Annotated in this window: 45 protein-coding genes and 1 pseudogene (1 of these 46 cut by a window edge); 24 read left to right on the forward strand and 22 right to left on the reverse strand. The window is 68.0% G+C overall.

Annotated features, from left to right (window positions below):
- Positions 1–30: 30 nt before the first annotated feature.
- The 11 genes from ACW7G5_RS01285 to ACW7G5_RS01335 all read left to right on the forward strand — a co-directional run bounded on the left by ACW7G5_RS01285 (position 31) and on the right by ACW7G5_RS01335 (position 15,460).
- On the forward strand, positions 31–390 hold the full coding sequence (locus tag ACW7G5_RS01285; RefSeq protein ID WP_457001137.1) for a DUF4398 domain-containing protein: 360 nt from the start codon (positions 31–33) through the stop codon (positions 388–390).
- On the forward strand, positions 387–992 hold the full coding sequence (locus tag ACW7G5_RS01290) for a hypothetical protein (RefSeq protein WP_457001139.1): 606 nt from the start codon (positions 387–389) through the stop codon (positions 990–992). Before ACW7G5_RS01285 ends, ACW7G5_RS01290 begins: the two co-directional genes overlap by 4 nt.
- 365 nt (positions 993–1,357) lie before the next feature.
- Entirely contained in the window at positions 1,358–1,576 is a 219-nt protein-coding gene (locus ACW7G5_RS01295; RefSeq protein ID WP_457001141.1) for a YdcH family protein, read from the forward strand.
- A gap of 169 nt (positions 1,577–1,745) precedes the next feature.
- Positions 1,746–3,122 (forward strand): pyridoxal-phosphate dependent enzyme, encoded by a 1,377-nt coding sequence (locus ACW7G5_RS01300; RefSeq protein WP_457001143.1) that lies wholly within the window; start codon positions 1,746–1,748, stop codon positions 3,120–3,122.
- A 92-nt stretch (positions 3,123–3,214) separates the two neighbouring features.
- Entirely contained in the window at positions 3,215–4,399 is a 1,185-nt protein-coding gene (locus tag ACW7G5_RS01305) for a cystathionine gamma-synthase (RefSeq protein WP_457001145.1), read from the forward strand.
- Between the two features lie 49 nt (positions 4,400–4,448).
- A complete protein-coding gene (locus ACW7G5_RS01310; RefSeq protein ID WP_457001147.1) occupies positions 4,449–6,857 on the forward strand; it encodes a glycosyltransferase family 2 protein in 2,409 nt (802 codons plus the stop codon).
- A complete protein-coding gene (locus ACW7G5_RS01315) occupies positions 6,854–7,423 on the forward strand; it encodes a hypothetical protein (protein ID WP_457001149.1) in 570 nt (189 codons plus the stop codon). Before ACW7G5_RS01310 ends, ACW7G5_RS01315 begins: the two co-directional genes overlap by 4 nt.
- A gap of 44 nt (positions 7,424–7,467) precedes the next feature.
- On the forward strand, positions 7,468–8,301 hold the full coding sequence (locus tag ACW7G5_RS01320) for an ABC transporter permease (protein WP_457001151.1): 834 nt from the start codon (positions 7,468–7,470) through the stop codon (positions 8,299–8,301).
- Entirely contained in the window at positions 8,291–9,652 is a 1,362-nt protein-coding gene (locus ACW7G5_RS01325) for an ABC transporter ATP-binding protein (RefSeq protein WP_457001152.1), read from the forward strand. The genes ACW7G5_RS01320 and ACW7G5_RS01325 overlap by 11 nt, the downstream gene beginning before the upstream one ends.
- Position 9,653: 1 nt before the next feature.
- Complete coding sequence (locus ACW7G5_RS01330; protein WP_457001154.1) at positions 9,654–13,547, forward strand: glycosyltransferase; 3,894 nt, start codon at positions 9,654–9,656, stop codon at positions 13,545–13,547.
- Between the two features lie 35 nt (positions 13,548–13,582).
- Entirely contained in the window at positions 13,583–15,460 is a 1,878-nt protein-coding gene (locus tag ACW7G5_RS01335) for a hypothetical protein (RefSeq protein WP_457001156.1), read from the forward strand.
- On the opposite strand, the gene ACW7G5_RS01340 is transcribed toward ACW7G5_RS01335, so the two are convergent.
- On the reverse strand, positions 15,408–17,684 hold the full coding sequence (locus ACW7G5_RS01340; RefSeq protein ID WP_457001158.1) for an ArnT family glycosyltransferase: 2,277 nt from the start codon (positions 17,682–17,684) through the stop codon (positions 15,408–15,410). The genes ACW7G5_RS01335 and ACW7G5_RS01340 overlap by 53 nt on opposite strands.
- 244 nt (positions 17,685–17,928) lie before the next feature.
- Between ACW7G5_RS01340 and ACW7G5_RS01345 the strand changes: the two genes are divergently transcribed.
- Positions 17,929–20,118, forward strand: a complete 2,190-nt coding sequence (locus tag ACW7G5_RS01345) for a hypothetical protein (protein WP_457001160.1) — start codon at positions 17,929–17,931, stop codon at positions 20,116–20,118.
- A 46-nt stretch (positions 20,119–20,164) separates the two neighbouring features.
- On the opposite strand, the gene ACW7G5_RS01350 is transcribed toward ACW7G5_RS01345, so the two are convergent.
- Both ACW7G5_RS01350 and ACW7G5_RS01355 read right to left on the reverse strand, forming a co-directional pair.
- Positions 20,165–20,623 (reverse strand): hypothetical protein, encoded by a 459-nt coding sequence (locus tag ACW7G5_RS01350; RefSeq protein WP_457001161.1) that lies wholly within the window; start codon positions 20,621–20,623, stop codon positions 20,165–20,167.
- Between the two features lie 17 nt (positions 20,624–20,640).
- Positions 20,641–21,597, reverse strand: a complete 957-nt coding sequence (locus ACW7G5_RS01355; RefSeq protein WP_457001163.1) for a glycosyltransferase family 2 protein — start codon at positions 21,595–21,597, stop codon at positions 20,641–20,643.
- 704 nt (positions 21,598–22,301) lie between these two features.
- Between ACW7G5_RS01355 and ACW7G5_RS01360 the strand changes: the two genes are divergently transcribed.
- From ACW7G5_RS01360 to ACW7G5_RS01370, 3 genes are all read left to right on the forward strand, one after another.
- Entirely contained in the window at positions 22,302–26,513 is a 4,212-nt protein-coding gene (locus ACW7G5_RS01360; protein ID WP_457001164.1) for a hypothetical protein, read from the forward strand.
- A gap of 123 nt (positions 26,514–26,636) precedes the next feature.
- Positions 26,637–27,917 (forward strand): polysaccharide pyruvyl transferase family protein, encoded by a 1,281-nt coding sequence (locus ACW7G5_RS01365; protein ID WP_457001166.1) that lies wholly within the window; start codon positions 26,637–26,639, stop codon positions 27,915–27,917.
- Positions 27,910–28,827, forward strand: coding sequence for a lysylphosphatidylglycerol synthase domain-containing protein (locus ACW7G5_RS01370; protein WP_457001167.1), 918 nt, complete (start codon positions 27,910–27,912; stop codon positions 28,825–28,827). The genes ACW7G5_RS01365 and ACW7G5_RS01370 overlap by 8 nt, the downstream gene beginning before the upstream one ends.
- Before the next feature lie 21 nt (positions 28,828–28,848).
- Here the strand turns inward: ACW7G5_RS01370 and ACW7G5_RS01375 are convergent, their stop codons facing one another.
- On the reverse strand, positions 28,849–29,943 hold the full coding sequence (locus tag ACW7G5_RS01375; RefSeq protein ID WP_457001169.1) for a nitroreductase family protein: 1,095 nt from the start codon (positions 29,941–29,943) through the stop codon (positions 28,849–28,851).
- Positions 29,944–30,114: 171 nt separating this feature from the next.
- On the opposite strand from ACW7G5_RS01375, the gene ACW7G5_RS01380 reads away from it, so the two are divergent.
- Genes ACW7G5_RS01380 through ACW7G5_RS01390 form a run of 3 tightly spaced genes read left to right on the forward strand, consistent with a single transcriptional unit; the run spans position 30,115 to position 33,964 of the window.
- The gene (locus ACW7G5_RS01380) at positions 30,115–30,849 is read left to right on the forward strand and encodes a CoA transferase subunit A (protein WP_457001171.1); all 735 of its coding nucleotides are present in this window, start codon (positions 30,115–30,117) and stop codon (positions 30,847–30,849) included.
- A complete protein-coding gene (locus ACW7G5_RS01385; protein WP_457001172.1) occupies positions 30,849–31,475 on the forward strand; it encodes a CoA transferase subunit B in 627 nt (208 codons plus the stop codon). Before ACW7G5_RS01380 ends, ACW7G5_RS01385 begins: the two co-directional genes overlap by 1 nt.
- Before the next feature lie 59 nt (positions 31,476–31,534).
- The gene (locus ACW7G5_RS01390; RefSeq protein WP_457001174.1) at positions 31,535–33,964 is read left to right on the forward strand and encodes a reprolysin-like metallopeptidase; all 2,430 of its coding nucleotides are present in this window, start codon (positions 31,535–31,537) and stop codon (positions 33,962–33,964) included.
- 73 nt (positions 33,965–34,037) lie between these two features.
- Here ACW7G5_RS01390 and ACW7G5_RS01395 read toward each other — a convergent pair whose 3' ends face one another.
- From ACW7G5_RS01395 to ACW7G5_RS01420, 6 genes are all read right to left on the reverse strand, one after another.
- A complete protein-coding gene (locus ACW7G5_RS01395; RefSeq protein ID WP_457001176.1) occupies positions 34,038–34,979 on the reverse strand; it encodes an electron transfer flavoprotein subunit alpha/FixB family protein in 942 nt (313 codons plus the stop codon).
- Positions 34,979–35,731 (reverse strand): electron transfer flavoprotein subunit beta/FixA family protein, encoded by a 753-nt coding sequence (locus tag ACW7G5_RS01400; RefSeq protein WP_457001178.1) that lies wholly within the window; start codon positions 35,729–35,731, stop codon positions 34,979–34,981. The genes ACW7G5_RS01395 and ACW7G5_RS01400 overlap by 1 nt, the downstream gene beginning before the upstream one ends.
- 121 nt (positions 35,732–35,852) lie before the next feature.
- Complete coding sequence (locus tag ACW7G5_RS01405) at positions 35,853–36,230, reverse strand: GtrA family protein (protein WP_457001180.1); 378 nt, start codon at positions 36,228–36,230, stop codon at positions 35,853–35,855.
- An 8-nt stretch (positions 36,231–36,238) separates the two neighbouring features.
- A complete protein-coding gene (locus ACW7G5_RS01410) occupies positions 36,239–37,210 on the reverse strand; it encodes a glycosyltransferase family 2 protein (protein WP_457001182.1) in 972 nt (323 codons plus the stop codon).
- Positions 37,211–37,253: 43 nt separating this feature from the next.
- Positions 37,254–37,946, reverse strand: a complete 693-nt coding sequence (locus ACW7G5_RS01415; protein ID WP_457001184.1) for an NAD-dependent epimerase/dehydratase family protein — start codon at positions 37,944–37,946, stop codon at positions 37,254–37,256.
- A 9-nt stretch (positions 37,947–37,955) separates the two neighbouring features.
- Entirely contained in the window at positions 37,956–38,657 is a 702-nt protein-coding gene (locus ACW7G5_RS01420) for a class I SAM-dependent methyltransferase (protein ID WP_457001186.1), read from the reverse strand.
- A 101-nt stretch (positions 38,658–38,758) separates the two neighbouring features.
- On the opposite strand from ACW7G5_RS01420, the gene ACW7G5_RS01425 reads away from it, so the two are divergent.
- Positions 38,759–40,294, forward strand: a complete 1,536-nt coding sequence (locus ACW7G5_RS01425; protein WP_457001188.1) for a hypothetical protein — start codon at positions 38,759–38,761, stop codon at positions 40,292–40,294.
- Between the two features lie 36 nt (positions 40,295–40,330).
- Here ACW7G5_RS01425 and ACW7G5_RS01430 read toward each other — a convergent pair whose 3' ends face one another.
- The 5 genes from ACW7G5_RS01430 to ACW7G5_RS01450 all read right to left on the reverse strand — a co-directional run bounded on the left by ACW7G5_RS01430 (position 40,331) and on the right by ACW7G5_RS01450 (position 45,548).
- Positions 40,331–41,992, reverse strand: coding sequence for a 4Fe-4S dicluster domain-containing protein (locus ACW7G5_RS01430; protein WP_457001189.1), 1,662 nt, complete (start codon positions 41,990–41,992; stop codon positions 40,331–40,333).
- An 87-nt stretch (positions 41,993–42,079) separates the two neighbouring features.
- Complete coding sequence (locus ACW7G5_RS01435) at positions 42,080–42,721, reverse strand: ABC-type transport auxiliary lipoprotein family protein (RefSeq protein ID WP_457001191.1); 642 nt, start codon at positions 42,719–42,721, stop codon at positions 42,080–42,082.
- Positions 42,718–43,644 carry an MlaD family protein gene (locus ACW7G5_RS01440; RefSeq protein ID WP_457001193.1) on the reverse strand — a complete coding sequence of 309 codons (927 nt, stop codon included), beginning with the start codon at positions 43,642–43,644 and terminating at the stop codon, positions 42,718–42,720. Before ACW7G5_RS01440 ends, ACW7G5_RS01435 begins: the two co-directional genes overlap by 4 nt.
- 3 nt (positions 43,645–43,647) lie before the next feature.
- Positions 43,648–44,442, reverse strand: a complete 795-nt coding sequence (locus ACW7G5_RS01445; RefSeq protein ID WP_457001195.1) for an ABC transporter ATP-binding protein — start codon at positions 44,440–44,442, stop codon at positions 43,648–43,650.
- Complete coding sequence (locus ACW7G5_RS01450; RefSeq protein WP_457001197.1) at positions 44,439–45,548, reverse strand: MlaE family ABC transporter permease; 1,110 nt, start codon at positions 45,546–45,548, stop codon at positions 44,439–44,441. Before ACW7G5_RS01450 ends, ACW7G5_RS01445 begins: the two co-directional genes overlap by 4 nt.
- Positions 45,549–45,625: 77 nt before the next feature.
- Here ACW7G5_RS01450 and ACW7G5_RS01455 point away from each other — a divergent pair, with 77 nt between their 5' ends.
- Entirely contained in the window at positions 45,626–46,876 is a 1,251-nt protein-coding gene (locus ACW7G5_RS01455; RefSeq protein ID WP_457001199.1) for a threonine/serine ThrE exporter family protein, read from the forward strand.
- A 72-nt stretch (positions 46,877–46,948) separates the two neighbouring features.
- Here ACW7G5_RS01455 and ACW7G5_RS01460 read toward each other — a convergent pair.
- The 4 genes and pseudogenes from ACW7G5_RS01460 to ACW7G5_RS01475 all read right to left on the reverse strand — a co-directional run.
- Positions 46,949–47,317, reverse strand: a pseudogene (locus ACW7G5_RS01460) (H-NS histone family protein); the annotation flags it as partial.
- Between the two features lie 154 nt (positions 47,318–47,471).
- Positions 47,472–49,196, reverse strand: coding sequence for a proline--tRNA ligase (locus ACW7G5_RS01465; protein WP_457002802.1), 1,725 nt, complete (start codon positions 49,194–49,196; stop codon positions 47,472–47,474).
- An 89-nt stretch (positions 49,197–49,285) separates the two neighbouring features.
- Positions 49,286–49,564, reverse strand: coding sequence for a DUF4124 domain-containing protein (locus ACW7G5_RS01470; protein ID WP_457001201.1), 279 nt, complete (start codon positions 49,562–49,564; stop codon positions 49,286–49,288).
- A gap of 21 nt (positions 49,565–49,585) precedes the next feature.
- Positions 49,586–49,972 (reverse strand): DUF4124 domain-containing protein, encoded by a 387-nt coding sequence (locus ACW7G5_RS01475; RefSeq protein ID WP_457001203.1) that lies wholly within the window; start codon positions 49,970–49,972, stop codon positions 49,586–49,588.
- A gap of 134 nt (positions 49,973–50,106) precedes the next feature.
- Here ACW7G5_RS01475 and pssA point away from each other — a divergent pair, with 134 nt between their 5' ends.
- The 3 genes from pssA to rimI are packed head-to-tail and all read left to right on the forward strand — an operon-like array spanning position 50,107 to position 51,640.
- Complete coding sequence (gene pssA, locus ACW7G5_RS01480; protein ID WP_457001205.1) at positions 50,107–50,880, forward strand: CDP-diacylglycerol--serine O-phosphatidyltransferase; 774 nt, start codon at positions 50,107–50,109, stop codon at positions 50,878–50,880.
- A gap of 5 nt (positions 50,881–50,885) precedes the next feature.
- Positions 50,886–51,152, forward strand: coding sequence for a hypothetical protein (locus tag ACW7G5_RS01485; protein WP_457001206.1), 267 nt, complete (start codon positions 50,886–50,888; stop codon positions 51,150–51,152).
- A complete protein-coding gene (gene rimI / locus ACW7G5_RS01490) occupies positions 51,149–51,640 on the forward strand; it encodes a ribosomal protein S18-alanine N-acetyltransferase (RefSeq protein WP_457001207.1) in 492 nt (163 codons plus the stop codon). The genes ACW7G5_RS01485 and rimI overlap by 4 nt, the downstream gene beginning before the upstream one ends.
- A gap of 129 nt (positions 51,641–51,769) precedes the next feature.
- Here the strand turns inward: rimI and ACW7G5_RS01495 are convergent, their stop codons facing one another.
- The 3 genes from ACW7G5_RS01495 to ACW7G5_RS01505 all read right to left on the reverse strand — a co-directional run bounded on the left by ACW7G5_RS01495 (position 51,770) and on the right by ACW7G5_RS01505 (position 56,654).
- Positions 51,770–54,613, reverse strand: coding sequence for a valine--tRNA ligase (locus tag ACW7G5_RS01495; protein WP_457001209.1), 2,844 nt, complete (start codon positions 54,611–54,613; stop codon positions 51,770–51,772).
- 43 nt (positions 54,614–54,656) lie between these two features.
- Positions 54,657–55,097 carry a DNA polymerase III subunit chi gene (locus ACW7G5_RS01500; RefSeq protein ID WP_457001211.1) on the reverse strand — a complete coding sequence of 147 codons (441 nt, stop codon included), beginning with the start codon at positions 55,095–55,097 and terminating at the stop codon, positions 54,657–54,659.
- A 72-nt stretch (positions 55,098–55,169) separates the two neighbouring features.
- A complete protein-coding gene (locus ACW7G5_RS01505; RefSeq protein WP_457001213.1) occupies positions 55,170–56,654 on the reverse strand; it encodes a leucyl aminopeptidase in 1,485 nt (494 codons plus the stop codon).
- Between the two features lie 142 nt (positions 56,655–56,796).
- Between ACW7G5_RS01505 and lptF the strand changes: the two genes are divergently transcribed.
- Positions 56,797–57,671, forward strand: partial view of an LPS export ABC transporter permease LptF gene (gene lptF, locus ACW7G5_RS01510; protein WP_457001214.1) — the 5' portion only. 223 nt of this gene lie beyond the right edge of the window; the window shows 875 of its 1,098 coding nt (coding positions 1–875); its start codon is at positions 56,797–56,799; its stop codon lies off the right edge, out of view.

The following is a 57,671-nucleotide window of genomic DNA, read 5'->3' on the forward strand; positions in this document are numbered from 1 at the left end:
CTTATGCGCACAAGCTTCGCACACTTCCAAATGCGCCTGCATGGCGCGTGTCTCGTTCTCGCAGTCGCGCTTGCCGGCTGCGCCACCCTGCCGGCGCCCACTGCCGAGCTTTCGGCCGCCCAGCAGGCAGTGGCGCGAGCCGATGCGGCCGACGCCCAGCAGTACGCCCCGCAGGACCTGGACCGGGCCCGCACCGCCCTGAGCCGGGCCCAGGCGGCCATGACCGCCGGCAAGGAGCGCGACGCCCGCGCCCTGGCCGGGCTGTCGGAGGCCTCGGCCGACCTCGCCAGCGCGCGCAGCGCACAGGCACAGGTCGATGCCACCCTGGCACAGCGCCGCGCCGAGGTCGCTTCGCTGCGCCGGAGCCTGGGCATGGAGGACCAGCGATGAACCGCTCCGTCCTTGCCGCGGCGCTTGCGGCCCTGCTGCTTCTTCCCGGCGCGGCCCTGGCCCAGCAGTCCCGCCCGGCTGCCACCGACGACGCGGGCGCTGCGCTCGCGGCCCGCCTGCTGGCACTCGACGCCGATCCCGATCGCCGTTCGCTGGCCGCCTACGAGCGCTTGCGCGCGCGCCAGGCCGTCGATGCGCTGGCCGCCACGCGCGGGGCGCAGGCACGGAAGGACGCGCAGCACGTAGCCGAGTGGCGCATCGAGATCGCGGAGATCGCCGCCGCGACCGAACTGTCCCGGCGCGAGGTGGAGCGCCTGGACCGCGAGCGCAGCGAGCTCCTGGTCGAGGCCAGCCGCCAGGACGCCGCGCGCGCGCGCGCCGAGGCCGAGCGCCTGCGCATCCAGGCGCAGATCCAGGCCGAAGAGGCCGAGCGGCTGCGGCTGGAGGCGGAGATCGAATCCGGCGCCCGCCAGCGTGCCGAAGGCGTCCTGGACGACGTCGCCAGCACGCAGGCCGCGCGCCTGCGGGCGGCCCGCGAGCGCGAGGCCGAGCTCAAGCGCCAGGAAGCCGAGCTGTTGAAGTCCCTCGAAGACCCGCGCTGAAGGCAGCCGCGGGCCGCTCCCGGGCAGCGCCGGAGGCCATTCCGGCGACCTTCCTGAACCTTCCCCGGACCCCGTCCGGAGGGCGCGGCCGGCACCCTTGCCGGCCCTGCCGGGGAAGAGTAGGGTCGAGTCGAGAGGCTGGTTCCGCCACGCGGCACCGCCTCGCTGAAGGGACGGCATCGTGACGGACAGCAGCGGCTCCAATGGGAACGTCGCCGCGGGCAAGCTCCCGCGGAAGTTCCCGAGGGGCCGTGTCCGTGTCCTGCCACCGCCGTTCCACTCGACACGCCCCGTGCCTCCAGGCCCGGGGCGTTTTTGCATGCCCGCGCGGCACGCATGCGCGGGCCAGGCTGAAGGAGGTCTCCATGTTCGAAGGGCAACCCCAGACGGAACTCGACGCGCTGTTCAGCAAGAATCCCGAGTTCAGGCGCCTGTACCACCACCACAAGGAACTCGACAAGAAGGTGCTGGACGCCGAACTCGGCGTGCTGCCGATCGACGACACCACGCTGTCGCAGATGAAGCGCGAGAAGCTTGCGGCCAAGGATCGCCTCTCCACGATGTACCAGGCGCTCGACCACTGATCGCTGAATCCCCCACGTAAAGATCGAAAGCTGTCGCGGGCGGCGGCGCCCATCCTCGTCGGTCGCCGCCGCCCGCATTTGCGGCCCGCCACAGGCCCCATGCGGCCCACGCGCTTCCGCGCGCGATGCGATAATCGGCGCCCCGTCTCGCACTGACAGGTCGCCCGACATGCCGATCCACGAATCCGTCCTCGGACTCATCGCCGATACGCCCATCGTCAAGGCGCAGCGCCTGGACGCCGGCAGCTGCGAGCTCTATTTCAAGCTCGAAAGCCAGAATCCCGGCGGTTCGATCAAGGACCGCATCGGCATGAGCATGATCGAGGCCGCCGAGAAGCGCGGCGACATCAAGCCCGGCGACACCCTGGTCGAGGGCACCGCCGGCAATACCGGCATCGGCCTGGCGCTGGTGGCGCAGCAGAAGGGCTACAAGCTGGTGCTGGTGGTGCCTGACAAGATGAGCCGGGAGAAGATCTTCAACCTCAAGGCCATGGGCGCCGAGGTCGTGCTGACCCGCTCGGACGTCGCCAAGGGCCACCCGGACTACTACCAGGACCTGGCCCAGCGCATCGCCAGCGAAACCCCGGGCGCCTATTTCATCAACCAGTTCGGCAATCCGGACAATCCGGCCGCGCACGAGTTCGGCACCGGGCCGGAGCTCCTGCGGCAGATGGCCGAGGTCGGTGGTGTCGATGCCGTGGTCTTCGGCTGCGGAAGCTCAGGGACGATGAGCGGCCTGTCGCGCTGCTTCGCGGAGCATGCGCCGGGAGTCGAGATGATCCTTGCCGATCCGGTGGGCTCGATCCTGACCGAATACATCAACGAGGGCACCCTGTCCGAAAAGTCGGGCAGCTGGATGGTCGAGGGCATCGGCGAGGACTTCCTGCCGACCATCTCCGACTTCAGCCGGGTGAAGAAGGCCTACGCGATCAGCGACAAGGAAAGCTTCCTGGCCGGACGCGAGCTGCTGGCGACCGAGGGCATCCTCGGCGGCTCGTCCACCGGCACCCTGCTGGCCGCGGCGCTGAAGTACTGCCGCGAGCAGACGGAGCCGAAAAAGGTGCTGGTGTTCGTCTGCGACACCGGCAACAAGTACCTGTCGAAGATGTACAACGACTACTGGATGCTCGACAACGGCTTCATCGAGCGCGAGCAGCACGGTGACCTGCGCGACCTGATCCTGCGGCCCTACAGCCAGAAGGACACGGTCGTGGTGGGCCCGAACGACCTCCTGGTCACCGCCTACCAGCGCATGAAGCTGTACGAGATCTCGCAGCTGCCGGTGATGGACGGCGAACGCCTGGCGGGCATCCTCGACGAGTCCGACGTGCTGTTGCACGTCTATGGCGACGAGGCACGCTTCCGCGACCCGGTGTCGACCGCCATGGTCAGCAAGCTCGAGGTCCTGGACGTGAAGTCGCCGGTCGAGGCCCTGCTGCCGGTGTTCGATGCCGGCAAGGTGGCGATCGTGACCGATGGCGACCGGTTCCTCGGCCTCATCACCCGGATCGACCTGCTGAACTGGCTGCGGAGGCGCGCCGGCTGAGGGCGCGGGGAGTCAGCCCCGACTCAGCTCCAGACCGGGTTCCACGCGCCCGGATGATACAATTGGCGGTCTTTTCCAGCGGAAAAACCGGCATGCAGGACGACCACGACCAGACGGGCGCAGACCTCGCCAAATGGGGCCACGGCACCCGGGCGATCCATGCCGGGCAGTCGCCGGATCCGTCCACCGGCGCGGTGATGGTCCCGATCTACGCCACCTCAACGTATGCCCAATCCAGCCCCGGCGTCCACCAGGGCTTCGAATATTCCCGCACCCATAATCCGACCCGCTTCGCCTACGAGCGCTGCGTGGCCGGGCTTGAGGGCGGTAGCCGCGGGTTCGCGTTCGCATCCGGACTGGCGGCGTCCTCCACCGTGCTGGAGCTGCTGGACAGCGGCGACCACGTGATCGCCATGGACGACCTTTACGGCGGCAGCTACCGCCTGTTCGAAGGCGTGCGCCGGCGCAGCGCGGGGCTGGACTTCAGCTTCGTCGACCTCACCGATCCGGCCGCGTTCGAGGCCGCGATCACGCCGAAGACGCGCATGGTCTGGGTCGAGACCCCGACCAACCCGATGCTCAAGATCGTCGACCTGCAGGCGATCTCCGCGATCGCCCGCAAACGCGGCCTGCTGATGGTGGTCGACAACACCTTCGCCTCGCCGATCCTGCAGCGCCCGCTCGAGCACGGCGCCGACCTGGTGCTGCACTCGGCCACCAAGTACCTCAACGGCCACTCCGACATGGTCGGGGGCATGGTCGTCGTTGGCGACAACGCCGAACTGGCCGAGAAGCTGGCCTACCTGCAGAACTCGGTGGGCGCGGTGCAGGGGCCGTTCGACAGCTTCCTGGCGCTGCGCGGCCTGAAGACGCTGCACCTGCGCATGCGCGCGCACTGCGACAACGCGCTGGCGCTGGCGGAATACCTGCAGGGCCATGACTCGGTGGCGGATGTCATCTATCCGGGCCTCGCCTCGCATCCACAGTACGCCCTGGCGCAAAGGCAGATGGACGGTGGCGGCGGTATCGTCTCGGTCCGGGTCAAGGGTGGCTACGAAGGCGCGCAGCGGTTCTGCGAGCGGCTCAAGCTGTTCACCTTGGCCGAATCGCTGGGCGGCGTTGAAAGCCTGGCCAACCACCCTGCGGTGATGACGCATGCGTCGGTGCCGGTGGACCGCCGTACCGCGCTGGGAATAGGCGATGACCTGGTGCGCCTGAGCGTGGGCGTGGAAAGCATCGAAGACCTCGTGGATGACGTTACCCGGGCACTGGCCTGAGCGCGCGGCAAGACAATAACAACAGCTGGCGGGCGGCAAGGAAGCATTGATGTCGATTTCTTCATGGTGGCGCTGGGTGCGGGGCGTGATGCTGCAGTTGGACGCCTCCGGGCACCTGGAGCGGGTGGATGTCGGCGAAGGCACCGAGCGCTGGGCCGCGATCGGGGTCGATCCCCAGTTCCTGGTGAGCCATGACGGCGGCGGTCGGTTCCCGGCGGGCTGGTACCGCCTGCGGATGGACATGCACCGGTTCGAGGGATTCATCGACAATCCCTGTTTCTACCCGGATTACGGGCAGGGCATGGGCGATGCCCATCGCGTGCGCATCCCGTATTCGTCGAAGGCGTCAACTTCGCAGATAGACGCCGTGGTGCGTTTCACGCACGACGTCCATCGCCTGCGCATGGACCCGTCCACCGCGCCCTGCGAGTTCGAGCTGACCAATGCCACTCTGGTGCGCATGGGTACGCTGCGCGCCACCCTGGCCATGCTGCGCCGGCTGCTGGGGCGGCTTGCCGGTGATCGCGACATGCTGCGCATTGCCGCCGAGGAAAGCTGGAAAGCCTGGCGCGAGGGCGGCAGGATCGGGTTCGGTGAATGGTTGTACGCCTTCCACGACGAGATGTCCGAGGGCGTCTCGCTGGATTACCAGGCCTGGGTGCGGCGGTTCGATTCGTCCGTGGCCTACGACCTGCGGCAGATGGAGGGGAGGATCGCGCGCTTCAAGCGGCGGCCGGTCGTGTCGATCGTGATGCCGGTCTACAACACGCCCGAGCAGTGGTTGCGCCTGTGCGTGGACAGCGTGCTGGCGCAGACCTACCCGCACTGGGAGCTGTGCATCGCCGACGATGCCTCGCCCGACCCGCGCGTTGGCGAGGTGCTGGCCGAATATGCCGCCCGTGACCCGCGCATCAAGGTGATGCGGCGCGGGGCCAACGGTCACATCTCGGCGGCGTCGAACTCCGCCCTGGAGATGGTCACGGGGGACTACGTCGCGTTGCTCGATCACGACGACGAGATTGCCCCGCACGCGCTGTACATGGTCGCGAAGGCCCTCGACGAACATCCCGGCCTGCGCCTGATGTATTCGGACGAGGACAAGATCGACGAGCACGGCAATCGCTTCGCGCCGTACTTCAAGCCCGACTGGAACCCCGAGCTGCTGCTCAGCCAGAACTACGTCTGCCACCTGACGGTGTGCGACGCGGCGCTGCTGCGCGAGGTCGGCGGGTTCCGTGTCGGCTTCGAGGGCAGCCAGGACCACGACCTGGCGCTGCGCGTGACCGCGCGGCTCGCGCGCGAGGAGATCGGGCATATCCCGCACATCCTCTACCACTGGCGGGCGATCGCCAGCTCGACTGCGCTCTCGGGTGCGGCCAAGACCTACACCGACGATGCCGGCGTGCGCGCGATCACTTCGTACCTGCACGCGCGCGGCGAAACCTCGGCCACGGTGGAGCCGGTGACCGGCGGCTACCGCGTGCGGCGCCCGGTTGGCGACGACGGCCCGCTGGTCAGCCTGGTGATCCCGACCCGCGACCGCGTGGAGCTGCTGCGCATGAGCGTGGGCAGCATCCTGGAGCACACGCGGTACCGCAACTACGAAATCGTCATCGTCGACAACCAGTCGACCGATGCCGAGGCGTTGGCCTACATGGAGGACGTGCAGCGCGACCCGCGCATCCGCGTGTTGCGCTACGACGCGCCGTTCAATTATTCGCGCATCAACAATGTCGCCGTGCGCGAATGCCGCGGGACAGTCATTGGCCTGGTCAACAACGACATCGAGGTCATCGATGGCGGCTGGCTCGAGGAGATGCTGGGCCTGGCCCTGCGCCCTGAGTACGGCGTGGTCGGTGCGATGCTGTATTACCCCGACAACCGCATCCAGCACGCCGGGGTGATCATCGGTACCGGCGGCGTGGCCGGGCATGCCTACGTGGGCCAGGCGCGCGGGGCGCCGGGGCAGCACAACCGGGCGATGCTGGCGCAGAACCTGAGTGCGGTCACCGCCGCCTGCCTGCTGGTCCGGCGCGAGGTCTTTGACGAGGTCGGCGGCCTGGATGAAGATTTCGAGGTGGCGTTCAACGACGTCGACTTCTGCCTCCGCGTCGCGGCTCGTGGCTACCGCAACGTGTGGACGCCGTGGGCCGAGCTCTACCATCACGAGTCGGCCAGCCGCGGCTACGAGGACAACCCGGAAAAAATGGCCCGCTTCATGGGCGAAGTGGGCCGGATCCAGGCGCGCTGGGGTTCATCCCTTGCCTGGGATCCGGCATATAATCCGAACCTGTCGCTGCTCGACGGAAACTTCGACCTGGCCATTCCGCCAAGGCTGTACCTGAAGGATTCCATGCGTGACGCCGCAGCAGCTCTTTGCGCCTGTCCATTCGCAGCATTCGCGAAGAAACGACGCGACCTCCCATTGAACCCGATCTCTCACCGAGAACATTCATGAACTCCAACGCCCGGAACATTGCGGTCAGCCTGTTTGCCGTCGTCGCTGTCGTGGCCCTTGCGGCCTGCGGCCAGAAGCCCTCCGAGAGCGCCGCCGGCGATACGGCTGCCGGCCCGGAGCAGGCGTCTCCTGCCGCAGCGGCCAAGGCATCGAAGCGTGACTACCCGTCGGGCATTTTCGAACATGCGGCCGCGGTCGAGCTGCGCCAGGGCGGCAACTGCACGCTTGATCGCGTCAACAAGAAGCCCGTGGGGGCGATGCCCTATGTCTCGGGCGAAGAGGTGCTGTTCGCCGGCTGGTTCGTGGCGCCCAGGGGAACCGGTGTTTCGCAGCCGCTGCTGGTCCTCGATGGTGGCGGCCGCCAGTTTGCCCATGAGTTCAAGACCGGCGGCAAGCGTGAGGACGTGGCTCGCCAGTTGAAGCGTCCCGACGCAGCCAATGCGGGCTACAACTCGAAGGTGGTGCTTGCCGGCGTGCCCGAGGGCGACTACGCCGTATGGCTGGTCCAGGAAGGTGACGGTGGCTTCCGCTGCGACACCAAGAAGTCGATCACGATCACGCGCTGACTCGTGGCACGCAGCGCCATTGCCGTACTCGTAGGCCTGCTGCGATGACCCGCTTGCAGACAGGGCGGTTCGGCCAGTTCCTGGCCGGGCCGTTCCGCGTGTTCGGGCCGGACCGCAGCCTGACGGCACAGCTGGCCTGGCGCGACATCATCGGCCGCTATCGCGGTGCCAACTTCGGCCTGTTCTGGTCGCTCATCGGTCCGCTGATGATGCTGGCCATCTACGCGCTGGCCTTTGGCCACATCCTTGGCAGCCGCTGGGTGCGCCCGGAGGGCGAGGGCGCCAACTTCGCCATCGTGCTGTTCCTGGGCATCATCGTCCACGGCTTCTTCGCCGAGTGCATCTCGCGGGCGCCGGGGCTGATGCAGGCCAACGCCAACTACGTCAAGAAGGTGATCTTCCCGCTGCCCGTGCTGCCTTGGGCGATCGTGTGGTCGGCACTGTTCCACATGGCCATGAACATGCTGGTGTTCGTGGTGCTCGCCGCCCTGGTCTACGGTGAGTTCTCCTGGTACATCTTCCTGTTCCCGGTGGTGATCGCGCCGCTGGTGATGCTGACCATCGCCGTGTCCTGGGTGACGGCGTCGCTGGGCGTCTACCTGCGGGACATCAACCAGGCGATACCGGTCGTGGTCACCGGCATGTTCTTCCTGTCCTCGGCGATCATCCCGCTGGATTCGGTGCCGGAGAAGTACCGCCTCGTGTTCCATCTCAACCCGCTGACGTTTTTCATCGACCAGGCGCGCAACGTTGCGCTGTGGCAGGTGCTACCGGACTGGCAGGGCCTGGCCGCGTACGCCGTCGGCGGGCTGGTGGCGATGTACCTTGCATATGCGTGGTTCCGGCTGACCAGCCGGGGGTTTGCCGATGTCCTCTGAAGTCGCGATCAGCGTCCGCGGCGTCGGCAAGGCCTTCCCGTCATTCGAGCATCCGTACCAGCAGATGCTGCATATGGTCTGGCCCCGGGCGCGACCGGCGAGCGAGTTCCACGCGCTGTCGGGCGTCAGCCTGGAGATCCGCCGTGGCGAGGCGGTCGGCATCATCGGCCGCAATGGCTCGGGCAAGTCGACCCTGCTGCAGCTCATCTCCGGCATCCTGACGCCGAGCGCCGGGTCGGTCGAAGTGCGCGGGCGGGTGGCAGCGCTGCTGGAGCTGGGCGCGGGCTTCAATCCCGAGTTCACCGGGCGCGAGAACATTCAGCTCAACGCCAGCCTGCTCGGCCTGAGCTCGGCCGAGATCCAGGCGCGGATGGGCGACATCATCGCCTTCGCCGAGATCGGCGATTACATCGACCAGCAGGTCAAGACCTACTCCAGCGGCATGTTCGTCCGCTTGGCGTTCGCGGTCGCGGTGCATACCGACCCGGACATCCTGATCGTGGACGAGTCGCTCGCGGTCGGCGACATCTACTTCCAGCGCAAGTGCTACAAGCGCATCGAGGTCCTCCGGCAGCGCGGCTGCACGTTGCTGTTCGTGACCCATGCGGTGGACCTGCTGCTGCAGCTGTGCGACCGCGGCGTCGTGCTCGACCATGGCCGGCTGGTTTACGACGGCGAGGCGCGGAGCGCGGTCGGCGAATACCTGCGGCGCGTGTTCGGCGACAATGCCGCGCCCGCGCAGGACGAGGCGGACGCGACGGATGAACAGATCGCTCCCGCCGATGCCGAGGACGCGGGCGAGGCCGCGCTTGCCAGGTTCAACGCTGCCGGGTCGGTCGACCGCTTCCATCTGCGGGCCGGATACAACCGCGATGAAAGCCGGCTCGGTGTCGGTGGCGCATCGACCTGCGACTTCATGGTCGTCGGCCCGCAGGGCGAAGGTCCGGTGGTGCTGGCCCGCGAGCGCTTCCGCATCCATGTGCGCTACGCGATCGAGGAGCCCAGCGACCGGCTGGTGTTCGGCCTGCGCATCAGTACGGTGGATGGCACGGTGGCGTACTCGGCCAATACATTCTCGACAACGGGCAAACTCATGTCCCGGCGCGAGCCCGGGGTCGTGGCGGCGACGTTCGACCTGCGCTGCGGGCTGACACCGGGCCAATACTTCGTGACCCTGGGCGTGTCGAAGTTCGACGACCACGGCCACGAGATCTTTGCGCTGGACCGCCGGGTGGATTCAGTGATCCTGACGGTGATCGGCGACAAGAGCGCCTGCCAGGGAGTGGCCGACCTCGAAGCCGACATCCGTGTTTCGGATGCAGCCACCGGCGAGGCCATGGAGGGGGTTTGAGATGAAGGCGCTGCCGTTCCCCATCCTGGTTTCCAGCCCCAACAACGGCGGCCTGCTCCTGGTGTCCGACGCGCGCGTAGAGCGCCTTGGCCATGTCGACAGCACCGGCCTGGCGCGTGCGGCCGGTGCCATCCTGGCAGCGCGCCAGATCGGCGAGGGCAACATGGTCCGTCGTTTCGGCGACGACGGCTCACTGCAGGCCTTCGCGCCCGGCGGCACGGCGCTGGACGCGCATGACGTGGCCTGGCAGGACGGCGAAACCATGCTCGTGGCCACCGGCGAGAACGCCGTCATCCGCTACGACGCGGATGGGCGCGAGCGCGAGCGATGGACGCCGGTGCCCGGCGAACGCGATGCATGCCATCTCAATTCCATCACGTTCCATGGCGGGCGCTGGCTGGCATCGATATTCGGCCGATTCACCGGCCATCGCGAGTACAAGGGCCGCACCGCGGGTGCCGGCGAGGTCATGGACATCGCCACCGGTGAAACCCTGGTGGCCGGCCTGTCGCAGCCGCATTCGCTGGTGAGCAGCGGCGAACACCTGTGGCTGTGCGATTCCGAGGCCGGAATCGTGCGCTGCTACGACAGGGATTTCGCCGAAGTCGCAGCGATCGACCTCGGTCGTTACGTGCGCGGCCTGCTGGTGCTCGAAGACCTGCTGGTGGTCGGTGCCAGCCGCTCCCGGAATGCCGGGATTGGTGCGACCGACGATCCTGCGTGCCTGTTGTTCCTTGACCACGCAGGGCAGGAGGTGGCCGCGTCGCTGCCGCTGCCGGCCAACGAGGTCTACGACATCCTCCCGCTGGAGCTTGGTGAACTGCCCGCGCTGCGCGCTGCTGCGCTGGCCGAGGCCAATGCCGAGCTGGTCGTGCATGCGTCGGCGCATGCGTCGCTGGTCGGACTGCACGACAAGCTGCAGTCGGAGTACGACCAGCGCACGGCCTGGGCGGAGTCGCTGGACGCGAAACTGGCGGAAGCGGGCGAACTGCACGACAAGCTGCAGTCGGAGTACGACGAGCGCACGGCCTGGGCGGAATCGCTGGACGCGAAACTGGCGGAAGCGGGCGAACTGCACGACAAGCTGCAGTCGGGGTATGACGAGCGCACGGCCTGGGCGGAGTCGCTGGACGCGCAGCTGGCCGAATTGGGGAAGCAGCACGTGAAGCTGCAGGTCGAACACGACGAGCGCCTGGCCTGGGTGGCGTCGCTGGACGACGAGCTGCAGCAGGCGCGCGATGTCCTCGCCACCGAAGCCATGCGCGCAGCCGGCATGGAGAAGGAGATCACCGCTCTGCTGGAGCAGTTGGCCTCCACCAATGTCCATGTCCGCAACGTCACCGCCACGCTTGCCGAAGTGCGTGGGGTCGAGGCCGCGCTGCGTGCGGAGATGGCTGCGAAAGAGCATGCGTCCGCCGGCGTCCGCCGGGACCTCGAGCTCCGGCTGGGAGAAGCGAAGGACTGGATCGCCATGCTCGAAGCCGAAGTGGGCAGGGCCTGGGCGCTTGCGGACGACCTGCATGGCAAGGCAATCCGGCATGCCGCGGAGCTCGACGTCTATGCGGCCGGAAGCGAGGCCGTGCTGGAGCGCCTGCATGTAGCCGGACGCGCGCAGGCGGAGGCCTCCGACCGGCTTCGGACCACGCTGCAGTCGGTGCTCGCATCCAGTAGCTGGAGGGTGACGCGTCCATTACGGCATGCAGTCGCACTGCTGACCCGGCGTGATGCCGAGCTGCAGCTTCCGGAGCCGGCCAGCGGGTCCGCGACATCCGTGATGGCCGCGCCGGACGTCGCTGCGCTGGTGCCGGCCCGACCGGACGCAAGCCTACCGGGGCCCATCGCTGAAGGCATCGCAGCGCCGCGGCTGTCCCGCGCCGCGCTGCCGATCCCCGAGCTCGCCTTCCCCGAGGTCGACACCCCGCGGGTGACGATCGTCGTGCCGAGCTACGGACAGTACGGACACACGCTCGATTGCCTGCGTTCGATCATGTATCTCGCCGGCCGGGAATCATTCGAAGTGCTGCTGCTCGAAGACGCATCGGGCGACGTGGAGATGGACCGCTTCGCCAACGTGCCCGGCCTGCGCTACCACCGCAACCCGCAAAACCTGGGCTTCCTGCGCTCCTGCAACCAGGCGCTGGGACTCGCGCGCGGCCAGTACATCTGCTTCCTCAACAACGACACCACGGTCACCGCAGGCTGGCTCGATGCCCTTGTCGACGTATTCCTGATGTACCCGCACGCCGGCGTCGTGGGCTCGCGCCTCGTCTATCCCGACGGGCGCCTGCAGGAGGCCGGCGGGATTGTCTGGAGTGATGGCAGCGCCTGGAACTTCGGCCGCTACGATGATCCTTCGCGGCCGATGTACAACTACGTGCACGAGGCCGATTACATTTCCGGCGCCGCGATCCTGGTCGATGCGGATGTCTTCCGCACACTGGGCGGTTTCGACGAGCACTACCTGCCGGCCTACTGCGAAGACACCGACCTCGCCTTCCGCGCGCGCGCGATCGGGCGCCCGGTATACCTGCAACCGGAATCCGTGGTGATCCACCACGAGGGCGTGAGCCACGGTACCGATACCGGCAGCGGCATCAAGGCGCACCAGGTCACCAACCTGCAGAAGCTCGCCGAGCGCTGGAAGGACGAACTCGCGCACGGGCACTTCGCCAACGGTGAGCACGTCTTCCTTGCGCGTGAGCGTTCGCAGCTGCGCAAGACCGTTCTGGTGGTCGACCATTACGCTCCGCAGCCCGACCGCGACGCCGGTTCGCGTGCGATGTGGCAGCTGATGAGCGTGCTGCAGCGGCAAGGCATGCAGGTGAAGTTCTGGCCGGAGAACCTGGCCTGCGACCCGGTCTACGGGCGCGCGCTGCAGCGGCATGGCATCGAGCTGTTCCATGGGCCCGAGTACGCCGCGGGTTTCGAACCCTGGTTCGCGGAGAACGGCCGCTACTTCGACTATGTGGTCCTCAGCCGGCCGCACATCGGCATCCAGGTGATCGATGCCGTGCGCCGCCACTCGTCCGCGGGCATCGTGTACTACGGCCACGACGTCCACCACCTGCGCCTGCAGGAGCAGATGAAGGTGCTGCCCACGCCGCACCTCGGCGACGATATCGAGCGCCAGCGCGGCTGGGAGGAGACCATGTGGCGTGGCTCGGACCTGATCCTCTACCCCGCCGAGGGCGAGACCGCGTACGTGCGCGAGTGGCTGGGCCACAACGGCGTGCAGGCCACCGCCGAAACCGTGCCGCTGTACGCCTATGAAGGCCAGCCCGCGGATCCGGCCGCAGGCCTTGCCGAGCGCGAAGGGCTGCTGTTCGTGGCCGGCTTCGCACATCCGCCGAACGTGGATGCTGCGCAGTGGTTCGTGCGCGAGGTGCTGCCCCGCCTGCAGCGGGAGCGGCCGGGCCTTCGCCTGTCGCTGGTCGGCTCCAACCCGACCGACGATGTGCGGGCGCTTGCCGGCGAGCACGTCGAGGTGACCGGTTATGTGACCGAAGAGGCGTTGGCCGGCTATTACGCGCGTGCGCGGATGGTGGTCGCACCGCTGCGCTTCGGGGGCGGCATGAAGGGCAAGGTGCTGGAGGCAATGCACTACGGCATTCCCTGCGTGACCACCTCGTACGGCCTGCAGGGCCTGGATGAGGCCGCTGATTTCCTTGCAGTGGCCGACGACGCGGACACTGCTGCGACGCGCATCCTCGAGCTGCTTGAAGATGACGACGAATGGCGGCGCGTATCGCGCGAATCGCAGGCCTTCATCGCCCGGCGCTTCTCGCCGCAGGCGGTGTGGGGCGCGCTGTCGGACTTCGTCGATCCCACGCCTTATGAACACGTGGATGCCAGGCGTGCCATGCTCTCGCGGCCCCCGCGGGCGGCCGGGGACTGACCGCAACCAAGGGGAGAGCGAAGGTGAGGGAGGGGATGGCGACACCTGGCCGGCGATATCCGACATTACCGACCGCCTTCGTTGCCTTCGCGGCCATCCTGCTGCTGCTTGCCGCCTACAAGCTGCTGCCCGGGCAATTGCCCAACGCACAATCGATGATCGGCGATGCCGCCTACGCGACATGCCTGCATGACACGCGCCTTGCCGGTGGCGAGGGCTGCCTGAACTTCGGTTACCCCCACGGATCCCCGAAGCCGTTCGGCCTTCCGGTCAACCTGGTCGCGGACGCCGTGTTCGGCGGCGATGGCGAGATCGACCCGGGTGAGGTGAGGAGCGTGTACGCCGGCTTCCTGGTGCTGGCATTCGTCCTGGCCGGCATCCTGTTCCGCATGACGGCCGGCAGCTGGTGGCTGGGCCTGCTGGGCGCCATGCTCTACCTGCTCGCACCGGTGGTGCAGCAGCAATCAGGCTACGCCGCGCTGCAGCTCGGCCTGGCGCTGATTCCGGGATACCTGCTGCTTGATGTGCTGCTGCTTGCCGCGCTCCGGCAGCGGCGGCACGGACTGGCGGCGCTGCTGCTGGCGGGAGTGGCGGCAGTGCGGGTGTTCGCGCTGTTCCTGGATGGATATTCGTTCCTGTTCGGCTGTGCGCTCTCGGCCGTCTACTTCGCGGTATCGGCAATGGCGGGCCGCGGGGAGCGATGGCAGGCCGTCGTTGCGCTTCTGATCCACGTCGCCTGCACCGCGTTCGCAGCGTGGGTGTATCGCCAATACATGCCCTCGAATGCGCTGGGGGTGATGCCGCTGGATTTCTTCCGCGGCGCCGGCGTCGACGTACTGACGATGTTCGTTCCGTTGCAGTGGCAAGGACTCTACGGCCTGGCGGGGATCGGCCTGGATATCCAGCCCGAGATGTCGTACGGCGGGCGCGCCAGCCTGCTGGGTACGTTCATCGGCTATTCCTATCTGATCGCCGTGGCCATCCTGGCGTGGGGCGTGGTGAAGCGGCGCATCGCACCGGGCGTGCTGGCCGGTGCAGTCATGCTGGCAGGGTTGGTGGCGGTAGTGGTTTCGCTCGGCCCGTCGCTCAAGTTCAATGACTTCCGGGACAGCCAGACACGCGGCAGCGCACTGGCCTTCAATGCCTACCTGATGCCCGAATCCGCCGCGACCATGCCGCTGCATACAGGTTGGATCTACCAGAACGCTCCGGGAATCAGCAACGCCCGCGTGCTGGCTCGCTGGCAGGTACTGGCAAGGCTGGCGCTGGTGGTGGTGATGCTGCTGGTACTGCGCGAACTGCTGCGGAAGGGGCATCGTGTTCCAGCCGTGCTGCTCGCGGTGCTGGCGATGCTTGAGGTGGCACCAAACCCCGTGCTGGTGGCCGAAGAGTCCCGCGGCGCGCGCGCGCGCGCGGAGCTGGTGTATGGCGACTATGCGGAGGAATTCGCGGCACACGTCAAGCCTGGCGAAAGGGTCCTGCTGCTGCAGCTGCACGATGGTGCAAGCTCAAACGAATACGCGGCCAACACCCTGTGCGCCCGCGCCCGTGCCCGCTGCTACAACGCGGGTGGCGACAAGGCGTCGATCGTGGTGGAGGCGGCGTGGCCGGAGGAAGTTCGCGCCGTGAAGCAGGGCAAGGACGCCGCGCGGAACGTCGTAGAAGCCTTCCGAAACGACGTGGTGGACATCGTGGTCGTGCCGCACTTCGATCTCAGGCACGTCGTGTATCCGTGGTGGACGGAGTCCTTCGACATGGGTCCCGTCGAGGCGCGGATCAGGGCGTTGGATGCCGCCGGACTCGAAGTGGTGCGTGGGGATGGCTTCCACTTCCTCCGCGGCACGGGGCCGGCCGGACCGGTCAGCGCTCGGCCGCGTCGCAGGGACGCAGCGGATAGTCCCACTGATCGATGATCTCGCCGTCCGGCGAGGCGAGGACGAGGGCCATGCCGGGGCGCATCCAGGGGCCGGTGCGCCGGGTACCGCGGGGTAGCTGGCTTCCTGCCCAGGTCTTGGTGGAACCGGTCCGCGACCGGAGCAGCAGTTCCACGCGTCGATAGGCGGTGGAAGTCGCGTCCCAATTCAGCCGGATCTCCAGGCCGTAGTCCGGCGCGCAGGCAAGGGCGGGGGTGTGTCCCTGCAGCATGCCGCGCGGCGACGTGGACTGGACGATGTGCGTTCGGGGCTTCGGCAGAGGACAGGGAGCCTGGGCGCAGGAGGGCGCGAAGCCAACCGCGCGCAGAAGGATCGATCGCGCTGCGCCACCGCGCCCGATGTACCGGTCGAGGACGTCGCTGCTGCTGATGCGCAGCGTCCCCAGGGCATCGAGTTCCGGCATGCAACTTGCGGGGATGGCGACCCGGACCTGCTGCCAGCCGGCATCTCGCACGACGCGGCTGCCCAGCGCACAACCATCCAGTTCCAGTGACACCGTCACCGGCTCCCTGCGCCTGAAGCCGTCGGCGCCCTCGGCGCGCAAATCCAGGACGATGTCCTCGCTGTCGTCATAGCGGAGGCGGACAAAGGCCTCCGCAGTCATCCACATGCCCCGGTCATGGCGCCCGCCGAAGCCGCCCTTGAGTGGATAGGCGGTCCCCGACAGGGATACGAAGGACTGTGCGATGTCGGCGTCGCCGCGCTGCGCTGGAAGAAGATGCGAGGGATCGAGCCGGTATACCTGCGCCCGCTTCGCCCCTTCCATCAATGCCTGCGAAGGATAGGTAGCCAGGGCGGTCGCGTGACTTCGGGCACTGATCCCTGGAGTGTCGACGACGACGTATACGGGGCCGCCGGTATCCAGCGTGGCCCGGGTCTGGTCGTTGAAGTCACCGAAGGAACGGCCAGAGAGCAGGGAGATCTGCGGGGCGGAATTCCAGCCGAAGCCGTAAATCCGCGCGTCCGCGGGAAGGTTCCGGACGAGCTCGACGGCGCCTCGATAGTCGTCCGAAGGCCCGGCGCCGGTCACCGCTGGAATGAACTTGCCGTACGCGAAGACGGCAAAGTACGCAGCGGCCAGAGCGGCCGCGCCCAGCCCCACGCCCCGTGCCCAACGCGCGCCCGTCCCGAGGATGAGCCAGGCGGAGACGTAGACCCATGCCAGGTTGAGCATCAGGCTTCCATCCAGAATGCGACGGTGCCAGACCTTGTTGTCGGGCGTCAGCAGGAGCCACCAGAAGAAGTAGAGCGCGGTCGCGAGCAGCAGCGAAAGCAGGGGCAGGTGCCGGCGCTGGACGCCGTGGGCGAGCGCTGCAAGGAACGCGAGCAGGAAGGGTATGCCAAGCCACGCGAGTGCCATCCACGGCCGCAACGCGTAGAAGCGTCCAAGCGCTTCCAGGTGCGATGCGCCTTTTTCGAGGTAGTCGGCAAGTGAGTCCGGGGCGGTCCGCATGCCGGTCTGCGCATCGATCGAGGCCAGCTGCTGCAGCCACCACGCGTGCCAGCCTGCTGCACTCCCGAGGGTGGCCATCCGCCAGGCTTCGATAGCCAAGAGCGGCAGTGCGAAGCCTGCGACAAGGCCGACGAACAGCGCGACCCGGCGCCTTCGCTGTTCGCGGCCATCCGCCAGCACCGCCACGACGACGCAGAATCCGATGGCACCGATGCAGATCGCGATGACGGTTTTCGTGGCCAGCGCCAGGCCAAGGCAGGCACCGGCCAGGACAAGCGCCAGGGGGTGCCAACGTTGACCCTGCCGCCACGGCAGCAGGCACAGGGCGGCGAACGTCCAAGCCAGCGCGGGGATCTCGCCCAGGCCTCTGAGTCCGCCGAATACGACGCCCGGCGTCACGATCAGGAACAGTGCCGCGACTGCGCCTGCGATCGGACCGAAGCGCCTCGCGACCAGAAGAAACCCGAGTCCAGCGAGAGCGTAGAGATACAGCAGGTTCACCAGCTGGGACTGCCACACCCCCATGCCGAATACGCGGTATGCCAGTGCGGCGGGTACGGTCACCGGGACGTTGGTCTGGACCTCGCGGGGAAAAAGCCCGCGGTCGGCATAGGTGCGGCGGTAACCTTCGCCCTGTGCGAGCGACCAGGAGACCTGGAGGTTCATTGCGCCGTCGAACGAGGGCATCTGGTCCACGGCCTTCACCGTGACCCACCCGAGCATGACCAGCACGGCCAGCGCCAGCGCCATGACGAAGGCGGGTGTCCGGCGGCTTACCGGGGAGCCGCCTCCAGCGAGGCTGCGAGGCACGTCCGGATTGGTTGCGACAGGGGCGCCAGGCAGGTTCATGCATCGGATACGATGATCGAAGGTCCATGGTACTTCCATCGCGGGCCGGCCGGCTCAGGCGTACCGTTCGTTGAGATGGCGAGGCGCAGGCACTATCGTTCCGGCTCCGGACGGGATTGAGCCAGGGATGCACAAGACACACTCCATGACCAGGCACGTGCTGGCTGCACTGGCGGCTTTCGTGCCGTTGCTTCTCGTGTATGAGCTGCTGGTGCCCGGCAGCCTCGCCAATGCCCAGTACGCCCTGGGCGACGCGGCATTCGCGCAGTGCATCGCGAGCACCGGCGACGTGTTCCATTGCAGGAGCTTCGGCTACCCCGGCGGCTCGACCAAGCCCTTTGGCTTGCCGGTCAGCCTCCTCGCGCTCGTGTTCGGGGGTGTGGATGGCCAGGTGGGCCTGATGGACGTCCGATGGGCCCACATCACCATCCTGGCGGTGGCTTTCTGGGGGGCATGCGCCTTCTTCGGGCGCATCGCGTCCAGTGCGTGGCTGGGAATTGCCGGCGCGCTCCTCTACCTCGTCTCGCCCGCGGTCCTGTTGCAGTCATCGTATGGCGCGTTGCAGCTGGGAATGGCGCTGCTTCCCGCCTACCTCCTCGTCGATGCCTCGCTGCTTGCGGCGATCCAGCGCGGGCGGGCGCCGCGCGTGGCACTCGCGGTGCTGCTGGTCGCAGGCGTGCGGACCTGGGCCCTCTACCTGGACGGATATTCGTTCCTGCTCAGCGGCTTGCTGGCCGGGTGCTGGCTCCTCGCCTGCGGCCTGGCGCGCCGTGAGTGGCTGCGGACCGGGATGGCACTGGTCGCGTATGCGTTTGCCTGCGGGCTCGCCACGCTCGTCTACCGGATCTATATCTCCGGCGACGCGCTGCAGGGAATGCCGATGGCCTTCTTTCGCGCGGCCGGCGTGGACGTGATGACGCTGCTGCTGCCGCCGGCGACGCATCCGCTGTACGGCCACTTCGGCATCGGGCATGGGGTCACGGCGGCGATGACCTGGAGCGACGGCTCGGCCCTGATGGGGACCTTCATCGGCTACGCGGCGTTGCCTGCAGCCCTGGTCGTCGGACTGGCTGCGTGGCGCGGGCGCAGCCTGCCGCCGGGCGTGGTGGGCGTGCTGGTGGCGGGTGCGGTCGCCTTGGTGCTGTCGCTTGGGCCCTCATTGAAGGTCGGGGACTATCGCCCCGCCGGCTCGTCCGTCGCGGCCTACTCGATGCCGGCCGAGGCGGCCACGGCCACCCTGCCGACAGCGCGTCTATATACATCGCTACCCGGCATCAGCAATGCGCGCGTTCTGGCGCGCTGGCTGGTCGTGACGCGGCTGGCGCTCGTGGTGCTTCTTGTGTTCGCGGTGGCCTGGCTGTCGAAGCGGAAGCATGGACGCTTGCTCGCCGCGGCCCTGTTGGCCTTCGCGGCCATCGAGGTCGTGCCCGACCTGACGAAGCCCCTGGACAATGGCCGGCGTGTCTATGCGCATGCGCACTGGATCTACAACAACCTTTCTTCCGACCTCGCGCGTGGGACGCGGCAGGGCGAGCAGGTGTACATCGCGGCCGTGCATGATGGCCCGGGCGGCAACGAATACGTGGTGAACACGCTGTGCGCGAGGGCCGACGTCCGCTGCTACAACGCAGGTGGCGACAAAGCATCGATCATGGTGCGCCAGTTCTGGCCGGTGGAAATCCTGCGCGCCAAGCAGCAGCAGGCGGTCGCGGCCAATCTTTCCTCTGCCTTGGACAAGGGACTGGTGGACGTGGTGGTCGTGCCCTATTTCGATCTGAGGTCGACCGTCTACGGCCTCAGGCAAGGCGACGTCAGGGTGGACCAGGTGCGGGAGCGGGCGGAAGGCCTCGCCGAAGCGCTCGGTGCCGGCATTTCCCACGGCGCGCATTTTTCGTTCATCCGCAGGGAAGGGGCTGGTCGCGGCATGGCACTGGCTGACGCGGGCGATCCGCCGCCGCCGCAGGCGTACCGGACGGGCATGGTTCCCGTGGACGAACTTCTGGCGACCATGCCGGCGGACCCGACACGCCTGCTCAGCATCGTGCCCGAGCGACTGGATGGCTGCCTGCCGCCGGGATCACGTTCGGCAGTGACGGTCTGGTGGAATGCCTCCAGCCATGGCGTGGACAGCGTCGAGCTCCACGTCGCCGACAGGGCGGGCATCAAGACCAAGCTGTGGACATCCGGCCGCGCGACGGGACGACGCCAGACAGGCGAATGGATCCGGGACGGAAGTGTGATCGAACTGCGAAGCAGTGACGGTGGCGATGTGCTCGCGCGCACCGTCGTCGAGCCCGCTCCCTGCAACGCTGCTCCTGCAGGACCGGTTCGCTAGCCAGGAGGTGTCCGCAGGCCTTGGTGAGCGGGCTCCTGTGCCGCGATCAGGGGCAGTTTGCCGCGACGACCGTGGCCGAGTTGAGCACTCGATTGCCGTTGGGGTCGAGGGCGACAAAGCTCGTGCCCTCCGCGACCCAAGGGCCGGTCTGCTTTGAACCTGCCTGGGTCTTCGTCGATACCCACAGCTTCCGATTGCCGGAAGCGCTTTCGATCCACAGCTGCAGGCTCGTCGCCCCGGCGGCGACCACGTCCCAGCGGACCTCGACGACCTGGCGGGCGCCATTACAGAACGACATCGGGTCGGGCATGACTTCCAGGGTGGTATCTGCCACCGGGCTGGACGAGCGGTCCCAGTCGTCCGCCGCTGGCTGGGCAGTGTCTTCAGCGGTGGTCGCGGAATCCTGGCCGGCTGGAGTACTCGTGGCGGGCGAGTCCGAACCGCCGCCGCAGCTGGCGAGCACGACGCAGGAGGCAAGCACGACCGGGATGAAAAGTGAGCGCATGTCGTTGGCCTCCCTCGTCAGCGTCCGCTGCGGATCCCGTCCAGCCGCGCCTTCAGCACATCCACCCGGATCCGCTCCTGCAGCTTGCGGTTGGTCGCGATCAGGTCCGCCAGTAGACCGCACATGCCGGCCAGCGCCGCGAGGGTCAGCAGCAGCGACGCCAGGATCAGTGACTGCACATGGCCGCCACCCTCGCCACCGAAGTAGTGGTACAGGAAACGCGCGCCGATCAGTACGCCCGGCACCGCCAGCAGCGTCGCCACCCAGAAGAAGAAGAACAACGGACGATAGGTGACGAACACGCGGAAGATCGTCACCAACGAGCGCCGCACGTAGCTGGAGATGCTTTTCACCAGGCGCGAGGGGCGCAGGTCTTCGTTGGTTCGGACCGGCACCGAGGCGATCCGCATGTTGCTCTGCCCGGCCTGGATGATGGTCTCGAGCGTGTAGGTGTAGGGGTTGAACACGTTGAGCCGCATCGCGGTCTCGCGCGAGATCGCGCGGAAGCCGCTGGGAGCATCGGCGACGTCGGTCTTGCTGGCCACGCGCACGGCCCAGCTGCCCAGGTGCTGCAGCTTCTTCTTGATCCAGGAAAAGTGATCGGTCTCGCTGATCGGGCGCGCGCCGATCACCATGTCGGCCTCGCCGGCCAGGATCGGCGCGGTCAGCTGGGGGATGTCGCGGGCTTCGTACTGGTTGTCGGCGTCGGTGTTGACGATGACGTCGGCACCCAGGGAGAGACAGGTGTCCATGCCGGTCATGAATGCCGCGGCCAGTCCGCGGTTCACGTGGTGACGGACCACGTGGTGGACGCCGAGCTGGCGCGCAAGCTCGGACGTGCCGTCGGTCGAGCCGTCGTCGATGATCAGATACTCGACCTGGGCGAAGCCGGGGACCTCGCGCGGCAGCGCCTCGATCGCGATGGCCAGGGTGCCGGTTTCATTCAGGCACGGGATCTGGATGATGAGTTTCATGGCGGTGGTATCGATGATGGGTCACTTGGCGATCGGACCATGTTACCGCGACGAAGGCTGCCGCGGTGAGCCGTCGGTACTACAGCAGCACAGGAACTCTTCAAGCCGCTCGACATTTTCCCCCGGGAGCAGGCGAAAGAGTTACCGGCCGGGCCTGTCAGTGGCGAGGAAATATTGCCCCGCAACCATGTAGGCGGCGTCCCGGGCGTTGAGTCGCTTGCCGTGCCTGGCAATTCGGATGATTACCGGGCGAATGGTGGAGGAGCGTCTATCCATGCAGTGGCTGGATGCGGATGAATGCGGAACGGAGGGTCGCTGCCCAGGCGACTTCCGCCTTCAATGAGGTTGCCGTGGAGGTCGGGTTTACCGAGGTATTCCGTAATTGATAAACCCTGTTGGTAACGAGGTTTCTCAACGGACCGATTTCCAGGAAGTCATTGCGGCATCCGGTGGCCTGACCATCGATGCCTCCCGCCACTACTTCGCCAGGGGCCGATAACCATTTCTAAATCCGCTCGATCAACGCGCTACCCTGAAACTGGAGCGGTGGAGGAGCGGGGCGGGCATGTAGGGCGCCTGGCGCCTGCGGCGCGGGACATTTCCCGGACTGAAGCGACTGGGCGGCTGATGATCCTTCCCGCGCTATCATTCGTGGTCAATTGACGCGCTGGTGATTGTTCCAAGGCAGGGCACTTGGATCGCCTGTGACCTCCCTCACCTCATTTGGTGGCCGGCAGCCACCGCCCAACACGGGAATCCATATGTCCGCTCGAGTCCGGGCTCTTTTCACTTGGCTCCTTTTCGGACTGCTGGCGGCGGCGGCCATTGGCGCCAATCCGTTCCGCGGTGAAACAAGCACGCCCGTCGATCTGCTCGCCAGCTACCCCGCGTGGGGCTCGGCGGTGGCCAAGTCCGCTGTGCGACACCCGCAGCGATCGGATGCGCTGGACGCGCGACTGCCCCAATGGACGTTTGCCCGCGAAGAACTCCGACAAGGGCGCCTGCCGCTATGGAATGACACTTCGGCAGGCGGCGATGCGGCGCTGCTCAAGCTTACTTCGGGTCTTCTGAGCCCGGCGTTCGCGGCGTTCGCGTTGGCGCCGACGGCCGCGCTGGGCCTTTACCTGTCGGTGCTGCTCAACCTGACGCTGGCCGGCGTCGGCATGTACTTCTTCCTGCGGCGACACGTAGACCGGCTGCCAGCGGCATTCGGCGCAGTGATGTTCCAGTTCTGCGGGTTCATCGTGGCTTGGCTTTTCTGGTCGCATACGCTGGTCATCATATGGGCGCCTTGGTTGTTGCTTGGGGTGCATGTCGCGATCCGTTCGCCCCGGCCGTCGGCGGTGGTCGGGGTGGCGCTGGCGATGGCCATGGTCCTGCTGGGCGGGTTTCCCTTCGTTTCGCTACTGGTGTGCGGCGCTGCCGGCCTGTATGCGCTGGTCCTTGCGACATCGTTGGCGGCGGGCGAGCGTACCGCTGCAGATTTCGCGCTGCGGCTCGCTCGTGGCCTGGCACCGGCGGCGGCCGGGGTCTGCGGCGGCCTGTTGCTCGCGGCCATTCCGCTGTGGGTGTTCGTGGATTGGCTGGGACAATTCGACATTTCCGCCAGGGCAAGCGGTAGCCCGCTCCGACTGGGGCGTGAATTCGCACTCCTGTTCCAGGGTGCGGCGTTCAGTGATCGGGGCGTAGAGGCCGCCATGTATGTCGGCACTCTGGGTGCCGTTCTTGCGCTGGCCGGGTTCGCGGTGGTTTGGCTTAAGCGTGCGGAGGCGTTCTTGCTGGGCCTGTTCGCGCTGTTGTTGGGAGCGGTCGCGCTGGTCCTGGTGTTCGAGCTCGTGCCCAGGTCCGGCCTCGACTGGATTCCCGGCCTCTCCGGGAATGCCTGGTCGCGTGCAATCGCGATCCTCGGGCTGTCGTTTTCCATGTCGGCGGCGGCGTTCCTGCAAAAGATGACAGTGTTGCTTCGCCATCGCCCCTTGCTGCGGGAAGCGCCCGTGGGTGTAGTCGTGTTTGGCCTGCTGTGCTTCCAAGTCGTGGACCAGTTGCGCTATTTCAGGCTGTTCAATGGCCCCGCGCAGGCGGCGCACTACTATCCGCGGACCGATGCGCTCGACTATGTCTTGGACCGCAAGGGCCCGTTCGATTACGTCATCGCCGACAACACCTACCTGGTGTCCGGGAGCCTGGGTGGCTATGGCATCCGCGAATGGTTCGCGCATCGCTTCAGGTCGCCAGCCCTGCAGGAGCAACTTGCGGGGCTGGTGGAGGATCCGTTCACTACGCCTACGGCGTCCATCATCCGTCCGCCGCAGATCCGCCTTGATGCGGACGGCATGGCCGCCATGAACGTGCGCTACCTGTTGGTCGGTGCGAAATCCGGACTTTCGCGCAGTCTGGTGGGGGTGCGCGGAAGCCCGGCCATGCAGCCTTTGCCGGATCTTCCCGCCTCGCAGGGATGGCTGCAGCCCTTCGAGTTGCTCAGGCCGTTCGCGCCCGAATCGTTGAAGATCCGCTTTGCGACGCATCAGGCGACCGACGTCGACGGTAGCGTCAACGTGGTCTTGCGCGCCGAGAGCGGTGACGAGGTCGCGCGCATGGAGGTTGATGCCGCCAATGTCCGCGACAACGAATACCTCTCGCTTCCGGTGCGGGACGTGGCGGAACTTCCGGCGGGGCATTATGTGATCGAAGTGGGCTACCAGCCGGGCCCTGCGGCAAGGCCGATCACTGCTTGGGCGGCAGCTGTGGAAGAGGGCGGCCAGCTGCTGGCGGGGGGGGATGCGACGGGCCTGCGGCTCGACTTCGTGTTGACATCGCGTCGCCAGCCTGCACATTTCAGGAAGGTTCTCGAGTCTCCGCATACTCAGGTATGGGAGAACACCCGCAGCCCCAACGGTCCGTACTTCATCGAGCGGCTCGACGCGCTGCCGCAGCCTGGCAGCGCTAGCGTGGAGGTGCTCGGATACCAGCCCGGCGCCTTTACCCTCGATTATCGGGGAGCCCTGCCGGGATATGTCGTGGTACCGATGGAAGCCACGCGTAATTGGCAGATGCTGGTCAACGGGCAGCCCGTGGAGCCGGCGCTCGTGCGCGGACTGTTGCCCGCGGTCCCCGTGGGCGCGGCTTCGCGCATCGAGTTCCAGTATCGTCCGGCCGCTCTGGGTTGGTTGCCGGCATGGATCATCGCACTCTGCGCGGGAGCCGCCGGGCTGGGCGTCTGGCATCGTAAGCAGCGTGGGCGGAAGCCACTGCGCAATGGAGGCGGAAGCGGCAACGGTGGTGCCGGTGGTGCCGCTGCGTTCCCTTGGCTGCACTCCCGACGTCCCGCGGTCGCTGTCGTGTCGGCAAGCTCTGTGGCACAGCGGTGGCCCGCCACGGTTGGGCCGCTGCCGCGGAGCGTCTGGATTGCGACTGCCGCCTGGGTATGTCTGATGGCGAGCTGGTCACTGCTGCTCCCTACTTATCGCTCAGCGGATGAGGCATGGCATGTGGGCGCAGTGCGGTACCTGCAAGAACAAGCCGACTGGCCCGGCTTCAAGGAACTGCGGCTGCAGAAAGATGTTGTACGGAGCATGCGTCATGCTGGTTTGCCCCATGGACCCACAAAATATCCGCGGCTGACGACGGAAGCCGCGGTGCCACGTGCGGAGCGGCCGAGCTTCAGCGCGATAGGGGAGCCGGTGCCGTCCGGCGCGAACAACCAGATGACGCAGCATCCGCCGGGCTATTACGCACTGGCAGCAGCAGCGACCTCGGTCATTCCGGCAGCCTGGCGCTTTGATCTGTTCGTGCTGGCGCTGCGGCTGTTTGGCGTGCTGCTGATGGCAGGGTTGCCGCTGCTGGCCGCGCTGGTCGTCCGCAAGCTTGGAGGGGACCGGCCGGCGATGGCAGCGGCGGGGCTGTTGCCGCTGTGCATCCCCCAGCTGGCTGCGACCAGCGGTGCCGTGAACAACGACAGCCTCCTCAACATCGCCTGCGCTGGCGTGATCCTGGGCATGGTAGTTGTTGCCAGCGGTGATGCGCGGCGACGCACAGCCTGTTGGCTGGGTGTCGCGCTGGCAGTGGCCCTGTTCGCCAAGGCGTGGGCGCTGTTGCTCGTACCTTTCGTCGGCCTTGCCTATGGGGCGGGAGCTTGGCGGGCGGGCGACGACTGGAAGCGTTTCGCAACCCCATTGCTGCTGGTTGTCCTGCTATCTGCGTTCGGAGGATGGTGGTGGTTGGGGAATCTGCTGGACTACGGCACCCTGCAGCCGGCGGGGCATGTGCCCCTGCTCGAGAGTGGCCCGTTGACGTTCGCCAACGATGGCAGCCGTTGGCTACGCGTGCTGTCGGAGCGGCTGCCGACGCGGTTTTGGGCGACGTTGTCGATCAAGCCGGGCACTCCTTACCCGCCCGGGCTCACCCGCATGGCAAGCGTGCTGCTGCTGGTTGCCATCGCCCTGCTGTTTGCACGCCGCAAGAGCTTCGGTGCACGTCGTATCGATGCGTTGCTGCTGGCAGGCCCATTCCTGCTGGGCCTCGTGGTGTTGCTCGAGAGCACCTGGGGGCTTTTTTCCCAGACAGGAATCACGGCGGGCATTCAGGGCAGATACCTGTATTTCTCCATTGTCGGCATTGCGTCTGGTGTTGCCTTGGCTGTTGCAGCGTCGATTCCGGTCCGGTTCCGGGACTGGTTGCCGATGGCGATGTGGATTGCCTTTGTGGCGTTTGCGGGAACTGCGCAGTACAAGGTCTTGCAAGCCCACTGGGGCCCCGCCGATGCCTCGCTGGGGGAGCGCTGGGGCGCTTGGACGGCCTGGTCGGCGGCGCCGCCGTGGTTCATGGTGATGGTGCTGTCTGGTCTGGTCTGTAGCGTGCTGCTGCTGTTTGCGATGCTGCTTCGCGACGCACTAAGGCAGCCAGCGCCGGTACCGTGAGCGTGGCCGAAAGGCAGAACCTGCGTCAGCACATCCGCGGGGTGCTGCTTGGTAAACTTCCGTTTCGCGTTGCAGGGGCGGGGCGACCCGAGCTGGTACGTGGCGTCAACTCCTGGAGGCCCAATGGGCACTAATTCCTATTCGATCATCGCTGCCACCTTGTCCGGCAACCGCGGCGCGGAAGCCATGCTGGAAACCGTGGTCGGCCGCCTGCGCGCTGAGCGCGAGGATCTGTGCTTCCACGTATTCACCTACTATCCCGATGACGATCGCCGCCTGATCGTCGACGACTCCGCCATCAGCCTGCACAGCTCCACGCCCGCGGCCCTGGTGTTGCGCCTGTTCCCGTTGGCGCTGCTGTTTGGCCTGCTGAAGAAGCTGTTTGGCGCCGGCGTGCTGCGTCACGCCCCAGCCGACATCCGCGGGCTGGCCGAATCCGCGGCACTCGTGGACCTCGCCGGCGTGTCATTCATCGATGGCCGCGAGAAGTTCCTGCCGTTCAACGTTCTCACCCTGCTTCCGGCCTGGCTCCTGGGCACGCCCATCGTGAAGATGCCGCAGGCCACGGGACCGTTTGAAAACGGCCTCAACCACGCGCTTGCATCGCGCGTGCTGCCGATGTGCCGGATGCTGTGGGCGCGTGGCGGGCGTACCCGTGAGCATCTGGAGGCGGCGGGCTTCAAGGGATTGCGCTACGCCCAAGCGGACGATATCGCCTTCAACCACCGCGATGCGTACAACCTCACCCGTGACGGCGGTCCGGCGCTGGACGCACGCTTTGTCGAACTCGAGGCCCTGCGCCCGGGCGAAGGCGGCGGGATCATCGGTATCTGCCCGAGCTCGGTGGTGGCGGTGCAGTCGCGCAAGTCCGGCGGCAACTACGAGCAGGTGCTGTCGGTGCTGGTGTCGGAGCTGCTGCGCGCCGGTCATGCGGTGGTGCTGTTCCCCAATGCCACGCGCGCGGCCGCCGGTGATGCCGAGCGCAACAACGATATTCCCGTGATCCGCCGCGTGCGCGACGCCGTCGGTGTCGAGGGCCGCCTGCTGGCCTTCGACCTCGACATGAACACCGCGCAGATCAAACGCGTGATCCGCGGCATGGACGCGGTGCTGGTGTCGCGCTTCCACGCCATGGTCGGCGCGCTGTCGCTGGAAGTGCCGGCGGCGGTCCTCGGCTGGAGCCACAAGTATGCCGAGGTCATGGCGCGCTTCGGCCTGGAAGACAACGTCATGGACTACAAGTCGATGTCCGCGGCCGATCTGCGCGCCAGCGTGCAGCGCGTGTTCGAGCAGCGCGAGGCCATGAGCGCGGCGATCGCTGCCGCGCTGCCCGGCGTGAAGGCTTCGGCCGATCGCCCGGTGGCCGCCCTGCTGACGCCATCGCTCGGCGCCGACCTTGCGTAAGGAGCTGATCCTCGCCGCGAAGTGGTCCTGGGTGGCGGCCGTTCTGGTCGCTGCGGCGGTGATCATTGCGCGCTCCTGGGACGACATCGAGGCCATGCTGCGCACCCTGGGCTGGGGCTGGATCGCGGCCGGCCTGGGCCTGACCGCGGCGGCCAAGCTGTTCCTGGGCGTGAATGCGCACGTGGCCGCGCGCCGCTGCGGCATCGAGATCGGTTTTGTAGACGCCTTCCGGCTGTACAACCTGAGCCAGCTCGGAAAATACCTGCCGGGCTCGGTGTGGCAGTTCATCGGCCGTGCGGCGGCCTATCGCCACCTGGGGGCGCAATACGGTCCGATCCGCGACGCCCTGGTCTGCGAGAGCCTGTGGATCTTGGCCGGTGCATCGATCGTTGGCGCCGCGCTGACCGGGCCGGCATTGCTGGGCATCCTGACCGGAAGCCTGTCGTCGTTCGTGGGCTGGTGGCTGGGCGTGGGCTTCGGGCTCGCGCTGCTTGCCGTGGTCGCGGCCGCGGTATGGAAGCGCGCGCTGCTGACGCGCTATGCGCGCCTGGCCTGGCCGCCGATGCGTGCGGTTGTGGCGCAGGCCGGCATCTGGCTCCTGCTGGGCCTGGGGTTCTGGGTGTTGGCGCTTGGCTGCGGGCTGACCGTCGGACCCGTGTTCGCGATCGGGCTGTTCGCTGCCGGTTATGCGGTCGGCTTCCTGGTGCCCATCGCCCCGGCCGGGCTCGGCGTGCGCGATGCGGTGCTGACTCTCGGCCTGATGCCCTACGTGCCGGCGGGCGAGGCGCTGGCGGTCACGGTGATGGCGCGCATGGTGTACCTGGTCGTGGACCTTGCGCTGGCGCTGGGGCAGGACGCGATGTTCTCGCTGTTGGGCCTGCGCCGCCCTGCGGTGGACGGCGCTGCCTGATCCACCGTGGTCGCCGGGCGCTCAGCGCCCGAGGTCGTTCCAGCGCCGGATCACGTCCAGCGACTTCTTCTCCGAATAAGCGACCAGACCTTCCGGGTCCGGCCAGCCAATCGCGATCAGCATGATCACGCGCTCGTCGTAATCGAGGTTGAGCGCCTTCTGCATCTTGGCTTCCAGCGGCTCGAAGTCGGGCCAGTTGATCACGCTTGATGCCAGGCCCAGGGTTTCCAGCGCCAGCATGAAGGGCATCGCCGCAAGCGCGCTGTCGACGTAGATGACGTGCCGGTCGCGGGGGCTGAAATAGTGGTTGAGGCGACCCACCACGACCGCGATGGTCGGCACCTGGTGGCCATAGCCCGCGGCGCCGAAGGGAATGGCGGCGACCTTCCTCACCATTTCCGGGTCGTCGAAGATTCGGAACTCGTAGGGCAGGCGATTGCAGGCCGAGGGCGACTGGCGCCCGACCAGCAGTGCCTTGTCGACAAGCTCGCGCGGCACCGGGCGCTGCTCGAACCAGCGCACCGAGCGGCGGCGCTGCGCGAGGGTCAGCAGGTCTTCGTAGCTGGCTTCGCTGGCGGCGCTGTCCGCGCGGCGATAGGGGACCTTGCCGGTATCGTCGGGATTGAACTGCGCGCGGGTGGCTTCGAAGCGCGCCCTGGCGCCAACGACGACCGGGTTGGTGCCGTCGACGATGGAGAAGTAATTGGCGAGCACGCCGTGCGCCCAAGTCAGCTCGCCGATGTCGGCCTCGGCACCATCGGCGTGCTGGCGGGTCGCGCGTTCGTAGAACTCGATGGTCTCCACGAGGTAGTCGAGCGCGAACACCGGCCGCCGCGGCTGCATCAGGATGCCCTTCTCGAGCCGGTGCACGTTGCGCCGCAGCTCGGTGCGCGTGGCGCGCACCTTTCCAAGGTTGCGGTAGTAGTCGCGCCGACCCCGCAACACCGCGAACTGTTCGCGGTTGAACGAGGGGATCGCCAGCACGCTGTAGACCAATGAGAACAGCCGGTTGGCTGCGAGCACCTCGAGCACGGTGCGCAGTACGGCCTCGTAGGCGCGCCGGACCCAGACGATGGCGAGGAGCTGCTTGGCGATGAGCTTGAGGCGATTGAGCATGTAGTGGTTGCTGACCCGGCACGGAGCCGGGCGGGGCATTGAGATGGGAAGGCGGATATTTTGCCAGACATCGGGCGCGGGCCCCGGGTGGAGGGGTCATTGTCCGAAGGTCCGCTGTCGCCGGCGTGGGCGGCGGCTAGAATGGGCGTCCGGTCATCCAGGGCTCACGACATGGTCGAATCCCCCAGCCACGCTGCTGCAGACGGCAAGGTCTACGCCGACGCCGCCTCCGCCCTTGCCGACATCGTCGCCGACGGCCAGACGCTTGCCGTCGGCGGCTTCGGTCTCTGCGGCATCCCTGAAGCGCTGATCGCCGCATTGCGCGACTCGGGTGCGAAGGGGCTCACCGCCATTTCAAACAACGCCGGCGTCGACGGCTTCGGCCTGGGCCAGCTGCTGGAGACCCGGCAGATCCGCAAGATGATTTCGTCCTACGTGGGCGAAAACAAGGAGTTCGAGCGCCAGTTCCTGGGCGGCGAGCTCGAGCTCGAGTTCAACCCGCAGGGCACGCTGGCCGAGCGCCTGCGCGCGGGCGGCGCGGGCATCCCGGCGTTCTTCACGGCCACGGGCTACGGCACCGTGGTCGCGGAAGGCAAGGAAACGCGCGAGTTCAACGGCAAGCACTATGTGATGGAAACCGCGCTGGTTGCCGACGTGGCCCTGGTCAAGGCCTGGAAGGCGGACAAGGCCGGCAACCTGGTATTCCGCAAGACCGCGCGCAATTTCAACCCGGCCTGCGCCATGGCCGGCAAGGTCTGCGTGGTCGAGGTGGAGGAGCTGGTCGAGACCGGCAGCATCGATCCCGACCAGGTGCACCTGCCGGGCATCTACGTCGACCGCATCGTGGTCAACGCCACCCCCGAGAAGCGCATCGAACAGCGCACCGTCCGCGAAGGAGGCAAGTGATGGCCTGGACCCGCGACCAGATGGCGGCGCGCGCTGCGCGCGAACTCGCCGACGGCATGTACGTCAATCTCGGCATCGGCCTGCCGACGATGGTGGCCAACCACATCCCCGAGGGGGTGGACGTGTGGCTGCAGTCGGAAAACGGCCTGCTTGGCATCGGCCCGTTCCCGACCGAAGACGAGCTTGACGCCGACCTGATCAACGCTGGCAAGCAGACCGTCACCGCGCGGCAGGGTGCCAGCTATTTCGGCAGCCACGACTCGTTCGCGATGATCCGCGGCGGCCACATCGACCTCGCCATCCTTGGTGCGATGGAAGTGACCGACAAGGGCGACCTCGCCAACTGGATGGTGCCGGGCAAGATGGTCAAGGGCATGGGCGGGGCGATGGATCTGGTGGCCGGCGTCAAGCGCGTGGTGGTGCTGATGGAGCACTGCACGAAGAACGGCGACCCGAAGATCCTGCCCGAGTGCACGCTGCCGCTGACCGGTGTGGGCGTGGTCAGCAGGATCATCACCGACCTGGCCGTGATGGACATCACGGCTGCGGGTCTGGAGCTGGTCGAGATGGCCGATGGGGTGGACAGGGAGATGCTGCGCGCCCGCACGGGAGTGCAATTGGTCTGAAGTCTGCATGCGCGTTCTGGCAGGGGTATTCTTGACGATCCTTGCTTTGGAGCCCTGCCATGAATGCGCGCTTCTCCTTGATCTTACCCGGCGTGCCGATGGCGCTGGCAGTGGCATTGCTTGCCTCTTGTTCCATCGAAGCTCCGGACCCGGTCGCGACGGTCGGCGTTGCACCCCCGGCTCACGTCGAGGCCGGGGATGCCACCGCTCGTGTGGACGCGGGAGGTCCTGCGGCCGGGTCGGGTCTGAACGCCGCTCAAGTCGCCAAGGTCGTTGGGGCGACGTCGATGGCTCCGCCACAGCCTGGCCGGACCGGCGATTCGATCGCCAGCTATCCGGACCGGGGCGACCTGGTCGGCTATGACGGCGTCCGCAAGGCGCAGCGCCATGGCGCCCACACCTACTTTCCGGTACGGGTCAGCGAAGAGCACGCGCTCGCCGCGATCGGTTCGGGGCATCTGCAGCTCACGGCGCCGGATGGCCAGCCAGTGGAGCTGGAATACGAACGCCACGTCGAGCATTCAAATGGAGACTGGAGCTGGATCGGTCGAAATGCACAAGGCGTCGATGCGATCCTGACTTTTGGTGAACAGGCCGTGTTCGGCGTGCTCCCGGGTGGTGAACGGCAGAGTCTGCGCCTGACAACCAACGGCGGCCAGGCCTGGATGGTGGCGACGGCAGCAGGCGTACTGTCGCCGCTCCAGCAGCGGCTGCAGCAAGGTCTGGTGGCGCCCGACATCCTGGTCCCCAAGATGTCGGACGAGGCATTCACGACGGAGCCGATGTCTGCCGAGGCAATGGCCGCCGAGGAAGTTGACGTGCAGAGCGCGGCCGCTGCGGCCACCGGCACCACTATCGACCTCCTGCTCGGCTATACGTCCGGGTTTGCGAGCATGCTTGGGGGAGCCCAGCAGGCGCAGACCCGTCTGAACCATCTGGTCACCGTCAGCAACCAGACCTTCTCCAACAGCAACCTCGCGGTCACCCTGCGCCTGGTCGGCACCTTGCAGGTCAACTACACCGATGACGGGAGCAACGAAACCGCGCTCACCCAGGTTACCGGGAGCGATGGATCCAACGACGTCACGATTCCTTCGTCGTTGGCGCCCCTGAGGGCCGCGCGTGAGGCGCTGGGTGCCGACCTGGTGTCTCTGGTGCGCCGCTTCCGCGACCCCGCGCACGAGGGCTGCGGGATCGCGTGGTTGATCGGTGGCGATGAAACCCCGATCACCCAGGCCTACCAGAAGTTTGCTTACTCGGTCATCAGCGACTCCAACGGAATGCAGGCCCCGGACAACGGCCATTATTGCCTGGACGAAACGCTGGTTCACGAGATCGGCCACAACATGGGTTCGCAGCACGACGAGTCCGAAGCGACCGACGAGGACGGCACGTCGTACGGGCGCTATGCCTACTCGTTCGGTTACAAGACCGGGGCCTCGGGCGGGAACTTCCATACCGTGATGGCCTACGGGGACGTTGGCCAAACGGCCTACCGCGTCTTCTCGAACCCGCAGTCGACATTTTGCGGTGGTCGAGCCTGTGGGCTCGCAAACCGCGCCGACAATGCCCGGAGCCTCCGCGCCACGGCGCCGCTTATCGCAAACTTCCGAAGCGTGGCCATCAACTACAGCGGGCCGCACCTTTACGCCATCAAGCGCAATGGACGGAACAACACCGAGGCCCACATTCTCCATGGAAGCCATGGCTATGCGAGGTTCTCCCGCCAGCTTTCAACGGTGCTGGCCAGGACCGGCGACGGGTACGGCTGGGTTTTCAGGACCGCGGACTATAACAATGACGGCGTGGAAGACCTTTACGCCATCAAGAAGAATGGCGGATCCGGCAAGACAGAGATTCACGTCCTCAACGGTGCTTCGAACTACAAGACGTTCCTCCTGCAGACGACGACCGTCATCCACTCCACGGGGTCCGACAACCGGTGGCTGTTCGACGTCGCCGATTACAACGGCGATGGCAAACCCGACCTGTATGCCATCAAACGCATGGGTGGAAGCGGCAAGACCGAGATCCACATCCTCAATGGTGCAAGCCGCTTCAAGAGCTATCTGCTGCAGACGGCCACCGCGATAGCCAGGACCGGCGACGACCTCGGTTGGAAGTTCGAAGTGGGGGATTACAACAACGACGGCAAACTTGATCTTTATGGCATCAAGCGCAACGGTGGCAACGGCCGTACCGAAGTCCACATCCTCAATGGCGCGAGCCGCTTCAAGACCTACCTGCTGCAGACCTCGACCGCACTGAGCAGTACGGGTTACCAGAACAACTGGGAATTCAGGGTCGCGGATTACGACGGTGACGGGCGTGCGGATCTGTACGCGATCGAGAAGGACGCTCCTTCCGCGACGACTGTCCACATCATGAGTGCGAGCAGTCGCTTCAAGGGTTTCCTGCTGCAGCAGGAAACGGCGCTGGGTCCACTTGGAACCAGCAGCGCCTGGCAGTTTGATCTGGTCGGTCCATAACGGAGAAAGGGCCGGAGGCGACCAGCCTCCGGCCCTTCTTTTCAGCGTTGGCGTGCGCGCAAGCGCAGTCGTTTCAGCCCAGCGCCGCTTCCAGCTCTGGCAGCACCTGGAACAGGTCGCCGACCAGACCGATGTCGGCGATCTCGAAGATCGCGGCGTCCGGGTCCTTGTTGATCGCAACGATCGTGCCGGCGTCCTTGATGCCGGTGAGGTGCTGGATGGCACCGCTGATACCCACGGCCACGTACAGCTCCGGCGCGATGATCTTGCCGGTCTGGCCGACCTGCATCTCGTTCGGGCAGTAGCCGGCGTCTACCGCGGCGCGCGAGGCGCCCACGGCGGCGCCCAGCTTGTCGGCGAACTTGTAGATGACGTCGAAATTCTCCGCCGAGCCCACGCCGCGGCCGCCGGAGACAACGCGCTTCGCGGCCTGCAGGTCCGGACGGTCCGAACTGCCCGCGGCGAGGCCGACGAAGCGGGTGTGCGTAGGCAGGGTCGCGTCAACGCTGGCGGCTTCGACGGCGGCGCTGCCACCCTTGGCGGCTTCCTTCCAGGACGCGGTGCGCACGGTGGCGACCACGGCCTGTCCGGCCGGGGCCTCGACGGTGACGATGGCATTGCCGGCGTAGATGGGACGCTTGAAGGTGTTCGCACCCTCGACGCTCATCAGGTCGGAGACCTGCGGCACGTCGAGCAGGGCGGCCACGCAGGGCATCAGATCCTTGCCGAAGGTCGAGCTGGGACCGAAGACGTGGCTGTAGCCTTCGGCGAGCTTCGCGACCTGCGGCGCCAGCACCTGCGCGATGGCGTTGGCGTTGGCGTCATTCGCGACGGTGAGCACGCGGGCCACGCCCGAGATCTGTGCGGCTTCGGCGGCGACGGCCGCCGGGTCGGCCGCCAGCACCACGATGTCGATGGCTTCCGGCGACAGCGCCTGCGCGGCCGACACGCATTTGGCGGTGGAACCGTTGAGCTTGCCGTCCTGGTGTTCGGCGACGATCAGTACCTTGGCCATCAGAGCAACCCCTTGTCCTTGAGTGCGGCAACGAGTTCGGCCGCGTCCTTCACCATCACGCCCCTGCTGCGCTTTGCCGGCGCGGCGTGGTGCGTGGTCTTCAGCCCCTGGCCTTCTTCCACGCCCAGCTCGGCCCAGGCGATGGACTCCATCGGCTTGGACTTGGCCTTCATGATGTCGGGCAGCTTGATGAAGCGCGGCTCGTTCAGGCGCAGGTCGGTGGTGACCACGGCGGGCAGGTCGACCTCGAGGGTCTCGAGGCCGGCATCGACTTCGCGGGTCACCGTGGCCTTGCCGTCGGCAACTTCGAGCTTCGACGCGAAAGTCGCCTGCGGGCGGCCCCAGAGCGTGGCCAGCATCTGGCCGGTCTGGTTGGCGTCATCGTCGATCGCTTGCTTGCCGAGGATCACGATGTCCGGTGACTCCTTCTCGATCAGCTTCAGCATCGCGCGTGCAGCGGCGAGTGGCTGCACGTCCTGGCCGGCATCGGTGACCACGTGGATGGCGCGATTGGCGCCCATGGCCAGGCCGTTGCGCAAGTGTGCCTGGGCGTCGGCAGGAGCAATCGTGGCGACCACGACCTCGGTGGCGATGCCCTTGTCGCGCAGGCGCAGGGCCTCTTCCAGGGCGATTTCATCGAAGGGATTGGCCGACAGCTTGACGCCGTCGGTGACCACGCCGGAGCCGTCCGGCTTGACCTGGATGCGGACGTTGTAGTCCACAACGCGCTTGTAACCGACGAGGATCTTCATCGAGTTGGGATTCCTGGATCGCTGTGGGGTCCGCCGCGGTGGGCGGGGGGATATTCTATCGGGAGGGCCCTTGGGGCGCGAATCCCGGCCATGGGCCGCCTGTCCGGCCAGCGCTGTCGCGTCAGCCCGGTTGGCCGCGGATCACGCGACGCGACAGCACGAACGTCATTGGCAACGCGACCAGCACCGCAGGCACCAGCGCGATGGATTCCGGCACCGCGAAGCCCTCGACGGCCAGGCGAAGTACAAGCCAGACAGCCGCGAACTGCAGCACGTACACCAGGGGAAAGCGGAGCGCGGAAGAGCCGCGCATGGGCTCCCGGAAGACCAGCGTGGCGTTGACGACATAGGCCAGCGCGATTCCGGCCACGAACGTGATCGCATACGCCTGCTGGTAGGACACCCAGCGCAGCAACAGCAGGTACAGCCCGTAGCTGGCCGCCGTACACGCCGCACGCGTCAGTACGAAGCGCAGGAACTCGCCGGGGACGCGTGGCACGGGCACGCTCAGGGCCCTTCGGCCGGCGCAGCGCGGGGCGGCGCCGTGCGCGACACCACGGTATAGACCGGCTTGCGATAGGACGCGGTCATCAACCGGCCCAGGTACTCGCCAAGCACGCCCAGGATGATCAGCTGGATTCCGCAGGTGAACAGCACCACCGACATCAGCGACGCATATCCGGGGCTGGTGATGGCGCCGCTGAGCCGGCCGTACACGATGTAGGCCAGCGACAGGAAGCTCAGCAGCGCCAGTCCGATGCCACCGAACGTCGCCAGCCGCAGCGGCAGGTGGGAGAAGGTCACGAAGATGTTCAGGGCATGCGACAGGAGCTTGCGCAGCGTGTAGCTGCTGCGGCCGTGGCCGCGCTCGCCGTGTGCGACATCCACGGAGCGGACGCTGTCGGTCAGCCATGACAGCAGGCCGTCGACGTATGGCCGGCTCATGCCGATCGCGACCAGCTCGGCGGCCAGCGGACGGTGGATGGCGCGGAACGAGCTGTAGTCTTCGTTGATGTCCGGGAAGGCGCGCTTCAGCGCCCATCGCATCAGCTCCGAGCTGAAATTGCGGTAGCCGCTGTGGGTGCGTTTGGGGAACGTGCCATAGACCAGCGGATGGGCCTCGTCCCCCGCGGCAAGCAGCGCCGGGACGGCCTCGGGCGGGTGCTCGAGGTCGTCGTCCATGGTTACCACCCAGCGCCCGCGAGCCTCGACGATGCCGCAGATCGTGGCTGCATGCTGGCCGAAGTTGCGGCCCAGGCGCACTCCGCGGACTTCGGGGTGCTGTGCGGCAATGGCCTGGATGCGCGGCCACGCCGTTGCCTGGCCGCGGTCGTCGACCAGGACCAGCTCGTGTCGCAGGCCGGCCGACCCCAGCGCGGCGGCAAGGCGGTCGCGCAGTTCCTGGAGCGCGCCGGCGCCGCCATGGACCGGCACCACGATCGAGACATCGATGGTCGGCGCCGAGTGGATGGGATGCATGCAGATGACAGGCCTGGTGGCGACCGCGGGATTGTAGCCCGCGTCAACCCGGCCCGCCGCCGTAGTACTTGCGCACCACGCGCTCGGCATAGCCGGCGCCAAGGTCGATGCCCAGTTGGCGGGCCACCGCCACTGCTTCGCCGGCGTCCACGGGCAGCGGCGCGCCCCGGTCCTCGACGTCGTGGATCGCGGTTCGCTCCAGTACGCGCTCGAAGATCGCCACCAGCGCCGGCATCGGCAGCGAGTGCCCGCCGGCGATGACAAGGGTCTGCGGCGGCGGTGCGCGTTCGATCATCACCTCGGCGATCCGCGCCACGTCTTCGACATCGACCAGGTTGCGCTCGGTCCGCGCCCGGATTGAAAAGCGCTGCCCGCTGCGGATCCTGTCGGCGAGGAAGTTCGCCAGCGTATGCGGGTTGGCTGACGTGCCGACGACCTGTGGGAGGCGGATCACGATGCCGCCGGGGTATTCGAGCACGCGCTGTTCCATCGCCTGCTTGTGGCGCATGTACGGCGTTGGTGCCCGCCCGGGCAGTGCGGCGGCGACGGAGTTGAAGTACACGAGCTTGCCGGCATGGGCGGATGCCGACAGTTCGAACAGCTGGCGTTCGCGCTCGAACGCGCGTTCGTCGGTTTCCGCGGAGTTGGCTACGCCCGATGCGAACACGAGCACGCCCGGGTCATCCCGGTATCGCGGGCTGAAGGCGCGCGCGAGCATTCCGTCGCCGACGATCATGCGCAGCTGTCAGGAAACGGCATGGGCGACGTACTGGGCGCCGAGCGGCACGATGGCCAGCCACGGTTCCAGTGGACGCAGGAAGGCCAGCGGCGCGGGGAAGAACACGATGTAGTCGACTGCGGCGTCGGCAAAGCCCGCGCCGCGGAGCAACTGCAGCGATTCACGGCGGGGCAGCAGCACGGCGTCGTCATCAAAGGCGCAGTCGCGCACCACGCGACGGGTCAGTGGATTGAGGGGATTGTGCTCGAAGATGAACAGGCGGCCGCCGGGGCGCAGGACGCGATGCAACTCCGCGGTCCATCGTGCGCGCTCGGAGGGGACGAGGTGGTGGTACACGCAGGCCGCGAAGGCGACATCGATCGAAGCGTCCGGGAGCGGGATCCGCTCACCTTCGATCATGTCGAAGCGCACCGCCGGATGGGCTTCGCGGGCCATGGCGATACTGCGGCCGGAGACGTCGACGCCGATGATCCGTGCGCCAGTGAAGTTCCTTTGCAGGTGCGGGATGGAGGTGCCTATGCCGCAGCCGAAGTCGAGGATTCTCAGGCCGGTCGCGGCGTCGCCGGCAGGCAGCGCCTTCGCGATCCAGTCGATCTTGTAGGCGGCGAAATAGTCCGGCTCCTCGCCGCTGCCGCGCACGCTGTCGCGGTGCAGCTCGCGGTAGCGGTCGGCATGGCCGTCGAAATGTGGCTCGTCGGGGGCTGGCATCGCCGTAGCTTGGAGCCCGCGCGCGCGCGCGGTCAAGGCTGGCGCGGCCGGCCCGTATCGCCTGCGCCCTATAATCCGGGCACGTCGCCAAGGGGGAGCCAGTGCTGTCGATCCTTCCACGATCCGCGTCCCGCGGAGCTTGGCTGCACGCTGCAACATGGCTGCTGGTGCTGCTGGCGCTGGGCAATGCCGCGCTGCACCTGGTTGCCGTGTGCCGCCCGCTGATCAGCTCCGACAACTGGTGGTTGCTGGATCCATTCCTGCGCAAGGCGGTCGAGGGCAACCTCGGGCTCGGCGACTTCCTGGTCAAACGCGTCGGGGTCGATCATGCCCAGCCGCTGGGCAAGCTGGTGGTGTGGCTGAACTATCGGCTGTGGGACCTGGATTTCGTATACGAGGGATTGATTGCGCTCGGGTTCGCGCTGGCAGGGCTGCTGGTGCTGTACCGCTTCGTGCTGGCCGACGCGCCTGCATCGCGGCCGGTGGCCGCCCACCTGCTGTTCGCCGCGATCGCTGCCGTGTACCTCTCGCTGAACACCTCGATGATCTACGTCTATTCGATGGTGACGCTGTGGTTCTCGCTGTACATGTTCGTGTTCATGGCCATGTACGCGGCCTGGCATGCGATGGCACGCGGAAAGGTCGGGCCGCTGGCAGTGGTGATGGCCGTGTACGGCATTGTGGGCGACGATTCCGCGATCATGCTCGGCGTGGCGCTTTCCATCGCACTGCTGCTGCAGGGGTGGCGCGACGGCACGATGCGGCGCGCCTGGGCTGCGATCGCGGTCATTGCCGCCATGCTGCTGCTGTGTCGTGGGGTGTACCTGGTGGCCGGTACCTTTTCAGGCGCTACCGATCCGGAGTTCAGCGCATCGATTGGCGCACGCCTTTCGGGGCTGTGGGCGCAGCGCGCCGACGCCTGGGCCTGGTGGGCGATCCCGGCGTCGTCGGGAATCGCCGGTATCGGTGCGCTCAAACAGCTGTTCGGCGAGCATTGGCAGGTCGTCCGCACGCTGCTTGCGGTGCCGCTGCTGGCCGCGCACGCCTGGTTCTGGTGGCTGGCCTTGCGCCTGCGGCCGCGCGCGGCCTGGTTCGCGGCGGTGGCGCTCATGCTGCTGTACTACGCCCACGTGGCGGGGCTCTTGTTGAGCCGCGTGTTCCTACGCGGCACCGCTTATCTCGAACAGCCGCGATACATCAGCTTCTATCAGTTGGGCATCGTCGCGCTGCTGCTGATGGCGATTGCAGGCGTGCTGGCGGCACGGGACGGCGGCTCCCGCCGCTTCTGGCCGCCGCTCCTGGCAACGGTCCTTGCGACGGCACTGATGGTGCTGCAGCTGCCGCTGACGCAGCTGGCGTCCGGGCGGGTGCAGAGCCTTGAGGCATCGAACGCGCGGCAGGCGGCGGCCATCGCGGCGGTCGCGCGCGACCCGGTGCAGCCGCCGCGCGAATGCACGCTGATGGTTTGCCGGCTGCCGGAAGAGAAGCGCGTCGCCTGGATGGACCTGCTGGTCGAACACCGCCTGAGCTTGTTTTCGCCGCGCTTCCAGGCGCGGCATCCGCGGCTGGCTGAAGCGGCGTCGCTCGCCGGACCCGACGACGGATCCGACAGCGCAGCCGGCAGGTCCACCGACTGAGGCGGCGGTGCGGCTGGCGGATCCGCTCCGCTCGCCTCAGAGATTCTGGTAGTTCGGCCCCGAGCCGCCTTCCGGCGTCACCCAGGTGATGATCTCGTACGGATCCTTGATGTCGCAGGTCTTGCAGTGCACGCAGTTGGCGGCGTTGATCTGCAGCCGCTTGCCGGTCCCTGCGGGGCCGTCGGGGTCGTCGACGATCTCGTACACGCCGACCGGACAGAAGCGCGTGCAGGGGTTGCCGTATTCCTCGGTGCAGCGGGTCACGCAGACCTCGGTGTCGTGCACCAGCAAGTGCACGGGCTGGTCTTCGTCGTGCTCGGTGGCGGCGAAGTAGACGCCGGCCAGGCGGTCGCGCGGAGGCAGTTCGCGCTGTCCCCAGTCGCGTTCGGGCTGCACGCGCGTGCCGAGTTTGTCGAGCGATGACCAGTCCGGGGTGACCTTGAGCGTCCACGGCGTATGGCCGCCAACGGCGGTCTCCAGCGCGGCGTTGGCCAGCCCGAACCACAGCCCTTTCTTGAAGCCGGGCTTGATGTTGCGCACGGCGCGCAGCTCGCGCATGGCGTCGGAATCGCGCAGTTTGGCGTCATAACCTTCCGGCGCCAGCTCGCCTGCGGCCAGGTGTTCGGCGGCCAGCATGCCGCTGCGGATCGCCTGGTGGGTGCCCTTGATCTTGGGCACGTTGAGGAGCCCCGCGGTGTCGCCGATCAGCAATGCGCCGGGCATCTCCACCTTTGGCAACGACTGCCAGCCGCCGCTGACGATGGCGCGCGCGCCGGCGGAGAGGATGCTGCCGCCCTCGAGCAGCGGCTTCACCGTGGGATGGTTCTTCCACTGCTGGAACGCCTCCCAGGGCTTGTAGTCGGGGTCGCGGTAGTCGAGGCCGCTGACGTAGCCCAGCGCGACCTGGTCGTTGTCGAGGTGGTAGAGGAAGCTGCCGCCGTAGGTGGCGTTGTCGGCCGGCCAGCCCAGTGAATGCACGATCCTGCCGGGTTGCGCACGGCCGGCAGGCAGCTGCCAGAGCTCCTTGATGCCGATCGAGTAGGCCTGGGGGTCGCTGTCGGCATCGAGCTTGAAGCGCTTCACCAGGCGCTTGGTCAGGTGTCCGCGCGCGCCCTCGGCGAGCACGGTGACTTTCGCGTGGATGTCGATGCCGGCGGTATAGCCCGGCTTCTGCGAGCCGTCGCGGGCGACGCCCATGTCGCCGATGCGCACGCCGATGACCTTGCCATCGTCGGCGTGCAGGGTCTGCGCGGCGGCAAAGCCCGGGTAGATTTCCACGCCCAGGGCTTCCGCCTGCGGAGCAAGCCATGCACACATGGCGCCCAGGCTGACGATGAAGTTGCCGTGGTTGCGCATGCCCGGGGGCACGATCGGGAACTTGCGGCCGCCATCCTTCGTCAGGTACCAGAGCTCGTCTTCGGCGGCGGGGATGCAGACCGGGGGCGGGTTGTCGCGCCAGCCGGGGAGCAGAGCGTCCAGCGGCTCGGGTTCGATCACCGCGCCCGACAGGATGTGGGCGCCGATGGTGCTCGACTTCTCGATCACGCAGACCGAGATGTCCGGGTTGACCTGCTTGAGCCGGATCGCGAACGCCAGGCCAGCAGGGCCGGCGCCGACGGTGACGACGTCGTACTCCATGACGTCGCGCTCGGGCTCGGGTACCTCGACGGTGGCATTGGGATCTGCTTGCGGATTCATGCGGGCGGCCCGTGTGGTGATGCACGGATTGTCGCGGCTGCGCGCGCAGGCGGCAAACGCGCCCTGTAGGAGCAGCTATAACTGCTCCTACTGTGGGAGCGTGTTTGCGTGGGCTTCGCCGGCTTCCAGCGTCCAGGCGGCGACGTCGCGGCCCAGGGCCTCCAGTGCGCGGGTGTAGGCCTCGGCGACGCTGGCCACGTCGGTGGCGGCGGCGGGTTCGGCGATGGTGAAGGTGCGGGTTGCGGCGATGCCCTGCGCGCGCGCATGCAGCAGCTTTGCGTGCAGTTCGATGGTGGCGCGGGGCACGGTGCCGCCGGCATAGTCGGCTTCGAAGCGGCGCAGGTCCAGCAGCAGCCGGTAGTCAGGCGCGATGCCGCTGCCGCGGCGGGCCACGCCGGGCGCGTGCCCGGAATCCTCCAGCGTGCGCAGGATCACTTGCTCGACCATGTCCGAGGGCGCACGCGCCCAGCTGGCGCCGCCGTAGACCTGGAGCTCGCCCGGCGTGGGCCGCACCGCGATGCGGAAGGTGTCGACGGTGCGCGCCGCCGTTGGCGGATTGATCGAAAGCTGCCAGTCCACGTGTGGCCACGACGGGTCGGCAGCGACCCGCGGGTCGGGCGCGAAGATCGCGCCGCGTTCGCGCTCGCCGCCGCCGAGGATGGAGCAGGCGCCCAGTGCCAGCGCTACCGCAATGAGGGCGCCACGGGCGAGGAGGGTGGTCGGCTTCATTCGGGTTCGAACTCCTTGGGTGCGTCGCGGCCAAGCAGGTAGCGCGTCGGGTTGGAATCGAAGCGGTCGCTGATCCGGCGCAGGTCGCGCACCAGCGAGCGCAGCTCGCCCAGCGTGGGCCCGAGCTGGGCCAGGCCGTCGTTGGCGAAGCTGTTGATGGCGTTGCGGTTCTCGCCCAGGATCGCGTCGGCGCTGCCGGCGGCGGAATCGACCCGTGCCAGCGTGGATTCCAGCTGCGCGACCATGCCCGGCAGCTTCTGGACCAGCTCGCGGTCGATCCCGGACATGGCGCGGTTGGAGGTCTCCACCGCCTCGATCAGCTTCTCGCTGGCCACGCGGGTGTTGGTGATCAGCGCGGCCAGGTCTTCGCGCTGGCCGGCGACCGCGCCGGTCATGCCTTCGATGTGCTCGAGCGTGTTGGCGATGCGCTCCACGTTCGCTTCGCTCAGCACCTGGTCCAGGCGCGCCACCAGGCGGTTGGCGGTGTCGGCGATGTTCTGCAGCGCCGAGGCCTCGGTCAGGATCACCGGGACGTCGTCCTTGTCCTGCGGCAGCAGCCGCGGTGCGTCCGGGCTGCCGCCGGTGAGCTGGATGAAGGGCGCGCTGGTGAGGCCGGCGATCGACATCTTGGCGCGTGTGTCGACCTTCACAGGGACGTCGGCATGGACCCGGATCCGCGCCACCACGCGGCGCGGATCCTGCGGCGCCAGCGAAAGCGAGTCCACCGTGCCGACCGCGATGCCGTTGTATTGCACCGTGCCGCCTTCGGTCAGGCCGGTGACCGGCTCGTCGAACACGACGTGGTAGGCCTGCCAGTTGCGGTCGCTGGAATATTTCGCCGCCCACAGCCCGAACAGCAGCATGGCCACCGCCACCGCCAGGGTGAAGGCGCCGATGAGGATGTAGTTGGCCTTGGTTTCCATCGATCAGGGCTCCACGGCGGCGCGTTGGCCCGCCTCTCGTGCCGCGCGGCCGCGCGGGCCATTGAAGTATTCCTGCACCCAGGGGTGGTCGAGGCGCTGGATGTCCCCGATGGTGCCGGTGGCCACCACTTTCCTGTCGGCGATCACCGCCACGCGGTCGCAGATAGCGTACAGCGTGTCCAGATCGTGGGTGATGATGAACACCGTCAGCCCGAGCGCCTGGCGCAGGGTGAGGATGAGGTGGTCGAAGGCCGCGGCGCCGATCGGATCCAGGCCCGCGGTGGGTTCGTCCAGGAACAGCAGCGGCGGGTCCAGCGCCAGCGCGCGGGCCAGCCCGGCGCGCTTGCGCATGCCGCCGGAGAGCTGCGAGGGCAGCTTGTCGATCGCGTCCGCCGGCAGTCCAGAGAGCTTGACCTTGAGCAGGGCCAGCTCGCGGCGGAGGCCGTCCGGCAGCCCGGGATGGTGCTCTTTCAGCGGCACTTCGACGTTCTCGCCCACGCTCAGCGACGAGAACAGCGCGCCGTCCTGGAACAGCACGCCGGTGTTGCGCTCGATGTGCAGCCGGCTGGTGGCGTTGTCGGCGCGGGCATCCACGCCGAGGACTTCGATCATGCCGGCGTTGGGCGTGCGCAGGCCGATGATCGAACGCATCAGCACCGATTTGCCGCTGCCCGAACCGCCGACCACGCCGATGATCTCGCCCTGGCGCACGTCCAGGTCAAGGCCGTCATGGACCACCTGCGCACCGAAGCGGTTGACCAGCCCGCGCACGCGGACGATGGCGTCGTCGGCGCTCACCAGCCCACCTGCATGTACCAGATCGCGGCCGCTGCATCGAGCAGGATCACCAGCGAGATCGTCTGCACCACGCTGGACGTGGTGCGTTCGCCCAGCGACTGTGCGGTGCCCTCCACCTGCAGGCCCTCGAGGCAGCCGATCAGTCCGATCACCAGCGCGAATACCGGCGCCTTCGACATGCCGACGAAGAAGTGCCGCAGTTCGATGGTGTCCTGCAGCCGCACGATGAAGGCCTGCGGCGGGATGCCGACCTCGAACGCGGCCACCGCCATGCCGCCCAGCAGGCCGGAGATCATGGCGATGAAGGTCAGCAGCGGCAGCATCACCAGCAGCGCCAGGATCCGCGGGATCACCAGCAGGTCGATGGGGTCCAGGCCGAGGGCCCGGATCGCATCGACCTCCTCGCGGCTGACCATGACCCCGATCTGCGCGGTGAACGCGCTGGCGGTGCGGCCAGCCAGGAGGATCGCGGTCAGCAGCACGCCGAACTCGCGCAGGAAGGCGAAGCCGACCAGTTCCACCACGAACATCGAGGCGCCGAAGTCGGCCAGGATGGTGGCGCCAAGGAAGGCGATCACCGCGCCGACCATGAACGACAGCAAGGCCACCAGCGGCATCGCATCCAGCCCCACCTGCTCCATGTGGTGCACGGTGGACGTGAGGCGCAGGCGCCGGGGCTGGCGCACGATGCGCCCGATCTTGGCCAGGCTTTCGCCGAAGAAGCTCACCAGCGCCACGATCTCGCGACCGTTGTGGTGCATGGTTTCGCCCAGGCGCGCGAGCGCGGCGGCGACGCCGTATTCGCGGCGCTTCCTCGGGCGGTCGTCGGCGACGTCCTCGATGGCGGCGACCAGGGCCAGGTGGTCCTCGCGGAATCCCAGTGCGTCGTCCGCCAGGCCGCGACGGTGCGCGAAGCGCAACAGCAGCAGCACGCCCATGGTGTCGAGGCGCTCGATGCCGGTGGCATCCACCGTCGCCGCGCCGTCGGGCGCGCCGCCCAGTACCGCCGACACCGCCTCGGCATTGTCGAGCGTCCAGCCTCCCGACAGGCGCAGGGCGTCGCCGTCAAGAGCGAGCGTCGGTGGGCTGGCGTTGGCGGCGGGCATCGGGTGGTGGCGTGGGCTGTCGGCGGAGGACTGCAGGCGAGGATACCGAACACGGAGCGCTGCGCGCGTGCCATCCTTTGCACATGTCGCGCCCGATCCCCCAGGAAGCCTACGCCCCCCGCATCGCCTTCATGGTCGAGTTGGCCGAGCACCTTCATGCCTACGGCACCACGGGCCCGCGCCTGGAAGCGTCGCTGGAGATGGTGGCGGAGAAGCTCGGCCTGGAGTGCGAGCCATGGACCAACCCCACCGGCATGGTGCTGTCCTTCAGCGACCCGATGCGCCCGCCCGGCGACAGCGACACCACGCGCGTGATCCGGATGCCTCCGGGCGAAAACGACCTCGGCCGGCTCTGCGACGTCGACTCCATCGTCGAGGACGTGATTGCCGGCAACGTGGGCCTGGGCGAGGGGCACGCCGCGCTGCGCGCCCTGGACCGCCCGCTGACCGGGCGCCAGAACCTGATGCAGGTGCTTGGATTCGGCATGGTCGCCGCGGGCGTCGCCGGCCTGTTGCGCCTGCCGTGGCTGGATATCGCCACGACGGCGATGGTCGGCCTGGTCATCGGGCTGCTGCAGGTGGCTGCACGCACGCGGCCCCGGCTGCGCGAAGCAGGCGATGCGGTCAGCGCGATGGTCGCCGCGTCGATCACCATCCTGGTGGCGGCCTACGTCGCGCCGCTCAACCTCAACACCGTGATCATTTCAGCGCTGATCGTGCTGATGCCGGGCCTGGCGCTGACCAACGCGGTCAACGAACTGACCAGCCAGCACCTGATGTCCGGCACTGCGCGCTTTTCCGGCGCGGTGGCGACGATGCTGATGCTCACCGTGGGCACGATGGTCGCGCTGGGCGCCGCCGCAATGGTCGGCATCGAGCCGCAGGTACGCGCCTGGCGGCCGCAGCCGGACTGGGTGGAATGGTGCGCGCTGGGGCTCGCCGCGTTCGCGTTCGCGGTGCTGTTCCGCGCCAAGACCCGCGACTACCTGCTGGTGGCCGCCGCCGCCGCCACCGGCTACCTGGTGTCGCGCTTTGCCGGGCAGGCCTGGGGCAGCGAGGTCGGGATCTTCATCTCGGCGCTGGTGATCACCGCCGCGGGCAACGGCTATGCGCGCTGGGCCGGGCGCCCGGGCGCGGTGGTGCGGGTGCCGGGCATCATCCTGATGGTGCCCGGTAGCTCCAGCGTGCGCACGCTGATCACCTCGGTGCAGCAGCAGGACCTGGTCGTCGGCCAGACCGCCGCGCTGGCGGTGGTCAATATCCTGCTGGCGATCGTGGCCGGGCTGATATTCGGCAACCTGCTGCTGCCGGCGCGGCGGAGCCTGTAACGCGACTTTCCTGGGGATCGCCCCCAACTGCTCCGGAGGGGCGGATGGGGGCAATCCCTCGGGAAACCCTTATTTCGCGATCAAGAAATCCTCGCGGGTCTTCCCCTGCGCGACCTGCTCGGCAAGCCAGCGCGGCTGCTTGCCGCGGCCGGTCCAGGTCTGCTCCGGCTGCGCCGGGTTGCGGTACTTCGGCGCGACCTTGATGCCGGTCTTGCGCGGCGCGCGGGTCGACTTTGTTGCGCGCGTGCCGGTGGCGGCTGCGCCGGACGCCGTCCCGAACAGCTCCTCGATCGTGTAGCCCTCGGCGGTCGCGAGAGCCTTCAGGCGCGCCCGCACGGTGGTGATCGGCTTGCGCTTCTTGAGCGTGGTCTTGCGCTTCTTCGCCTTGTTGATCAGCGAGTCGAGTTCCTTCGCCGAGAGGGTGTTCAGGTCGATTGCCATGCTGTCTCCGATTATCTTGCGGGGCGGTGCCGGGATGCGGCGAATCGATGATCATAATCGGCGCGTGGGCGCGCGGCCATTATTTCGCGTGGTCGTATCGATTATCGCGGCGTATACCCGGTGCCGGTCCGCGTCCCGGGAGGGCCGTGAAGCCTCAGGCTGCCAGGCGCGCCAGCAGCGCTTCGCGATCCAGGTTCTCCGACTCCGCCGAGCTGCGCGCACGGTATTCGAAGGTGCCGGCTTCCAGGCCGCGCGCTGAAACCACCACGCGGTGCGGGATCCCGACCAGCTCCATGTCGGCGAACATCGGGCCGGGACGCAGGCCGCGATCGTCCAGCACCACGTCGATGCCCTTCGCCGCGAGTTCGTCGTGCAGCGCGCTGGCGGCCGCGGCCACGGCCGGGTCGTTCTTCGGATTGATGATGCAGACCGCGACCGTCCACGGCGCCATCGCCTCGGGCCAGAGGATCCCGGCGTCGTCGTGGTTCTGTTCGATCGCCGCGGCGACGATGCGCGACACGCCGATGCCGTAGCAGCCCATCATCGGCACCGCGGCCTTGCCGCCGGCGTCGAGCACGGTGCAGCCCATGTCCCGGGCGTACCTGTCGCCGAGCTGGAAGATGTGGCCGACCTCGATGCCGCGCATGATGCGCAGGGTGCCGCCGTCCTCGGCGCGGTCGCCTTCGAGCACGCTGCGGATATCGGCGACAAGGTCCGGCTCCGGCATGTCGCGGCCCCAGTTCACGCCGGCGATGTGCAGGCCGGGGCGGTTTGCGCCGACCACGAAGTCGGCCATCGCGGCGACCTCGACGTCTGCGACCACGCGCACGGGCTTCGCCGGCGCCACCGGGCCCAGGAAGCCCGGCTCGCAGCCCAGGTGATCCAGGATCTCGGCTTCGGTCGCCATGCGGTAGTCGCCCAGGCCGGCGACCTTGGCCAGCTTGATCTCGTTGGCTTCGTGGTCGCCGCGCACCAGCGCCAGCACGAACTGGTCGCGGCCTTCGGCGTCGTGGCCCATCAGCGCGACCGATTTCACCGTGTGCGCAAGCGCGATGCCCATCAGCTCCGCCACCGCCTCGCAGGTCTTCTGCGTCGGGGTATCGATGTCGCGCATCGTCGCGGCCGCGGCCGGGCGCGGACCGGGTGCCGATGCGCGCGCGGTCTCGACGTTGGCGGCATAGCCGGCGGCGTCGTCGCGGCCGGTGTCGGACCAGGCGATCAGGTCCTCGCCGGAGTCGGCCAGCACGTGGAATTCCTGTGAGGCGTCGCCGCCGATCGCGCCGGTATCGGCCAGCACCGCGCGGAAGCGCAGCCCCAGGCGGGTGAAGATGCGGGTGTAGGCGGCGTGCATCTTCGCGTAGGACGCGGCCATGCCCTCGGCGTCGACGTCGAAGGAGTAGGCGTCCTTCATCAGGAACTCGCGCGCGCGCATCACCCCGAAGCGCGGCCGGATCTCGTCGCGGAACTTGGTCTGCATCTGGTAGAAGGTCACCGGCAGCTGCTTGTAGCTGGCCAGCTCCTGGCGCGCGAAGTCGGTGATGACTTCCTCGTGCGTGGGGCCGTAGGCGTACTCGGCGTCCTTGCGGTCGCGGATCTTCAGCAGCTGGCCGCCGAACTTCTCCCAGCGCCCGGTTTCCTCCCAGAGCTCGCGCGGCTGGATCGAGGGCATCAGCATCTCGATCGCGCCGGCGGCGTCCATTTCCTCGCGCACCACGGCCTCGACCCGGCGCAGCACGCGCAGGCCCAGCGGTGTCCAGGTATAGATGCCGGCGGCGAGCTTGCGGATCATCCCCGCCTTGAGCATCAGCTTGTGGCTGATGAGCTCGGCTTCGGCGGGCGTTTCCTTTTCGGTGTGGAGGTGGAACTGCGACAGGCGCATCGGCGGCTTCATCGGTCTGGTGGCGTGGCCGCTGATTGTGCCATGCAGCACGCGCGTCGCCGCCCCAGCCGTGCCCGTCGCCGCCGGGCCTACTGCCTGCGCCCGTCCACTTCGATGCCGTCACGGGGCTGGATGTCGACCTTCTCATAGCGCCGGCCTCGCGGCGGCGGCTCCTGGGTCACCTGCACCACGCCGGCGTCATCGGTCCAGCGATACAGCACCGGGCGCGCGTCCTCGTAATTGGCCGCCGCCGCCTGGTCGGCGCGCTCGCGACGCGCCTCCGCGGCCTCGGGCGCCTCGCGCGAGAACCACCAGGCCACCGCGATCCCGGCGGCGAGGCCGGCGACGATGGCCCAGCGGGTCTGCATGTCGGCGCGCGCCTGGAGCGGTCAGGGCGTGCAGTAGGCCTTGACCGCGGCCTGGGCCAGCTCAAGCTGGCTGGTGCGCTGGTCGGCGTCGAGCACGGTGTCGGGCGTGCCGTCGCCGTCGGTGTCCTGCATCACGTTGCCCTCGCCCTCGAGCGCGGCGATGTTGGCGCGCGCGGCGGTGCAGTTTGAATTCTCCGCCGCGGCAACCGGTTCGGACGACGTGGTCGGCGCAGCGGCGCCGGTCGAGGTGATCAGGCGGTGTTCGTAGCTGCCCTTGTCCGGTGGCGTCTGCGAGTAGTGGGTGACGCCGTTGGCGTCCTTCCACTGGAAGACCTCGCCGGCGGTCTGCTGGGCGAAGGCCGGGCTGGCGGCGATCACCAGGATGGCGCCGAGGACGATGCGGTGCATGTGGAACTCCTGCCTTGGAGGGCGATGACCCGCGATTGCAGCACCGGGGCGTCGGCGGCGCAAGCGGCGGAGCGCGGTTGTGTGACCGCGCGGCGCGCCGCGGCAGCGGCCGCGGCGGCGGTACACTTGCGGTCATGGACCCGAATCCCCAGCCGCCGCGCCGCGCCCGCGGTATCTACCTGCTGCCGAACCTGTTCACCACCGGCGGCCTGTTCGCGGGCTTCTTCGCGATCATCGCCGCGTCGCAGGGGCGGATCGAGGCGGCGTGCATCGCGATCTTCGTGTCCGCGATCCTCGACGGCCTCGACGGCCGCGTCGCGCGCCTGACCAATACCCAGAGCGACTTCGGCATGCAATACGACTCGCTGGCCGACCTGGTGAGCTTCGGCATGGCCCCGGCGCTGGTGATGTACCACTGGTCGCTGGTGGCGATGAAGCTCGACGGCAGCACCCTGGGCAAGGTCGGCTGGCTGGCGGCGTTCCTGTACGCGGCCTGCGCCGCATTGCGCCTGGCGCGCTTCAACAGCCAGGTGGGCACGGTCGACAAGCGCTGGTTCATCGGCCTGGCCAGCCCTGCCGCCGCCGGCATCGTGGCCAGCTCGGTGTGGACCATGCACAGCCTGGATCTGAGCGGTGAGTCGATGCGCTACGTCGCGCTGGCGATCACGGTGCTGAGCGGCCTGTTGATGGTCAGCATGTTCCGCTACACCAGCTTCAAGGGCAGCGGCAGCGGGCCGGGTGCCGACCGGGTGCCGTTTTTCTCCACGCTGTTGATCGTGGCGGCGCTGATCGCGCTGTGGATCGATCCGCCGAAAACGCTGCTCACGGTGCTCGGCATCTACGCGCTGTCGGGCCCGGTGACGTGGCTGTGGCGCCTGCGCGGCCGCCGCGGCGCGCGCGCGGAGTGAACGCGGTGGCCTTGGATCCCTGGCAACGCGACGTGCTGGAGGCGCTGGGCCACCAGGTCTACGCGCGTGCGCCGCGGGCGGAAGACCTGGTGCCCGATGATCCGCTGGCCCATGCGCTGCTGCGCGCGGCCGGGCGCGGGCCCGACTCCGCCGGCGCCGCCGAGCTGCTGCGCAGCCTGCCGCCTCTGGCCGCGCTGCGTGCCGATCCCGCCGCCAAGCGCGCGCTGTGGCCGCAGCTGCGCGGCCTGCGACGCGGGGCCGTGCCGGGATGAGCGCGGTGGTGGTGGCCGACGCGGCGCAGCGTCCGGTCATGCGGCCGATGCGCATCGAAGACCTCGATGCGGTGATGGTGGTCGAGCTCCGTGCCTATCCGTACCCGTGGTCGATCGGCATCTTCCGCGACTGCCTGTTCGCGGGATATCCGGCCTGGGTGCTGCTTGAAGGCGGCGCCTTCATAGGCCACGGCGTACTCAGCGTGGCCGCCGACGAGGCCCACGTGCTCAACATCTGCATCGACCCCGCGCGCCAGGGGCGCGGCCACGGCCGCTGGCTGCTGCGCGCGATGGTGGAGGCCGCGCGCGGGCGCGGCGCCTGCCGGGTGTTCCTGGAAGTGCGGCCGTCGAATCCGGCAGCCATCGCCCTGTACGAGGACGAAGGCTTCAACGAAATCGGCCGCCGCCCGCGTTATTACCCGGCCGACAAGGGCCGCGAAGATGCGATCGTGATGGCGATGGAGCTGTTGGACTTCACCGGGCTGTAGGAGCAGCTATAGCTGCGACCCCCGCGAATCGGTTGCCCTCACGGACCACGGCGAAAACCGGTCGCGGCTATAGCCGCTCCTACAGTGGCTGCCGCAGGTGGCCGGCGGCACCGGCGGCGGCAGCATCGGTCAGAGGCGCGCGCGCTGGGCGGCGAGGGCTTCGTGCTGGGCGGTCCAGTCGGCCAGGCGGGTGCGCTCCTGTTCGACCACGGCGGCGGGGGCGTTGGCGACGAAGGTTTCGCTGGCCAGCTTGCCTTTCGATTTCGCCAGCTCGCCGGCCACGCGCTTGATCTCTTTGTCCAGGCGCGCGCGCTCGGCGTCGAGGTCGACCAGGCCTTCCAGCGGCACGAACAGCTTCAGTTCGCCGACGAGCGCAGCGGCGGCCGGCGGCGGGTCGCCGCTGATCGACTCGATGCCTTCGATCCGGGTAAGGAAGCCAAGCTGCGACGAGAATCGCGCGAGGCGGTCGGCGTCCGCGGTGCTGCCGCCCGACACCAGCAGGCGAACGGACTTGCCCGGCGACACGCCGAGTTCGCTGCGAATGCGGCGCAGCGCGGAGACCATGGCCTTGAGCCATTCGACGTCGGCGGCGGCGTCGGCATGGTCCTGGCCGGCGAAGTCGGCCGCCCGCGGATAGGCGCGCGTCATGATGCTGCCGCCTTCGATGCCCAGGCGCGGCGCGACCTGCTGCCACAGCTCCTCGGTGACGAAGGGCGTGAGCGGGTGCAGCAGGCTGAGCAGGCGCTCGAGCACGTGCAGCAGGGTGTGACGGGTGCTCGCGGCAGCCGCGGCATCGCTGCCGTTGAGCGCGGGCTTGGCCAGCTCGACGAACCAGTCGCAGTACTCGTGCCATGCGAACTCGTACAGGCACTGCGCAAGCAGGTCGAAGCGGTAGCTGGCGAAGTGGGACTCGGCCGCGGTGGCGACGGCGGCAAGGCGCGAGAGGATCCACTTCTCGGGAGCGGTCACGGGCTGCGGCGCGCCCGTGAGCAGGCCGGCGTCGCCGGTGTTCATCAGCACGAAGCGGGTGGCGTTCCAGAGCTTGTTGCAGAAATTCTTGTAGCCCTCGGCGCGGGCCAGATCGAACTTGATGTCGCGGCCGGGGCCGGCGAGCGCGGCCATGGTGAAGCGCAGCGCGTCGGCGCCGAAGGCGGGGATGCCTTCGGGGAATTCCTTGCGCGTGGCCTTCTCGATCTTCGGCGCGTCCTTGGGCTTCATCAGCCCGGTGGTGCGCTTGGCGACCAGCGCTTCGAGCGTGATGCCGTCGATGATGTCGATCGGGTCGAGGATGTTGCCCTTCGACTTCGACATCTTCTGGCCGTCCTTGTCGCGCACCAGGCCGGTCATGTAGACGTCGCGGAACGGCGCGCGCCCGGTCAGCTGGTCGGTCAGCATGACCATGCGCGCGACCCAGAAGAAGATGATGTCGAAGCCGGTGACCAGCACGCTCGACGGCACGAAGTCGTCGAAGCCGCGCTCGCGCATGGTGTCGGCGTCGGGCCAACCCATGGTGCTCATCGGCCAGATGCCGGACGAGAACCAGGTCTCGAGCACGTCGTCGTCCTGGCGCAGCGCGACGTCGGCACCGAGGCCGCTGCGCGCGCGCGCGTCGGCTTCGTCGCGGCCGACGTGGGCGTTGCCGGCGTCGTCGTACCACGCCGGGATGCGGTGGCCCCACCAGAGCTGGCGGCTGATGCACCAGTCCTGGATGTTCTCCATCCAGTGGCGGTAGGTGTTGATCCAGTTCGGCGGCACGAAGCGGATGTCGGGTTCGCCGCCGTCGCGGCCCTCGAAGCGCTCGAGCCCGCGCGCGGCCAGCGTGTCCATGCGCACGAACCACTGGTCGGTGAGCCAGGGCTCGATGGCCTGGCCGGTGCGGTCGCCGCGCGGTACCTGCAATTTGTGCGGCTTCGTCTCGAGCAGCAGCCCGAGTGCTTCGAGGTCCTCAAGCACCGCCTTGCGCGCGACGTAGCGGTCCATGCCGCGGTACTTCTCCGGCGCGTTGTCATTGACCGCGGCGTCGGCCGTGAACAGGTTGATCATCGGCAGGCCATGGCGCTGGCCGACCGCGTAGTCGTTGAAGTCGTGCGCCGGCGTGACCTTGACCACGCCGGTTCCAAACGCGCGGTCAACGTAGGCGTCGGCGATCACGGGCACCTTGCGCCCGGTCAGCGGCAGGGTGACCGCCTTGCCGATGAGGCCCGCATAGCGCGCGTCATCCGGATGCACCATCACCGCGGTGTCGCCGAGCATGGTTTCCGGGCGCGTGGTGGCGACGACGAGGTAGTCGCGGCGTTCGCGCAGGGTTTCGTTGCCGTCGGCGTCGCGTTCGACGTGCTCGTAGCCGGCACCGTCGCCCAGCGGGTAGGCGATCGACCAGAGGAAGCCGTCTTCCTCCTCGTTGAGCACTTCGAGGTCGGAGATCGCGGTCTTCAGCACCGGGTCCCAGTTGACCAGCCGCTGGCCGCGATAGATGAGCCCCTGCTCGTGCAGTTGCAGGAAGGCCTCGACCACGGCCGCCGACGGCGCCGGGTCCATCGTGAACACCTTGCGCGACCAGTCGCCCGACGTGCCCATCCGGCGCATCTGGCGCTCGATGGTGTCGCCGGACTGGCCCTTCCACTCCCACACCTTGTCGATGAAGGCCTCGCGCCCGAGCGAGTCGCGGGTGTCGCTGCTGCCGCTGGCGGCGAGGTTGCGCGACACCACCATCTCGGTGGCGATGCCGGCGTGGTCGCTGCCCATCTGCCACAGGGTGCGGAAGCCGCGCATGCGGTGGTAGCGGATGAGCGCGTCCTGCAGCGTGTGCTGGAACGCGTGTCCCATGTGCAGGGTGCCGGTGACGTTGGGCGGCGGCAGCAGGATCGAATACGCCGGGCCGTCGCCGGCGGGCGCGAACGCACCGCTGGACTCCCACTGCGCATAGAGGCGGGATTCGAAGGACTTGGGGTCGTAGCCGGTGGCGAGGGTCATCGGAGGGCTCTGTGTCGGGGCAGGGTGGGGGCGGGCCCCCGCGTCACATGTCGAATTTCTTCAGGTCGAAGCCGCGCGCCTTGTACTGGGTCCAGCGTGCACGCAGCGGGCCGCGCGCGGATTCGTCGGCCGGGACCACCTCGAGCACGCGCTCGAAGGCGCCCTCGACCGGTGCATCGCGCAGGTTGAGCACCAGGGGACGCAGCGGCACGTCGGTCTCGGGTGGGACGATGAGTACGTCCGCTTCCTCCTCGTCGCCTTCCTCGTCGTCCTCGAAGCCGGCACCGGCGATCTGGTGCGGCACGTAGGCGTCGGGGTCGAACGACCACAGCAGGTCGTCGAGCTGCTCGGCCTGGGCCATGTCGCGGGCCAGCACCAGCATCGGCTGGCCGGCGGCCAGGGCTTTCTTCGCCAGCTCGCAGACCAGCAGCAGGGGCTGGTCGCGGAAGCGGGGCTTGGCAATCAGGTAGAAGTCGGCGCGCATGCTCGGTCCCGGGTCAAAAGCCGGGCCGGGATCGGCTTCCGCGTGCGAAAGCCGGTCCCGGCCGCGTGCGTCTTACTTGGCGGCGGCCTGGTCAAGCAGCCACTGCGACAGCAGGCCGACCGGGCGGCCGGTGGCCAGCCCGTTCTTGCCGCTGTGGCTGGCACTGCCGGCGATGTCGAGGTGCGCCCAGCGCTGGCCCTCGGTGAAGCGCGACAGGAAGCAGCCCGCCGTCACCGCACCGGCCCAGCGGCCGCCGATGTTGTAGACGTCGGCGAAGCTGGAATCGAGCATGGTCTGGTACTCGTCCCACAGCGGCAGGCGCCAGGCGCGGTCGAACACCTCTTCGCCGGCCGCCAGCAGCTCCTGGCCCAGGTCGTCGTGCTTGGTCATCAGGCCGGTGGCGAAGCTGCCCAGGGCGACCATGCAGGCGCCGGTGAGCGTGGCCACGTCGACCAGGGCCTGCGGCTTGAACCGCTCGGCATAGGTCAGCGCGTCGCACAGGATCAGGCGGCCCTCGGCGTCGGTGTTGCCGATCTCGATGGTCTTGCCGGACATGCTGGTGACGATGTCGGAGGGGCGGTAGGAGTTGCCGTCGATCGCGTTCTCGACCGCAGGCACCACCACCACCAGGTTCACGGCCAGGTCCATGCCGGCCGCGGCCACGAACGTGCCCAGCACCGAACCGGCGCCGAGCATGTCGTACTTCATCTCCTCGATGCCGCCCTGGGTCTTCAGGTTCACGCCGCCGGTGTCGAAGGTGATGCCCTTGCCGACCAGCACGTAGGGCTGCGCATCGCCGCCGTTGTTCCACTTCAGCACGATCAGCTTGGGCGCGTTGGCCGAGCCGCGGGCGACCGCCAGCAGCGAGCCCATGCCGAGCTTTTCCATGTCCTCGCGCTCGAGGACCTCGCAGGAGGCCTTGTCGAACTTCGCGGCGAATTCCTGCGCCTGGCTGGCGAGGTAGGCCGGGTTGCAGATGTTCGGCGGCAGGTGGCCGAGCTCGCGCGTGAACTCGACACCCGCGGCGATCGCCTGGCCCTGGGCCAGCGCGGCAGCGTCATTGCCTGCGATGTCGAGGCGCTCGAGGCCCTTTTCGTCGCGCTTCTTGTTCTTCTCGCCCAGGGTCGCGGTGTAGCGATAGGCAGCATGGCCGGCGGCGATGGCGGCCTGGCGGATGGCCCAGGCGGCGTCGCGGCCGGAAACCTCGACCTCGGACAGGGTCAGCAGCGCCGAACGCACCGGACCGGTGCGGAGCGCGCGCACGGCGTCGGCCACGGCCTTCAGGTACTGCGGCACCGCGAACTTCGCCGATTCGCCCAGGCCCACAACCAGCACGCGCGGTGCAGCCACGCCGGGGACGTCGTGCAGCAGCGAGGTGCGGCCGGTGGCACCGCTGATGTCGCCGCGGGCGGCGAGGGCGGACAGGCGGCCGCCGCTGGCCTCGTCAAGGGTGCGGGCGGCGGGCGTCAGGGTCTTGTCGGCGTAGGCGCCGACCACGATGCAGTCGACGTCGGCCGTGGCCGGGGAGGCGCTGTTCAGGGCTAGTTTGAGGGTCATGGGGTCCTGTACTGGGGTTTGGCGTGAAGTGTTCCTTACAATCCGCAGTCCAGAATGCGGCGATGCGCCGCGGCGCCAGCATGCTGGCGCGGCCTGACGGTGTATGGACGAACCCCCGATTCTAATGCAAGGCCGCATACGGATGCCGAAGCTCGACACCTACCTGTTCCGCGAATTCGCCCAATCCACGTTCGCGGCCCTGGTGGTGCTGATGATCGTGAGCCTGGGCGGGGTGTTCGCCGAGGTCCTCGGCGACATCGCCCGCGGCCGCGTCCCGGCGGGGCTGATGCTGTCCCAGCTGGGCCTGCAGGTGCTCAACTACTTGCCGCTGATCCTGCCGCTGGGCCTGATGCTGGGCCTGCTGCTGGCCGTGGGCCGGCTGTACCGCGACTCGGAGATGCCGGTGCTGGTGGCCACCGGCGTCGGCCCGCGGCGGCTGCTGCGGCCGCTGATGATGCTGGTGCTGCCGCTGGTGGCCTTCATCGGCGCCTGTTCGCTGTGGCTGGGCCCCTGGGCCAACGACTACTCCCAGCGCATGGTCGCCGAGGGCAATCGCAACCTGCTGCTGGCCGGACTCGAGGCCGGGCGCTTCGTCGAGCTGCCTGGCGGCAGCGGCGTGGTCTACGTGGGTGCGATGTCCGGCGAGGGCTCGGCCCTGGGCCGGGTCTTCATCTACCGCCAGGACGAGGAGCGCATGGACGTCACCACCGCGCGCAACGGCCGGCTGGCCGTCGACGGCGCCGAGCGCTACCTGGACCTGGGCGAAGGCTTCCGCGTGGAGGGCCCGCTGGCCGAAGGCCTGGATTTCCGGATGATGCGCTACGCGCGCAACGAGATGCGCCTGCCCGATGCCGAAACCCGTCCCGCCGACGAGGATCCCGAGTACGACAGCACCCTGGCGCTGCTGGGCGACTCGCGCCCCGAGGCGCGCGCGCAGCTGCACTACCGCATCGCGCCGCCGCTGCTGGCACTGGCCTTCGCCCTGCTGGCGGTGCCGCTCGCGCGCAGCCCGCCGCG

It is taken from the genome of Luteimonas sp. A501 (assembly GCF_054052085.1).

Excerpts from the sequence above, each read along its gene's own strand:
- ACW7G5_RS01285 (WP_457001137.1), top strand. The coding sequence starts at position 31 with ATGCGCCTGCATGGCGCGTGTCTCGTTCTCGCAGTCGCGCTTGCCGGC.
- ACW7G5_RS01290 (WP_457001139.1), top strand. The coding sequence starts at position 387 with ATGAACCGCTCCGTCCTTGCCGCGGCGCTTGCGGCCCTGCTGCTTCTT.
- ACW7G5_RS01295 (WP_457001141.1), top strand. The coding sequence starts at position 1,358 with ATGTTCGAAGGGCAACCCCAGACGGAACTCGACGCGCTGTTCAGCAAG.
- ACW7G5_RS01300 (WP_457001143.1), top strand. The coding sequence starts at position 1,746 with ATGCCGATCCACGAATCCGTCCTCGGACTCATCGCCGATACGCCCATC.
- ACW7G5_RS01305 (WP_457001145.1), top strand. The coding sequence starts at position 3,215 with ATGCAGGACGACCACGACCAGACGGGCGCAGACCTCGCCAAATGGGGC.
- ACW7G5_RS01310 (WP_457001147.1), top strand. The coding sequence starts at position 4,449 with ATGTCGATTTCTTCATGGTGGCGCTGGGTGCGGGGCGTGATGCTGCAG.
- ACW7G5_RS01315 (WP_457001149.1), top strand. The coding sequence starts at position 6,854 with ATGAACTCCAACGCCCGGAACATTGCGGTCAGCCTGTTTGCCGTCGTC.
- ACW7G5_RS01320 (WP_457001151.1), top strand. The coding sequence starts at position 7,468 with ATGACCCGCTTGCAGACAGGGCGGTTCGGCCAGTTCCTGGCCGGGCCG.
- ACW7G5_RS01325 (WP_457001152.1), top strand. The coding sequence starts at position 8,291 with ATGTCCTCTGAAGTCGCGATCAGCGTCCGCGGCGTCGGCAAGGCCTTC.
- ACW7G5_RS01330 (WP_457001154.1), top strand. The coding sequence starts at position 9,654 with ATGAAGGCGCTGCCGTTCCCCATCCTGGTTTCCAGCCCCAACAACGGC.
- ACW7G5_RS01335 (WP_457001156.1), top strand. The coding sequence starts at position 13,583 with ATGGCGACACCTGGCCGGCGATATCCGACATTACCGACCGCCTTCGTT.
- ACW7G5_RS01340 (WP_457001158.1), bottom strand. The coding sequence starts at position 17,684 with ATGGCGCTGGCGCTGGCCGTGCTGGTCATGCTCGGGTGGGTCACGGTG.
- ACW7G5_RS01345 (WP_457001160.1), top strand. The coding sequence starts at position 17,929 with ATGACCAGGCACGTGCTGGCTGCACTGGCGGCTTTCGTGCCGTTGCTT.
- ACW7G5_RS01350 (WP_457001161.1), bottom strand. The coding sequence starts at position 20,623 with ATGCGCTCACTTTTCATCCCGGTCGTGCTTGCCTCCTGCGTCGTGCTC.
- ACW7G5_RS01355 (WP_457001163.1), bottom strand. The coding sequence starts at position 21,597 with ATGAAACTCATCATCCAGATCCCGTGCCTGAATGAAACCGGCACCCTG.
- ACW7G5_RS01365 (WP_457001166.1), top strand. The coding sequence starts at position 26,637 with ATGGGCACTAATTCCTATTCGATCATCGCTGCCACCTTGTCCGGCAAC.
- ACW7G5_RS01375 (WP_457001169.1), bottom strand. The coding sequence starts at position 29,943 with ATGCTCAATCGCCTCAAGCTCATCGCCAAGCAGCTCCTCGCCATCGTC.
- ACW7G5_RS01380 (WP_457001171.1), top strand. The coding sequence starts at position 30,115 with ATGGTCGAATCCCCCAGCCACGCTGCTGCAGACGGCAAGGTCTACGCC.
- ACW7G5_RS01385 (WP_457001172.1), top strand. The coding sequence starts at position 30,849 with ATGGCCTGGACCCGCGACCAGATGGCGGCGCGCGCTGCGCGCGAACTC.
- ACW7G5_RS01390 (WP_457001174.1), top strand. The coding sequence starts at position 31,535 with ATGAATGCGCGCTTCTCCTTGATCTTACCCGGCGTGCCGATGGCGCTG.
- ACW7G5_RS01395 (WP_457001176.1), bottom strand. The coding sequence starts at position 34,979 with ATGGCCAAGGTACTGATCGTCGCCGAACACCAGGACGGCAAGCTCAAC.
- ACW7G5_RS01400 (WP_457001178.1), bottom strand. The coding sequence starts at position 35,731 with ATGAAGATCCTCGTCGGTTACAAGCGCGTTGTGGACTACAACGTCCGC.
- ACW7G5_RS01410 (WP_457001182.1), bottom strand. The coding sequence starts at position 37,210 with ATGCATCCCATCCACTCGGCGCCGACCATCGATGTCTCGATCGTGGTG.
- ACW7G5_RS01415 (WP_457001184.1), bottom strand. The coding sequence starts at position 37,946 with ATGATCGTCGGCGACGGAATGCTCGCGCGCGCCTTCAGCCCGCGATAC.
- ACW7G5_RS01420 (WP_457001186.1), bottom strand. The coding sequence starts at position 38,657 with ATGCCAGCCCCCGACGAGCCACATTTCGACGGCCATGCCGACCGCTAC.
- ACW7G5_RS01430 (WP_457001189.1), bottom strand. The coding sequence starts at position 41,992 with ATGAATCCGCAAGCAGATCCCAATGCCACCGTCGAGGTACCCGAGCCC.
- ACW7G5_RS01435 (WP_457001191.1), bottom strand. The coding sequence starts at position 42,721 with ATGAAGCCGACCACCCTCCTCGCCCGTGGCGCCCTCATTGCGGTAGCG.
- ACW7G5_RS01440 (WP_457001193.1), bottom strand. The coding sequence starts at position 43,644 with ATGGAAACCAAGGCCAACTACATCCTCATCGGCGCCTTCACCCTGGCG.
- ACW7G5_RS01450 (WP_457001197.1), bottom strand. The coding sequence starts at position 45,548 with ATGCCCGCCGCCAACGCCAGCCCACCGACGCTCGCTCTTGACGGCGAC.
- ACW7G5_RS01465 (WP_457002802.1), bottom strand. The coding sequence starts at position 49,196 with ATGCGCCTGTCGCAGTTCCACCTCCACACCGAAAAGGAAACGCCCGCC.
- ACW7G5_RS01470 (WP_457001201.1), bottom strand. The coding sequence starts at position 49,564 with ATGCAGACCCGCTGGGCCATCGTCGCCGGCCTCGCCGCCGGGATCGCG.
- ACW7G5_RS01475 (WP_457001203.1), bottom strand. The coding sequence starts at position 49,972 with ATGCACCGCATCGTCCTCGGCGCCATCCTGGTGATCGCCGCCAGCCCG.
- pssA (WP_457001205.1), top strand. The coding sequence starts at position 50,107 with ATGGACCCGAATCCCCAGCCGCCGCGCCGCGCCCGCGGTATCTACCTG.
- rimI (WP_457001207.1), top strand. The coding sequence starts at position 51,149 with ATGAGCGCGGTGGTGGTGGCCGACGCGGCGCAGCGTCCGGTCATGCGG.
- ACW7G5_RS01495 (WP_457001209.1), bottom strand. The coding sequence starts at position 54,613 with ATGACCCTCGCCACCGGCTACGACCCCAAGTCCTTCGAATCCCGCCTC.
- ACW7G5_RS01500 (WP_457001211.1), bottom strand. The coding sequence starts at position 55,097 with ATGCGCGCCGACTTCTACCTGATTGCCAAGCCCCGCTTCCGCGACCAG.
- ACW7G5_RS01505 (WP_457001213.1), bottom strand. The coding sequence starts at position 56,654 with ATGACCCTCAAACTAGCCCTGAACAGCGCCTCCCCGGCCACGGCCGAC.